Origin of the sequence: Frateuria hangzhouensis (genome assembly GCF_026410505.1) — a bacterium.
GTDB lineage: Bacteria > Pseudomonadota > Gammaproteobacteria > Xanthomonadales > Rhodanobacteraceae > Frateuria_A > Frateuria_A hangzhouensis.
Genome location: NZ_JAPMIU010000009.1, coordinates 112670 through 169658, shown reverse-complemented (window position 1 = coordinate 169658; position 56989 = coordinate 112670). Strand labels below are relative to the sequence as shown.

Sequence of the window (56989 nt, the reverse complement as noted above, 5' to 3'; positions counted from 1 at the left end):
GCGCTGCGCCAGGTGGCCACGCTGCACGTGATGAAGCCGATCCTGCAGGCCAGCGCAGGCATGCGCGGGCACATGGCCGGCCCGTGGCTGTGGGAACACGCCGAACGCTGCGCCCATGCCGCGGCATTCCTCGGCCGCCACGGCGGTTGCGACACGTTCGAGGCGTTCCTGGCCGGCATGGTCTGCCATACCGGCACCGGCGCGGTCGTGCGGCTGCTCGACCAGGAGGCACCCAGTTCGCTGGGGCCGTTCTCGCCGCCGTTCCTGGCCGGCTGCATGCGCATCGGCGCGCGGCTGTCGCTGCGCGCGGTGCGGCATTGGGACATGCCCGCCACGGTGATCGCCGCCCTGGTCGAGCGCGTGGATCCGTCGGAATCGCCCGCGTCTGCGCTGGGCAAGGTGCTTACCTGCGCCGACCCATTGGCCATGGTGCAGTTGCTGATCGAACGCGGCCGGCTCGATGCCGGCCTCGATTACAGCGGCACCTGGCCGACCTGTTTTCCCTCGCCGGTGCTGTTGCGCGCGCAGCAGGACCTGCGCCGGCAGTTCATGCCGGCGCAGGTCTGAAACCCGTCAGCGGACCACCGCTTCCGCGTCGGTGCGCAGCTGGCGGCCGATGTCGTCCGTGCCGGTGGCGAGCAAGCCGGCAAGTGCCTTGGCATAGTCGCCATCGGCAGGCACCGGCATCGAGGGCGACGCGTGATAGGTCGTGCTCGACCCCGGCCCGCGCGCGTTGATCGTGCAGTGCGTGCCCAGCTCCAGCGTGACGTTGGCCGGCGTGGCCTCGGTGTCCACGCGCATCTCGGCGAACACCTGCTCGCAATGCACCACCAGGTCGGTCACATAGACCGGCTCCAGCGCCTGGCGCAGGCGTGCCTGCAACACCTCGGACACCGGCGGTTCCGGCTTCAGCGTCAGCGACTCGTCCAGGCCGCGCACCTCGACGTCCTGCGCCTGCTGGTCGACCTGCAGCCACGGCGCCGATACCGGCTTCACCAGGCTACCCAGCGCCACAGGCACCCGCGTGTCCTGCGTTCCCCCACAGGCGGCCAACAGCAAGGCACCGCCGATTACCCATGCGAACTTCTTCATTTGACTCCCCCTTGAAGCGACTTGCCCGGCCGAATCTACAGGCGCCTGCCTGCGCGAGCAACGCGACGGGCCAGCAAGTGCGAGCCAGTGCACGTTTGGACGTCCATCTCGTGGGCGCCCGGTCAACGCGCGGCGCGACCTAACAGTGCGTGCGAATCGCATGATCCAGCCCACCGGCGACCCGCAGGAACTGGCGGCGTGCCGGACCGAAACGCACCAGGCGCGGCACCAGCGCGTCGCGCAGTTCCCGCAGCGCGCTGGGCCGGCCATGCATTATGCGGGTCAGCGCGGCGATGCGCCGGACCACCCGGCGGTGGACTGCGTGGCGCAGCGGCGCGTAGGCGGCCAGGCGCGACCAGCGGCCGCCGAGCGCGTCGGCGGTGCAATCGGCGAACACGTAGGCATCCTCGATGCCCAGGTTCATGCCGCGCGCACCCAGCGGCGAATGAATGTGGGCCGCGTCGCCGCCAAGCAGCACGCGGCCCACGCCGGCGCGCTCAGCCACCCTGTGCGCGATGTGGAAATCCGACTGCCAGCGCACCTCGCCGCAGGTCGTGCCGGCCGGCAGTGCGCCCAGGGGCTGGGCACTGTTGCCCATCACCCGCCACAGGTCGCCGCTTATGCGCAGTACGAACAGGAAGCCGTCCGGCAGCAGCATCAGGTGCACCCGGTCGGGATCGAGCGGCGTGGCCAGGTGCACGTCCCACAGCCGCCAGGGTTCGGGCAATTCGTCGCCGGGAAAGGCCAGGCCCAGCGCCTGGCGCACGGTGCTGTGCGCGCCGTCGGCACCGAACAGCACTGGTGCCCGCGTGTGTTCGACGCTGCCGTCCTCGTGCACCAGGCCGATCGCGACGCTGTCGTCGCCCTGCGCCAGCGTGTCCAGTTTCACCCCGCGCTCGACCGCCACGCCCTGCGCCTGCAGGGCGTCGGCCAGCAAGGCCTCGGTGCGCGCCTGCGGCAGCGAGATCATGGAGCGGTCGGTATCGAGCAACGGCGAGAGCGGTACCGCGACATCTTCGTGGCCGGGGCGATGCAGGGTGAATCCACGAACGGTCCAGCCCTCGGCCAGCATGCGCGCGGTCACGCCGGTGTCCTCGAGCAATTCCTGGGTGCGCGGATTGATCGCCTGCGCCTTGGAGTTGCGGCTGGGCTCGGCCGCCTTGTCGATGATGCGCACCGCCACGCCGCGCCGCGCGAGCAGCAGCGCGGCAGCCAGTCCGGTCGGACCGGCGCCGGCGATCATCACGGGCATGGCGTTCGACGGCATGCCGGAAGACTAGCAGGAACAATGAGGTGGGCGTGGCTGGCGTCGCTGACGGGCTGGCGAGCTGGCGCGTTCGTGGACGTCCTATGGGGGCGGCGCATCCGGATGGCGTTCGCGCCAGGCCGCCAGCGCGGTTCGGTAGCGCTCCAGCGCCTCGTCGTAACGATCGAGCACGCAGTGCACGCAACCTTCGCCGCAGCAATCGCCCGGATCGGGTTCGACGGGGCGCACCGGGGGCGGATCGTCGGTCGGAAAAAGCGGAGCCATGGCGTCGATGGTACGGCCGCGCTCACGCCATGGACACCCGCAGCCGACGCCCCGCCAACCCGCGCTCCCCAAGGATATCGGCCGGGCCGTCCCCGCGCCCGCCCACCCACCGCGAGGAGCGCCATGAAGACCCGCCATGTTTTCAGCACCCCCGACCTGGATTCCGCCAAGACCGTGATGCAGGCCGCGCGCGCCGCCGGTATCGGGGAGGACGACATCTCGCTGATCGCCCGCTCCGACATCGAACTGGAAGCCACGCCCGAACAGCACAAGGAAGCCGGCAGCGACTTCTATCCGGCCGCCCTGCGCGGCGTCATCGGCGGCGGCGCCACCGGCCTGCTGGCAGGCCTGGTGGCGGTGGCCATCCCGCCGGTAGGCATCACCCTTGCCGGCGTGGCCGGACTGACCGTGGCCGGCGCGCTGACCGGCGGCTGGGCCAGTGCGCTGGTGGGCGCATCGGTGCCCGATCCGGTGCGGCGCAAGTTCGAGGACGAGATCGAGGCCGGCCGCATCCTGGTGGTACTCGATGGCGACCGCGAACTGCTGCAGCGCGCCGAGCCGGCTCTCATCCGCGCGGGCGGCACGCCATTGCCGTTTGATGAGCCGACGGCGCTGACGTGATGCGGCGGGGCTCGCGGGGGAACGCATCGGGCGTGTTTGGCTCTTTAAAAGAACTCCTGCATGAGCAAACGCTTCCGCAAGAGCGGCCCCTCACCCCAACCCTCTCCCCGCAGGGGAGAGGGAGCGAGTTCGTGGTGGTGCGGCATTTCCGCTCTCGCCTGATGTGGATCCCTCTCCCCTCCGGGGAGAGGGTTGGGTGAGGGGCAGGAGCTCGCGGGGAAACGCATCGGGGCGTGTTTGGCTCTTCAAAAGCCCGCATGAACAAACCCTTCCGCAAGAGCGACCCCTCACCCCAGCCCTCTCCCCGGAGGGGAGAGGGAGCGAGTTCGTGGCAGCGTGCATTCCGCTCTCGCCTGATGTGGAGCCCCCCGGGAGGCTCGCGGGGAACACCGGTCTTGCACGCGTCTTTCATGGTCCGCGCACACCGCATTCAACCGGCCGCGAGGAACATTCCTCATCACGCCGATTCCCCCGCCGCCGCTCCGGAGTGACCATGGATCTCGACCGCCTGATGACCCGCAACCCCAAGTTCTGCCTGGCTACTTCGCCGCTGGCCGAGGTCGCGCGTGCGATGCGCGACGAAGATGTCGGGGAGATCCCGGTGGTGGACCTGGATCGCCACCCGATCGGGGTGATCACCGACCGCGACATTGTGGTTCGCACGCTGGCCGCCGGCCGCAACCCGCTGGACGTGCGCGTGCAGGACTGCATGACCGCGCCGCCGATCGTGATCCAGGAAGACGCCACCGTGGAGGACTGCGCCAGCCTGATGGAGCGCCAGAAGGTGCGGCGCATCCCGGTAGTCGACGCCAAGGGCGCGTTGTGCGGCATCGTTGCATTGGCCGACCTGGAGCGTTCGGACGCCCGTTCGCTGCAAAACGAAGTCACCCGCGCCGTGTCCCAGCCGCACTGATCCACTCACCGAAGGAGACCGCCATGAAGATCCGCCTGCTGTGCTGGAGCCTGCTATTGGCATCCACGTTCGCGCTGGCCGCCTGCAACAATGGCACCAACGACAACGCCGAACCGGGTATGGCCACGCCGGCCACCGCGCCGGCCACCGCGCCGATGACCCCCACCGAGCCGATGACGCCGCCGCCCGCGACTACCGCGATGACGCCGCCGGCCACCATGCCGCCGCCGTCCTCGACGGCGATGCCGGCGCCAACCTCGACCACCCCCAACTCGTCGGGTGGCAGCCCCAACTGAGTGCGCGACCGCGCCCGCGCAAATCGGCAGGGAGGCAAGGCAGGCCAGGGATGGCTCCGGCAGGAAGCCGCGGTTTTTTCTCCCCCAGAAGTCATTGCCCTCCCGCGCTCCGCCTGGCGCACAATCGCAGGCCCGACCAGAAGGAACCTGACATGCGAAAGCTTGCTCTCGCCGCGGTCATCGCCCTCGCCCTGCCCGCCGCGCACGCCGCTGCTGTTTCGCAGGACGCTGCCCCCACCGCGCAAGCGCCCTACCTCGCCGCCGCCATCAACGACCCGGCACGCCAGGCCGACCGCGTCGACGATGCGCGGCGCAAGATCGCGCAGGTGATGGCTTTCGCGCAGGTCGAGCCTGGCGACAAGGTGCTGGAACTGATTCCTGGCAGCGGCTACTTCACCCGGGTGTTCAGCGGCGTGGTCGGGCCCAAGGGCCACGTTTACGCGCTGTGGCCCGACGAGTACGCGGCCGAGGCCAAGTCGGACGTGGCCAACCTGCGCAAGCTCGCCGGCGAGCCGCACTACGCCAATGTCAGCGTGTTGACCCAGCCGGCCGCCAAGCTGGATGCGCCAGAGTCGGTCGACGTGGTGTTCACCTCGCAGAACTACCACGACTATCCGGACAAGTTCATGGGCAAGGTCGACCCGGTGGTCCTCGACCGGCAGGTCTACAACGTGCTCAAGCCCGGCGGCGTGTTCGTGGTGATCGATCACGTGGCACCGGCCGGCTCCGGCATGCGAGACACCGATACGCTGCACCGCATCGATCCGGCCATCGTCAAGCAACAGGCCAAGTCGGTAGGCTTCGTGTTCGATGGCGAGAGCGACGCCTTGCGCAACCCGGCCGACCCGCACGACATCAAGGTCTTCGACAAGTCGATACGCGGGCACACGGACCAGTTCATGTACCGCTTCCGCAAGCCGGCGAACTAGCCGGTGCCGATGCCTGCCGGGGCCGTCGTTACCGCGACAGCGATCGTCCAGGCCCGCCTTGCCCCGTCAGTGCGAGATGGACTCCCGCTTTCGCGGGAGTGACACGTCATGGGACGGCCCGGCCTGGACGTCCGCGTCGGCTGCGCCGGATGGGCGATTCCGAAGGCCCACGCCGGCGATTTTCCTGTTGATGGCAGCACACTGGAACGCTACGCACAGGTGTTCGACTGCGCGGAGGTCAACTCCAGCTTCTACCGCCCGCACCGCCCGGCCACCTGGCGGCGCTGGGCCGCCAGCGTGCCTGGGCATTTCCGCTTTGCCGCCAAGATGCCCAAGGCGATCAGCCATGAATGCCGGCTGCGCGCCTGCGACGGTCTGGTGACCGCGTTCCTGGATCAGGTCGGCGAACTGGAAGGCAAGCTGGGCTGGCTGCTGCTGCAGTTGCCGCCGAGCCTGGTATTCGATCCCGCGGTCGCCCTTCCCTTCCTCGAGCGCCTGCGCGAGCGCTATGACGGGCCGTTGGCGTGCGAGCCCAGGCATCCGACGTGGTTTTGCGCCGACGTCGATCGCGCGCTGCGAAGCCTGCGCGTTTCCCGCGTGGCCGCCGACCCGGCCCGGGTACCGCGCGCGGCACTCCCCGGCGGCGACCGCAGCCGCGTTTACCTGCGGTTGCATGGCTCGCCGCGGACGTATTACGACGCGTACCCGCCAACGGCGTTGACGGCGGTTGCCGGGCGCCTGCGGCGGTGGCCGCCCGCATGGTGCATTTTCGACAACACGGCGCTGGGCCACGCGACCGCAAATGCGCTGGATCTCAAGCGCTTGCTGGCGGAGGGCACGCGCCCGTTCACCTGAGCATGTCCCGGCCTCGACCACAATGCAGCAAGGCAGCCACGACAGGTGATTCGTGCCCGAAGGCCCTTCGATCGTCATCCTGCGCGGGGAATTGGCGCCCTTTACCGGGCGCACGATCCGCCGTGCCGAGGGCAATGCCAAGATCGACATGGATCGGCTCGCCGGCCAGCGCGTCGAGGCCTTCCGCAGTTTCGGCAAGCAGACGCTGATCGAGTTGCCGGACGTGACCGTCCGCATCCACCTGCTGATGTTCGGCAGCTACCGCATCGACGAACGCAAGGACGCCGTCCCTCGGCTGAGCCTGCAGTTCGACGAGGGCGAGGTGAACTTCTACACCTGCTCGGTGCGCCTGCTGGAGGGCGACCTTGACGAACTCTACGACTGGCGCGCCGACGTGATGTCGGACGCCTGGGGCCCCGCCCTCGCCCGCAAGCGCCTGCGCGCGATGCCCGACACGCTGGTGTGCGACGCGCTGCTGGACCAGGACGTGTTCGCCGGCGTGGGCAACATCATCAAGAACGAGGTGCTGTTCCGCATCCGCACGCACCCGCTCTCGACCCTCGGCGCGCTGCCGGCGCGCAAGCTGCGCGAGCTGGTCGAACAGGCACGCCAGTACAGCTTCGAGTTCCTGGAGTGGAAGCGCGCCTACGTGCTGCGCAAACACTGGCTGGCGCACAACAAGAGCATCTGCCCGCGCGACCACGTGAAGTTCCATCGCGCCCATCTGGGAAAAACCCATCGGCGCAGCTTCTTCTGCGAGCTGTGCCAGCGCCGCTACGTGGAGACCTGATCGGTGTCCTCGTCGAACTCGCGCCTGGTGGTCTACGCCGCGCTGGCCGGCAACCTGGCCATTGCCATCGCCAAGTTCGTCGCCGCCGGCATGTCCGGCAGTTCGGCGATGCTCAGCGAGGGCGTGCATTCGCTGGTCGACACCTCCAACGAACTGCTGTTGCTCTACGGCATGCACCGCGCTGCGCGCCCGCCCGACTCGGTGCATCCGTTCGGGCATGGCCGCGAGCTGTATTTCTGGAGTTTCATCGTGGCGCTGCTGGTGTTCGCGCTGGGCGCGGGGGTGTCGCTGTTCGAGGGCGTCAGCCACCTGCGCCATCCCGAGCCGATGACCGACCCGCTGATCAACTACGTCGTACTGGGCGTGTCGATGGTGTTCGAGGGCGCCTCCTGGTACATCGCGTTGCGCGAGTTCCGGGCGGCCAAGGGCTCGCTGGGTTACTTCGAAGCCTTCCGCCAGAGCAAGGACCCGAGCACCTTCACCGTGCTGTTGGAGGACTCCGCCGCACTGATCGGCCTGCTGATCGCGCTGGTGGGCGTGATCTGCGCGCGTGCGCTGGACATGCCCGAGCTCGACGGCGTCGCTTCGATCGGCATCGCCGTGGTGCTGGCGGTATCGGCCACGTTGCTGGCGCGCGAGAGCAAGGGCCTGCTGATCGGCGAACCGGCGCACCCGAAGCTGCGCGAATCGCTGCTGGAGATCGCCGCCGATGATCCGGGCGTGGGCCACGTCAACGGCGTGCTCACCGTGCAGATGGGGCCGCATCAGGTGGTGGCCGCGCTCAGTGCCGAGTTCGAGGACCGGTTGACCACGCCGGACATCGAACAGTGCATCAACCGCATCGAGAAGGCGGTCAAGAGCCGGCACTCGGACATCACGTCGCTGTTCATCAAGCCGCAGACCACGGACACCTGGCAGGCGCGCCGGCGTGCGATCGGGCAAGCCAACGAGCCGAAGGACTGACGGTGCCGCCATGGCGCAGTTTTCGCTGTTCGATACCGGGCCGCAGGTGCTCATCGACGATGCCAGCGGCCGCGTTGTGTACACGCCGGACGTGGTGCCCGCCGCCACCGCGCAGGACTGGTTCGCGCGGCTGTTCGAGGGTGTCGCCTGGCGTGGCGGCCGGCGACTGATGTACGAGCGCGAGGTGGACGTGCCGCGACTGCGCGCGCATTTCGACCTGGCCGACCCCGCCCTGCCCGCGCCGCTGCACGAGGCGCTGGCCGCCGTGCGCGAGGCGGTCGATGCGCCGTTCACCAGCGTCGGGCTGAGCCTCTACCGCGACGAGCACGACAGCGTGGCGCCGCACAACGACAAGCTCGAAGACCTGGTGCGCGGCCAGCCGATCGCGCTGCTTTCGCTGGGCGCCACGCGGGAAATGGTGATCCGCGCCAAGCGCCCGCCGCGGCGCGTGCTGCATCTGGACCTGGCCGCCGGCAGCCTGCTGCTGATGGATCACACCAGCCAGTTCCATTACGACCACGGCATTCCCAAGCAGCGGGCGCCGATGGGGCCGCGGATCAGCCTGGCGTTCCGGGTGCGGCCGATCGCCCCGTAGGATGGCTTCAGTCCACCTTGGTCCGCGGCGAGCGGGCTGGTGGGCTGAAGCCCACCCTACGAGGTCGAGATTTACTTGCGCTGGTTGGTGGCTTTGTCGCGGACGGCGCGGAATTCGGGATCCTTCGCCCATGCCGGCCAGGCGTCCGAGATCGCGCCGTAGGGTGGGCTTCAGCCCACCTTGGTCCGCGGCGGGCGGGCTGGTGGGCTGAAGCCCACCCTACGGGCGAGGTTTACTTGCGCTGGTTGGCGGTCTTGTCGCGGACGGCGCGGAATTCGGAATCCTTCGACCATGCCGGCCAGGCGTCGGAGTCGGCGAGCTGGTAGCCCAGCTGGTACAGCAGGCGCAGGTCGTGCGCCATGCCGGCGAAGCTCCAGCTGGCCTGCCATTCGTCCGAGGGCTGGTGGTAGTGCTCACGGTTGTAGCGCTTTCCGGCGGCCTCGCCCGCCGCCTTGCCGCCCTCGACCAGGTCGTTGCCCGACTCGAAGGAAAGCGCCGGCACGCCCTGCTTGGCGAAGGAGAAATGGTCGGACCGGAAGAAGCTGCCCGCTTCCGGATGCGGATCGGGTGCGAAGCTCATGCCGTAGGTCTTGGCCAGCGCGATCAGCCGGTCGAGCAGGCCGAACCTGGCGTTGCCGGAGATGCTGAAGTTGCGCGCCGCGCCCTGCGGGTCGAGGGCGTCGAGGTTGATGTCGGCGACGGTCTTGCCCACCGGATACAGCGGGTGGGTGGCGTAGTACTCCGAGCCGAGCAGGCCCTTTTCCTCGGCGGTGACGTTGAGGAAGACCACCGACCGCTCGGGCCGGGGCGCGTGCGCGAAGGCGCGGCCCAGTTCGATCAATGCGGCGGTACCGGTGGCGTTGTCCACCGCGCCGTTGTAGATGCGGTCGCCGCGGGCGTCGGGTGCGCCCACGCCCAGGTGGTCCCAGTGGGCGCTGTAGATCACCGTCTCCTCCGGGCGCCTGGCACCCTCGACGCGGGCGACGATGTTCTGCGAGGTGATCACCTTGGCGTCCACGTCGTACTTTGCCGAGAAGCTCACGCCATCGAGCGTCACCGGCTTGAAGCCGCGCGTCTGCGCCTGCTTTTTCAATGCCGCGAAATCCAGCCCGGCGGCCTTGAACATCTGCACTGCCAGGTCGTGCTGGATCCAGCCTTCCAGCGTGGGATGCTCGGCGGCCGGCTTGTCGCGCACGATGTCAAACTGCACGTTGGTGTTGGAGTTCTTCACCGTGGCCCAGCCGTAGGACGCCGGCGCGGTCTCGTGCACCACCAGCATGCCCAGCGCGCCCTGGCGCGCGGCTTCTTCGTACTTGTAGGTCCAGCGACCGTAATAGGTCATCGCCTTGCCACCGAAGTCGCCGTGGCCGGTCTCGAAATCGGGGTCGTTGACCAGCACCACACCGATCTTGCCGTGCAGGTCGACGCCCTTGAAGTCGTTCCAGTTGCGCTCCGGCGCCTTGACGCCGTAGCCGACGAACACCAGCGGGGCGTTCTCGATGTCGACCTTGCGCGTGCCGTCCATCGCCGCGCGCACGGCGATCTGCTCGCCCTGGGTCAGCGTCCGGGTGTTGCCGTCCTCGGTCAGCGAGAAGGCCGGCGTGCCGACGATCTCGAAGCGGCCCAGCGGCACCGGCTGGGTCCAGGTGCGCTTGCCGTCGACGATCGCGCCGCCGGGCGAAAGGCCGGCTGCCTTGTACTGCGCGATCACGTAGTCGATCGTCTTGGTCTCGCCGGGGGTGGCCGGGCCGCGGCCCTCGAACGCATCGGAGGACAGCGTCTTGACCTCCTGCGACAGGCGCTGCGGATCGAACGTGGGCACGTCGGCGGCCTGCGCAGCGGCTGCGGGCAGGGATGTGAGCAGGGCCGCGGCAAGGGCGGAAGCGGGCAATCGGTTCACGAAAGGCACCTTTGCGTGGAAGGAACCCCTGCATGGTAGGCATGCGGCGCTGGAATTCCCACCGCGTGGAGGAATGCTGCGTAGGCGGCGTCTGGCAAGAGCGGCCCCTCACCCAACCCTCTCCCCGGAGGGGAGAGGGCTCAGGTTTTCACTCATTGGCGGGGGGATGTCGCGCTTTGCTCCCTCTCCCCTCCGGGGAGAGGGCTGGGGTGAGGGGCCGGGGCTCGCGGGGAAGTCGCCTACTTCGGCGCCGGCGTCGCACTACCGGCCGATCACTGCCCTCACCTTGCGCTCCAGCTCGTCGTCGCGGAACGGCTTCTGCACCACGCGCTCGTCGCCGATACCCGCCAGCGCGGTCTGGTCGGCGTAGCCGGTGACGAACAGCACCGGCAGGCCGGGACGGCGCGTGCGGGCCTGCTGGGCGACCTCGACGCCGTTCATGCCGGGCATGGCGAAATCGGCCACCAGCAGATCCACCTGCGCGGTGCGCTCGAGCAGGTCCAGCGCGGCACCACCGGAACCGGCTTCAAGCACCTCGAAGCCGAGCTGGCGCAGCCGTGCGGCGGTAACGTCGCGCACCGCGTTGTCGTCATCGACCAGCAACGCGTAGCGGCGTTGCGGCAACGGCTCGACGTGCTCGCGGGTTTCCGGCGCACTGATCCCGCCGACAGCTACGCTGTACGCGCGCGGCAGGTAGACCCGTATCGTGGTGCCCTCGCCGGAACGGCTTTCGATGCCCACGCCGCCTCCCGATTGCTGGGCGAAGCCAAGCACCTGCGCCAGCCCCAGGCCGGATCCCTTGCCCACCGCCTTGGTGGTGAAGAACGGCTCGAACGCGTGCGCGCGCACTTCCTCGGTCATGCCCGAGCCGGTGTCGATCACGGTAATGGCGACATAGTCGCCCGGCACCGGCTCGCCCGGCTGGCGCGGTTCGTCGGCCAGCGCCGCGTTGGACGTCTCGATGGTGAGGCCGCCGCCCACCGGCATCGCATCGCGCGCGTTGATCGCCAGGTTGAGGATCACCAGCTCGATCTGGGTCGGGTCGACCAGCGCGCTCCACAGGTCCGGCTGCAAGCGCGTGGTGACGTCGATGCTGCCGCCCATGGTGCTCTTGAGCAGTTCGCTCATACCCTGGACGGTGCCGTTGAGGTCGACCACCTTGGTTTCCAGCCGCTGCCGGCGCGAGAACGCCAGCAACTGCGACGTGAGCGTGGCGCCGCGCAAGGCCGCCTTGCGCATCAAGTCGAGCCGCCGGCGCACCTGGGGGTCGTCTACCGCCATCTCGATCAAATCGAGGTTGCCGAGCACGATGGTGAGCAGGTTGTTGAAATCGTGCGCCACGCCCGAGGTGAGCTGGCCGACCGCCTCCAGCCGCTGCATCTGGCGCAACGTCGCCTCGACCCGCTCGCGTCCTTCGATCTGGTTACGCAACTGGCGGTTGGCCGCCTCCAGCTCTTGCGCGGCGATCTTTTCGTGGGTCACGTCGCGCCCCACGACATAGATCGATTCGCCCTCGGCGACCGCGGTCCAGGCGATCCAGCGCCAACCGCCGTGGTCGCAGCGCAGGCGGCACTCGAACGGCGGCGCCGCGTCGCCACGTTCGAGGCAGTCCAGCACCGCGCGGGCCCCGGCGCGGTCCTCGGGATGGACGAACTCCAGCAGCGGGCGCGTCAGCCAGTTGGCTTCGTCGTAGCCCAGGATGCAGGTCCAGGCGGGGTTGATGGTCTTCAGATAGCCGTCGAACCCGGCCACTGCGAACAGGTCGCGGCTGAGCTCGAACACGCGCTCGCGCTCGCGCCCGATCCGCACCGCAGCCTCCTGCAAGTCGCGGTTGCGCGCCTCCAGCGTGGCGCGCTGGTGGTGCGTGCTGGTGACGTCCTGGTTGACCCCGATCATCCGCCGGGTGCCGTCCGGATCGGTGGCGGGAGTGCCGCGGGAACGGATCCAGCGGGTCTGGCCGTCTACCCGGATGCGGAACTCGATGTCCACCGGCTGGCCGCTTTGCGTGCTGCGCAGCACCGCTTCGTCGACGGCGACGCGATCTTCCGGATAGACCTGCGCCAGCCACGCCTGTTCGGGGGTAATTCCTGCCTCCGGGTCGAGCCCGAACAATTCATACATCTCGCGCGACCAGCTGGCATCGCCGGACGGGAGTTCCCACTCCCAGACGCCGATGTTGCCGATGCGCTGGGCGAGCTTCAGCCGCGCCTCGCTGCTGCGCAAGGCCTCCTCGGCGCGGCGGCACCCGGTGACGTCCATGAGCACGCCCACGGCACGCACCGGCTCGCCGTCCTCCAGTTGCAGTTCGGCGCGCAGCAGCAGCCAGCACGGCTCGCCGTCGGGGCGGATGTAGCGATACTCGGTCTCGATGAACCGTTCACCGCGCGCCAGCGCCGCACGGGCGCAAGCTTCCACGCGCTCCCGCTCGCCGGGCGGGTTGCCGGCCCGTATCTGCTCACGGGTCGGTTGCGCATCGGCGGGAAAGCCCAGCAACCGGTTGAGTTCGGGCGAGCCGACCAGGGTGTCGTTGCGCAGGTCGGCCTCCCAGACGGCCATGCGGCCGGCATCGATGGCCAGCTGCAGCCGCGTCCTGCTTGCCTCCAGCGCTTCGCCCAGGCGCCGGCGCTCGGTCACGTCCTGCAGCGTGCCGATGTAGCGCACCGCGCGCTCGGCCCCGTCGACCGTGGCGAACATCGCCTCGCCGTGGGCGACCACCCAGCGTACCTGGCCGTCCTCGTGCACGACACGGTATTCGTAGGGCAGGCGTTCGCGGATGGCCGGGTCGAGCGCGCGCAACAGCATCGCGTGCGTGCGCGGCAGGTCCTCCGGATGGGTACGCGCCTGCAACTGCTCCATCCGCAACGGCTCGTCACCCTGCGGCAGGCCGCAGATTTCGCGGGCGCGAGGGGAATAAAAAAAGCTGTTGTCGCGCAGGTTCCAGTCCCAGATGCCCAGCTGCGCCACGCGCGTCGCCAACTCCAGATGCGCTTCGCTGCCGAGCGGCGCGTCGGCCGACGCATCCGTGGAGGACGCTTCCGCACGGTCTTGCATGACAACTTTCCCCGTACCTGAGGGCCTGCCGGCACTTTACCCCAAGGCCGTGCATGCGGCGCCTGCGCGAGGCCCGACGCAATGTCCGTCCGCTGGCGGGCGCTCAGCCGATCTCGTCGGTGACGCCGACTTGGCCCTGCGCGTCGCTGATCGCCCGGTAGAGGTCGCGCTTGTTGAAGGGCTTGCCGAGCCGGACCAGATCGGGCACCAGATCCATCGGCAGCTCGGCATAGCCGGAGGCCAGCACGATCGGCAAGCCAGGGTTGCGCTCGCGCAGGTGACGGGCCAGCCGGGAGCCGGGCATGCCGGGCATGGCCTGATCGGTGACCACCACATCGACCTGCCCGCCCGCATCGATGAACGCCAGCGCCTCCTCGGCGGAGAGCACGCCATGGACGTCGTAGCCCATGTCCTCGGCCATCGCCATGGTGCTCAGCAGCACCAGGTCGTCATCATCCACCAGCAGCAGGGACAACGGCTCGCTGGCCTGGAGCTCGCCCTCGTCCTGCGGGTCCCCGGCCGCGGCCGGCTGCTGCGCATCGGCGTGGGCGGCGGCGACCGGCAGCCAGATTTCCACCGTGGTGCCCCGGCCCGGCTGGCTCTGCAGCAGCAGGCGCCCACCGGATTGCTCGGCCAGGCCGTAGGCCATCGACAGGCCCAGTCCGGTGCCCTTGCCCACGCCCTTGGTGGTGAAGAACGGCTCGGTGGCACGATTGATGGTGGCGTTGTCCATGCCGTGGCCCTCGTCGGCCACCCACAGGCAGACGTATTCCCCCGGCGGCAGCGCGGTCGAGTGGCCCTCGGCCACGTATTCCCCGCGCGCGCCGATTTCCAGCCGACCGCCACCGGACATTGCGTCGCGGCCGTTGACGGCGAGGTTGAGCAGGGCCAGTTCCATCTGGTTGGAGTCGATCAGCACCTTCGGCAGCTGCAGCGGAAAACTGGTGCCGATGCGGATTTCCGGCCCCAGCGAGCGCCGCAGCAGGTCGGCCATGCCGTGCACCAGCAGCGGCAGTTCGACCGGTCGCGGATGCAGCTCCTGGCGCCGCGCGAAGGCGAGCATGCGCTGGGTCAGCGCCGCGCCGCGTTGCGCACCGGCCAGCGCGTTGTCCAGCAGCATTTGCGGGCGAGGCGCCGATGGCAGCCATTTGCGCAGCAGCTCCAGGTTGCCCATCACGGCCATCAGCAGGTTGTTGAAATCGTGCGCCACGCCACCGGTGAGCTGGCCGATTGATTCGGTCTTCTGCGATTGGAACAGCGCCTCGCGGGTCGCCAGCAATTCGTCTTCCGCTTGCTTCTTTTCGGTCACGTCGCGGGTGATCTTGGCAAAGCCGACCACCTTGCCATTGTCGTCGGTGAGCCGGTCGATCACTACGTGCGCCCAGAAGCGCGTGCCGTCCTTGCGCGTGCGCCAGCCCTCGCCCTCATAGACGCCCTTCTCGCGCGCGATCGCCAGGTTGCGCGCGGGTTGGCCCAGGCTGGCATCCTGCTCGGCATAGAAATTGCCGAAGTACTTGCCCAGCACTTCTTCTTCGCGATAGCCCTTGATGCGCTCGGCGCCGGCGTTCCAGCTGGCCACACAGCCGTCCGGGTCGAGCATGTAGATGGCGTAGTCGCGCACACCCTGCACCAGCAGGCGCAACTGCTCCTGACTGCGCCGCAGCGCCTCTTCGGCCGGCTGTCCTTTACTGCTGTCGCGGGCGATCGCGGCGAAGCCGACCAGGTGTCCGTCGGACTCGTCACGGATCGGATCGAGCACGACCTGCGCCCAGAATCGTGATCCGTCGCTGTGCAGGCGCCAGCCGTGGCTCTCGTGGCGCCCGTCGCGGACGGCCGCTTCCAGTGCCTGCGCAGGCAGGCCGGCGGCGCGGTCTTCCGAGGTGTAGAACCGGGCAAAGTTGTCGCCCATCGCCTGCGCGGCGGACAAGCCGTAGCACCGCTCGGCGCCGGCGTTCCAGCTGGTGATGCGGCCGTCCGGCTCGAGGTAATAGATGGCGTAATCGGTAATCGCCTCGACCAGCAGGCGATATTTGCTTTCCCCGGATATGGACATGACGACCCTCTGTGGCTTCGACCGCCAAGACGGGCTGGCGACCGAAGCGCCGGATTATCCCGCTTTCACACGGCGCCGGCGTGAAAGTCTCATGCAACGGCGGCCCGCTCCAGCGCCGCCACGTGCCGCTCCAGGCGCGGACCAAGGTAACCGTGCGAGCCGCAAGGCAACAACCCGGCCTGCCCGAAGTGGCGAAGGTACCAGGCGGGCGGGCGCGAGAAAAAACCCTCGCGGTCGCCCACCACCTCGTCGCGGCTGGTGAACACCTCCAGGAACGCCACGCCCTCGAGCATCTCGACGATGCCGACCAGGCCCGCGCGGATCTCGGCCGGCTTGAGGTAGTGCAGCACGTCGGTACACACGATCAGGTCGACACGGCTGTCGAAGCGCAGGTGCTCGAGCTGGCCGAAGCGCGCCAGCCCGATGTTGCGGCTGCGTCCGTAGCGAGCCACCACGTAGGCGCTGGCGTCCAGGCCGCGGTATTGCACGCCCGGCCGCAACGCGCGCAGCGGCGCGCGCCAGGGAGCCTCGCCGCAGCCGATGTCCAGCACGTTGCGCAGCGGCCGGCCCAGGTAGTACTCGGCCTGCGCCACCGCCAGCGTCACCTTGCGTTTCAATTCGGTACTCGAGGCCACCGCGTGGCGCGGGTCGCGGTACCACTTGTCGAAATAGGCGCGATCGTAGGTCTTGGGCATGGCGGGCGGTCGGCAAAGAAACGCATGGTACGGCCTGACAATCACCCGACGCACACGCCGCCGGCTCCAGCATTTTTGCACCGACCCGCCTGGAGCCAGACCATGTCCATGATCCGCCTGCGCCTGATCGGCGACCGCGGCGCCGCCGATTCGATCATCAGCGTGCTGCATGGCATCGACGGCATCGAGCACGTCGAGGAGATCGAGGACTTCATGCTGGGCGTGCGCGACGATTCCAGTTCGGCCGACCTGGTCGACGACAGCGAAGGCCGGGTCTTCATGCTGGAAGTCGATGCGCCCAACGACATGTGCGCCGATACCGTGCGGGTAGTGGCCGAATCCGAAGCGCGACGGCTGGACGCCGGGCTGGAGATCGTCGACGGCGAGGGTTTCTAGCCCACAACCGGAACCCCGCCGGTGGGCTGAAGCCCACCCTACCTCTCGTCAGCCGCTCCCCGTAGGGTGGGCTTCAGCCCACCACCGCGCCATCCGGAACCGTGCTGGTGGGCTGAAGCCCACCCTACTTGTTTTCAGCCGCCCCGCACCAGCAGGTGCCGCGCGACGTGGCCGTGCATGCGGCCCAGTCCGCGTGCCAGGTGCAGCGTGGCGAACAGCAGCAGCACACCCAGCACGCACAGCGCGATCGCATCGCCCCAGCCCGGCACGTGCTCGCCGAAGCCCCAGTCGATTACGGGCTGGCCGTTCACGTAAATGTGCGACATCCAGCGTGGTCCGAATGCCCAGGCTACCGGCGCACCGATGAAGCCCACCGACACCGACACCAGTGTCACCGCGATCGTGAAGTAGACGATGCCGAGCGGGAGCATCAGCAGCATGTAGAGCAGCGTGGTCCAGGTGCGCGCATCGGTGAACATCGCGCCGATGCGTTTGAGCAACGTCAGGTCACTCGTCGGATACGGCGGGCGGCGCGGCATGCGGGCGCCCAGCATGGCCTCCACGATGCGTCCCTCGACCAGAGACAGCACCCGCACCGAGCCGAAGAACAGCACGATGAACGGCAGCCCGACGATCAGCACCGACAGGCCCGCCGAAAGCGACACGCCGGTGACTGCCCAGGTGAAGTAGAAGATGCCCGTGGCCAGCGCCAGCACCATGTAGAACAGCGCGCCGTAGGTGCGCGGATCGGCTGCCACGCCGAAGAAGCGACCGGCCAGCGAGCGGCGCTTTGGCGGCGGCGGCGGGCGCAGCGCGCGCTGGATGCGGATCTCCTGGTCGCGATAGAGCTCGGCCACCTCATCCGGTGCGCCGTAGCTGCCCACGACGTGGGCCAGCATGTCCGCCTCGCTGCGTGCGGGCTGTTCGGCGAGCTCGGCTCGCAGGTGTTCCTCCGCGTCGTAGAGCGCGTCCTGCAACAGTGCCGGGTCGGCACCGCGCAGCGCGAGGCGCAGCTGGTCGAGGTATTCGTTGATCGTGCGCGGTGCGTTCATCACACCTCTCCTTGAAGGACCTTGTCGACGGAATGGCGCGTGGCGTTCCAGGCTGCGACCCACTCGCGCAGCACCTCCCGCCCCGACGGGGTAACGCGGTAGTAGCGGCGCGGCGGCCCGCTCACGGAGGGTTCCACCTCACTAGCAAGCAGCCCGGCCGCCTCCAGGTTGCGCAGCACCGGGTAGAGCGCGCTCTGCTTGCCCGCCAGCACGCCCTCGCCCAGTTCTTCCAGCCGCTTGGCGATCTGGTAGCCGTACAGCGGCTGCCGCGAGCGCTCCAGCACCGCCAGCAGCACCAGCGACACGGTGCCCGACGACAATTCCTTCTGGAATTTCTTCAGATGGTTTGCCCGCTCGTCCACACGCTCGCCTGCACTGCCGCCTGGGGTGGAGTGCATGTTAGTGCGAAGTTCGTACTAGTGAATGGGCCTGAAGTCATGTCCGCGCAGCGCGGCCACGAATGCGGAGAGCGGGCCGAGCCGGCACGGCGGATCGGTCTAGGCCGGGGGGTCCACCAGCAGTTGCCCGATCGGCACGGATACGCGCACTTCGAGGCCCTCCGGCCGCCAGGTGCGGGTGAGCTCGCCGGCCAGTTGATCGCGCAGGGTCAGGTCGACCAGGCGGCTGCCGAAGCCCGTGCCCTGCGGTTCGCGCACCACCGGGCCGCCCTGCTCGCGCCAGTGCAGCGTGAAGCGCGCCGCCGAACGCTCGCCGCAGACCCGTACGTTTCCGTCCGGCACGGCGAAGGCGCCGTACTTGGCCGCGTTGGTCGCCAGCTCGTGGATAGCCAGCGAGAGCGGTGTGATGGCGCGCGGATCCAGCATGCCGTCGTCGCCGGTTACCTCGATGCGACGATGACCTTCCAGCGCGTACGGGCGCAGCAGGCGGCGGGTCAGTCCCAGCACGGTGGCGCACTGCCCGGCCGGGTCTTCGTCGCGGCCGTGCGGGCGGGCGTAGTCGTGCGCCTCGCTGAGGGCCATCAGCCGTTCGAGCAGTTCGTCGGCAAACCCCCGGCATTCCGGAAACTGCCGGACGCTCAGGCCTACCAGCCCCGAGATCACGGCAAAGATGTTCTTGATCCGGTGGCTCAACTCGCTGCTGGCAAGTTCCAGTTGGTCGGCAAAGGCAATCTGTTCGTGGATGTCGGTGCAGGTGCCCATCCAGCGAAGGACGCGGCCCGCCTCGTCGTGCACCGGATGGGCACGGCCAAGCACCCAGCGGTAGACACCCGAGCGGTGGCGCAGGCGGTATTCGATCTCGTAGGGCTCGCCGGTGGACAGGCTGTGCCGCCAGCGCTCGAAGGTGCGGCCGCGGTCGTCCGGGTGGAACAGGTTCGACCAGTCGTCCCCGTCGGTCGAGCCGGGCACCGCGCCGGTGAATTCATACCAGCGGTGGTTGAAGAAATCGTGGTAGCCATCCGGCCGGGCGGTCCAGATGATCTGGTCGACCGAGTTGACGATCGCACCCAACGACGCATGGCTGCGCTCGAGCGCTCGCTCGATCTGCTTGCGCCGGGTGATTTCCAGGAACAGCACCGCGAACCGCTCGCCGCCCAGCGCATGGGCGCGGGCCTCGTAGGCCCGGTGTCCCAGCGTGGGTATCTCCACCTCGAACGCGGACGGATCGCCACTGTCCACGACGGCGCCGTAACGCTGTATCACGCTGTGGGGGAAACCGGGGATGACCTCGCTGACGCGGCGTCCCAGCACGACGCTGACCGGGCGGTCGGTCTGCCGGGTAAAGGCCTGGTTGACTTCGAGGAACACGAAATCGACCACCTGGCCGGAATCGCGGACGACCTCGGCGACGAAGAAGCCTTCGCTGATCCGTGCAAACAACTGTCGGTACTGGCTGTCGTCCAGCCCCGCGCTGATCGGCCCTTCGACGCGATCGAGCCGGCCGCTGTCGGCCGGCGCATGGATGCGCCGCACGCTGTCGGCGGCGTCGTAGACGAACTGAAAAGCGCCGATGCGTTGTCCCTGCGCGCCCCACAGCGGGGAAAACTTCATCTCGTAGCTGCGCCGCTCCCTCCGGCCGAACTCGGCGATTTCCTTGAAGGTTTCCCCGGTGAGCGCCCGGCCCCACATCTCCCTTACCTCGGCCTGCTGGACGGGCAGATGCGAAAGCAGTTCCAGCATCGAGTCGCCGCGCCGGGGGCGCACGCCAAAGATGCGTTCGAACTCGTCGGCGCTCGCCTTGTTGACGGCCAGCAGACGGTAGTGGCGGTCGGCCACCTGGATCATCGCCGTGCTGGCGTCGATGACCTGCTGCAGGATGTCCAGGTCAGGCATTCCGTCGCCATCGGCGGGCCCGGGCCCCTCAGGGCCGGACGCAGGAGGCGGTCCGTTCGATCGTTGTCGGGTCATGGCGCCATCGCGCCCTCGGTTGGCCAAATCGGAACACCCTCGAGGCATCTTCGGGAAAGTGGTGGCTCGGGGATCAACGGGGCGTCGGTCGTTCGTGAAATCCTGCGGCAACGGTTGGCCTTGCAAGCGGTGCTGGTCCGCCGCGCTTCGTTGTGGGATGGCACGCGTGGGCGATCGGGCGGCAGAGCCTCGCCCACAAGTGGGCTCCTACAAGGGATCGCGAAGCGAAAAGCCGGTCGATCTCTGTACGAGCGCACCTGTGCGCGACCGTGAGCTTGGCGCGCACACCGGCGAAAGGTTCGAGCAAGCGGGCGCGCTGGCGTGGCGGGGTTCTTGTAAGATGCCGCGCTCCCAGGGAGATCCAGCGGACATGTGAGCAAGGCGATTCCTTCGCAGGCCCATCGCGGACCCGAGTGATGCCGTTCGCCGCCGTGGCGGCGGGGATCCGGTGCCGCCGGTCCCATCGCTGCGCGGCCTCGGCGGCCGCCGGCCCGACGGAGAATCCCCGCATGTCCGATACGCGCATCCGCGTTTCGCAACTGAGTTTTGCCTGGCCGGACGGCCGCCAGGTGTTCCACGACCTGTCCTTCCAGTTGGGGTCCTCGTGCACCGGCCTGGTCGCGCCCAACGGCGCGGGCAAGAGCACGCTGTTGCGGTTGCTGGCCGGCGAGCTGCAGCCGCTCGCCGGCCAGGTCGCCATCGATGGCGCCGTCGGCTACCTGCCGCAGAAGCTGCCGCTGGACGGCGACGCCAGCGTCGCCGACGTGCTGGGCATCACGCCCAAGCTCGACGCGCTGGCGGCGATTGCCGCCGGCGACGTCCGTCCTGCGCTGTTCGATACCGTGGGCGAGGATTGGGACATCCAGGAACGCTGCGGCGCCGCGCTGGCGCGCCTGGGACTGGCCGGCGTTCCCCTGCGGCGGCGACTGTGCACGTTCAGCGGCGGCGAGGCGATGGCGCTGGGACTGGCGGCGCAACTGCTGCGTCGGCCCGGGGTGCTGTTGCTGGACGAGCCGACCAACCACCTCGACGGCGACGCGCGCCAACGCGTGTACCGGATGCTGGAGGACTGGCCGGGCTGCCTGCTGGTGGCCAGCCATGACCGCGACCTGCTTTCGCGCATGGGGCAGATCGCCGAACTCGGCCGCTCCGCGCTGCGGCTCTACGGCGGCGGATACGGCTGCTACCGGGACGCGGTGCAGGTCGAGCAGCAGGCGGCCGAACAGGACGTGCGCAACCTGCGCCAGGAGGTCCGCCGCGAGAAGCGCCAGATGCAGCAGGCGCGCGAACGCGCCGAGCGTCGCGCCGGCAACGCCGGCCGCAACCTGGCCAGCGCCGGACTGCCGCGGATCGTGGCCGGCAACCTCAAGCGCGCCGCGCAGGTTTCCGCCGGCAAGGCCGACGACGTCCATGCCGCGCGGGTGGACCAGGCACGGGCACTGCTGGGCGAGGCCACGCGCGCGCTGCGCGAGGACGCGGCGCCGGATTTCTCGCTGCCCGCGACCTGCGTGCCCACCGGCCGGCTGGTAGTCGCAGGCAGTCAGCTCGGCATGCAGCAGGGAAAGCGCGTGCTGTTCCGCGACGTGGACCTGACCCTTCGCGGGCCAGAGCGGATCGCCGTCGGCGGCGCCAACGGCGCGGGCAAGACCACGCTGCTGCGGCTGCTGGCCGGCGAGCTTGCGCCGCAGTGCGGAAGCCTGCGGCATGGTCCGGGACGCGTGGCCTACCTGTCGCAACGGCTGGACCTGCTCGACCCGGGCCGCACGGTGGCGGAGAACTTCGCTGTCTTCGCCCCGGCCATGCCCGCGGTCGAGCGCGCCAACCTGCTGGCGCGGCTGGACTTTCGCGGCGAGCGGATGCAGTTGCCGGTGGATGCGCTGTCCGGCGGCGAGCGCCTGCGCGCGGTGCTCGGTTGCGTGCTGCATGCCGAACCCGCGCCGCAATTGCTGTTGCTGGACGAGCCGACCAACAACCTCGACCTGGCCAGCATCGGCCAGTTGGAGCAGGCGCTGATCGCCTACCAGGGCGCGCTGGTGGTGGTCAGCCACGACGAGGCGTTCCTGCAGGCGATCGGGCTGACCCGGCGGCTGGAGCTGCTCGACGGTCGCCTGCGGGAGCGGCCGTGAGCGGTGGCGGCCGACGGCGCGTGGCCTGCCTCAGGCCTCCAGCGCGGCCGTCACCATGCCCGGCAGGGTCTCCAGCGAGAACGGCTTCTGCAGCACGCGGTAGACCACCGACTGCAAAGCCGGCGGCAGCGGCGAGGGTGCGTAGCCGGTCATCAGGATGACCTTCATGCCCGGACGCAGCGTGCGGGCGGCCTCGGCGACCTGGTAGCCGTCGATATCGGGGAGCTTGATGTCGCTCAGCAGCACGTCGATGCGCAGGTCCGATTGCAGGGCCTGTACGCCGGTATTGCCGTCGCTGGCCTCGACCACGTTGAAGCCGGCGTCTTGCAGGCCTTCCATGACCAGCTCGCGCAGGAAGGCCTCGTCTTCGACCAGCAGGATATGGGGGATGGAGGTGTCGGCAGAAGGCATTACGCTTCCTCGGGGATGGTTTCGCGGGGGGCGCGGGGAAGAACGATGTGGATGGTGGTGCCGCGGCCAACCCGGCTCTCGATGCTGGCGACGCCCTGGGACTGCTCGACATAGCCGAGGATGGTGCTGAGCCCCAGGCCGGTGCCCTTGCCGACCGGCTTGGTGGTGAAGAACGGATCGAAAGCCTTGCCGCGCACCTCGTCGCTCATGCCCACGCCGGTGTCGACCACGCGCAGGTGCACGTAGTCGCCGTCGGCCAGTTCGCCCATCGGATGCCGGGCGTCGACACGCGCGTCGTCGGTGCAGATGGAGATCGTCCCGCCGTCGGGCATGGCGTCGCGCGCATTGATGACCAGGTTGAGGATGGCGTTCTCCATCTGGTTGGAGTCGCACAGCACCGGCCACTGCGAATCGAGCCGGTAGTCGATCCTCCAGCTCGAACCGACCGAATGGTCCAGCAGCGGCTGGATGCTGCGGATCAGTTCGTCCAGCCGCAGCGAGCGCGGCGTCAGCGGTTGGCGCCGCGCAAAGCTGAGCAGGCGCTGGGTCAGGCTGGCGGCACGGTCGATGCCGTCCTGGGCCATGTCCAGGTAACGCTGGATCTGGCGATGGCGGGTCTGGCGCTGCTGGAAGAAAGCGTTGTCGCCGACGCTCTGGGGCGACGGGGCCTGATTATCGTCGTGATCCTCGCCAGCGGCGATGCGTTCGCGCTCGAACTCGTTGCGCTCGGCGACCGGGTCGCTCTGAAGCACCTGCTTCTGCAGCCGGGTCAGGCTGCCGCGGATGATCATCAGCAGGTTGTTGAAGTCATGTGCGATGCCGCCGGAAAGCTGGCCGATCGCTTCCATCTTCTGGCTCTGGCGCAGCGCTTCCTCGGTACGCGCGCGATGCTCCATTTCCGCGCTGAGCCGACGGTTGGCCGTGGCCAGCGCGCGTGCGCGCCGCTGCAGCGCGGCGTTGGCGCGCGTGAGCACGCGCTGCGCCAGGATCAGCGCGGACAGCATCAGCAGGGCCATGATGGTCAGCAGCACCACGCCGCTGTAGCGCGCCACCTGCACCATCAGCGGCGCGTCCGTGGCGCGCAGGTAGACGCTGCCGATGGTGGTGGTGCCCTGCCGCGCCGGCACGGCCACCAGCAGATGGTCGCGCGGCAGCCGCCCGCCACTGCCCAGGCTGTCGGCGATGGGCTGGCTGCCCGTGCGCTGGAAGCCCGCCACCTGGCGGTGCATGTCGTTGTATACGGCCGCCGCATCCAGGCGCGGATCGAGCTTCAACGCGTTCACGTACTCCTGCGCGGTGGCGCGATCGTTGAAAGCGATGGCGGCGGTGACGCTGGCGGCCAGGATCTTCGCCTGCACGGTGAGCTGGCGGCGGTGTTCGGTGTGGGCCGCGTGGTACTGGTAACCCGCCGCGAGTGCGCCGGCGAACAGCAACAGCCCCGCCGCCACCAGTGCCACCACGGGCCGGAAGCCGAACGGCTGGCCGTTGCCGCGCGGCTTCACGAGGGTTCCCTCACGGCCAGCGCCAGGCTGAGCAGCTTGGAGTTGATGGTCAGATGGTTGCGCGCGGCCTCGCCGGTATCGATCACGAACCGCACGCGCCCGCTGCGGATCACGAACTGCACGATGCCGCCCTCGCCCGGTGCGGTCGAATCGACCACGGTCAGCACCGGCTTGCCGCTGACCGCGTCGAGCGCCTTGCGGATGTTCTGCGAGGGCAGCCGGCTGATGAACACGATCTGGCAGTCGACCTCGGGCGTCAGCGTCTGGAGCCTGAGCACCTCGAACGGATGCGTGCCCAGGCTGCGTCCGGCCACGGCCTGCTTGAGGTAATCGTCGAACGGGTCGTCGCCGGCCACGCAGATGCGGAACGGCTGCTCCGGCGAGGTGAACGTGGTGGGCGGCCAGTTCACGAAGGGCGCCAGCTTGTACAGATAGGTGGCCTTGACCGCATATTCCAGCGAGACGTCCGACGGTGCGTGCTGCTGCCGTGGCGACGAGGATGCCTGGCACGTCGCGCACGCCAGCAGCAGCACGAGCAGGCAGGCCGCGCCGCGCGGGCGCGTGGCCGCGAGCCGGGCAAGCCATGTAGCCGCGCGGGTACGCAGGGCGTATCGGGGCATGGCGCGGCGGGCGGGAATCGGCATCTCCTGGACGGTCTGGCGTGCGCGTCAGAACTTCACGCGGGCGTCGAGCGATACGCTGCGCGCGATGCGATCGCTGTCGGGAAAGACGTATTCCTGGTGCCAGGAGCGCAGCAGGTTGAAGCCGGACAGCGACAGTTCCAGATCGTCGTTGACCATCCAGCCCAGGCGGGCGTCGAGTTCCACGTAACCGGGCACCCTGGGATCGGGCAAGGCGCCGACGCCGCGCAGATCGGCATACAGTGTCCAGCGGTCGGACAGGTTCATCATGGAGCGCACGAAACCCTGGCGGTCGGGATCGTCACCCGCCTGCGCGGCGCCGAGCACGCCGCTCGCGCCGGGCTTGAAGCCCAGGCGCTTGCGCTGGGTGGTGAAGCCCGCGCCCAGCTGCCACCAGTCGCGCACCGCGTAGCTGCCCCAGGCCTCCAGGCCATAGGTGTGGCCCTCCATCCCGTTGCCCCACGTCAGCGGCAACCCGGTCGGAGAGAACTCGATGGTTCTCAGGTCGTCATAGACGTTGTAGTAAAGCGACACCGACACCGTGGCGCGCGTGGCCACCTGCGCGCGCCAGCCGGCTTCGTAGGCGGTCAGCTTTTCGCGTTTGAACGCCGGATTGCCGACCACGAAGGTGACGTCGCCGAGCTTCTCGATGACGTCCTCGTCGAAGGGCGTCGGCGTGCGCACCGCGCGCGACGCGGCGGCCCACAGCAATACGTTGCGGGTGGGATGCCAGGACAGCCGGGCATTGGGCATCGTCGACACGCCCGAGTAAGGGTCGTGCTCGGCCTTCAGGCCGAGCGTGAGCTGCGTGCGCGGGTTGAACGAGATCTGGTCCTGGATGAAGGCGTTGGCCAGGTTCTGGGTGTCGCGCGACGGGTCCCACAGCAATGAATCGGTGACAGCGATGCGCGGCATGATGTCGTAGCGGTACACGCGGTCGCCGATGCCCCACACGATCTGGTGGTGCTTGCCCACGGCCAGGTTGTGCTGCGCCTCGATGTCCCAGGTGTCGAGCGAGAATCCGCTGCCATCGCCCTCGCTGAGGCGGCGCACGTGGTCGAAATAGGTCTGCAGCTGGAAGCTGGAGGTGCGGCTGATCGCATGCTGCCAGCGCGCCACCACGTCGCCTTCGGTGTTGCGCGAATCCACGCCGTCGGGATGATGCTGGCGGCCGTCGTGCAGGTCGCCCTGGACCATGAACGCGTCATCGGCGCTGGCGTCCCAGTCCACGCGGAACCCGATCTGCGGCTTGCGCCAGCCGTCGTGCGCGTCCTGGCCGGCGCTGTTGTCGAACGAGCGCCGGCGGGACTCCCCCGCGTACAGCCGGTAGTGCGCGTTGCTGCCCAGCGCGCCACCGTATTGCATGGCCACGCTGCTCTCCAGGGTACCGGCGCGCACGTGGAACATGCCACCCTGGGTGTCGGCGGTATTGCGGGTGATGATGTTGATCACGCCGTTGACCGCATTGGCGCCCCACAGCGTGCCACCGGGCCCACTGACCACTTCGATGCGCTCGATGTTCTCCGGCATCACGAACTGGTCGTCCCAGTACATGCCCGAGAAGATCGGCGAATACACGCTGCGGCCGTCGATCAGCACCAGCAGCTTGTTCGCGAAATTCTGCGCTTCGTTGTTGCCGCTGAACCCGCGCGAGGTGATGACGTAGCTGCCGGGGCTGGTCTGGAAGACCTGCAGGTTGGGCGCCAGCCGCAGGATGTCGGGCATGTTCCGGGCGCCCGAACGCATGATGTCGTCGTGGCTGATCACGTAGACCGCGGCGGGCGCCTTGCCCAGCGGTTCGGGACTCTTGGCCACCGAGGAGACGACCAGCTTGCCCAGGTCCTCCAGCGACAGACTGCCCAGGTCCGCCGGCGGCATGGCCCCGGCGCAGGCCACGTCGATCGAAAGCGCCAGCAGGCCCAGCGCGGCGATCCCGCGCGTGCACGCAAGCATCCTGGCAGTCATGCCGTTGGTTCTTCGCTGGAGGACATCGGGCGGCGCATGGGAGCCTTCCTTCGGGGTCGTACAGATACAGCGGCTGCAACCGCCTCGGGTTGAGGCCGCCAGGTCCTGGAAAAACAATGCCGATCGTAGCCGATCCGGCCGGGGTTGCCCTTGGCTCCGGGGTCGGACCGATAGTGTAGCGTCACTGCCGTGACCCGCGTCTCGTTCGAGGCCGCGGGTGGCCGTGCCGGCGCCAGGCAGGCGCTTGTACGGCCGTTCGGCTCCCCGCGCGCCAGGTAAGACTCCGCAAGCTTTCAGCGAATCCTGCAGGAGTCCACTTGTGGGCGATGCCTTTGGCGGCCTGATGAGGCGTAAAAGCATCGCCCCCAAGTGAGCTCCTACAAGAGCCGCATGCGCATGAGGTTCTTCGAGAATTCCCCGGGGCGTGAGAAGGCCCTGACCGGCCTTACGCGGCCAGCGAGCCGTTGTCGATCACGAAGCGGTACTTCACGTCGCTGCGCTGCATGCGGTCGTAGGCCTCGTCGATCTTCTGCGCCGGAATCATCTCGATGTCGGCCACGATGCCGTGTTCGGCGCAGAAATCGAGCATCTCCTGGGTCTCGGCGATGCCCCCGATCAGCGAGCCGGCGATCGCGCGGCGGCCGAAGATCAGCTGGCCGATGTTCGGACTCGGGTGCGCGTGCTCCGGCACGCCGACCAGGCACAGCGTGCCGTCGCGCTTGAGCAGACGGGTGTAGGCGTCCAGGTCGTGGCTGGCGGCGACGGTGTTGAGAATGAAGTCGAAGCTGCCGGCATGTCTGGCCATGTCCTCGGGGTTCTTCGAGATCACCACCTCGTCGGCGCCCAGGTCGTGGGCATCCTGGCGCTTGGACTCGGAGGTGGTGAAGGCGACCGTGTGCGCGCCCATGGCGTGGGCCAGCTTGATGCCCATGTGGCCCAGCCCGCCGATGCCGACGACGCCCACTTTCTTGCCCGGGCCGGCACCCCAGTGACGCAGCGGCGAATAGGTGGTGATGCCCGCGCACAGCAACGGCGCCACGGCGGCAAGCTGGTCTTCCGGGTGATGGATCTTCAGCACGAAGCGGTCGTTGACCACGACCTGCTGCGAATAGCCGCCCAGCGTGTGGCCGGGCGCGTCCGGCGTCTTGCCGTTGTAGGTGCCAACGAACCCGCTCTCGCAGAACTGCTCCAGCCCCTCGCTGCAGGAGCCGCAGTGCTGGCAACTGTCGACCATGCAGCCGACGCCGACGGTGTCGCCCACCTTGAACCCGGTGACCTGGTCGCCGACGGCACTGATGTGACCGACGATCTCATGGCCGGGCACGCAGGGATACTGTGTACCGCCCCATTCGGAGCGCACCGTGTGCAGGTCCGAATGGCAGACGCCGCAGAAGGCGATGTCGATCTGCACGTCGTGCGGACCGGGCGGGCGGCGTTCGATGTCCATCGGCTCGAGCGACTTGTCGCTGGCCTGGGCGCCGTAGGCTTTGGTTTTCATGGGGGGGGCTCCTTGGGGGACGGAAAGAATCCGTCCATTGAACTCCATGGCGTTCGCCTGCGCGAGGGGTTCTTCCCGTAGATCCCGCTTTGCCTATCCCCACGCAACCGCATGTTTGCCAATGCGGCGCGGACCAGCTCCGCCCATGCTTGCAGGGGAGGTCGGGAGGGGGTAGCCCGTTCAGAGCGTAAGAGCACCCCTCCCCAACCCTCCCCTGCAAGCAGGGGAGGGAGCAGAGCAGATGCCTGCAGGAGCAAGGGGCTCGAGCCGCGTTACCTTCGCGAAAGCGCCATGCGCGCCGGCCGGCTTATCGCTGCACTTCCAGCGCGCGAAGTTCGGTCGCGCCTTCCGTGCCGCTGCTGGCCGCCAGCCGCGTCGCAAGTTGCCGGGCGGCGGCGCGGATCTCGGGCATGGCGCTGCATTCCCACAGGTTGCCGCGCAGCAGGGAGCCGATCGCATAGAGGCCCTGCTGGGGCTCGCCCTGCGCGTTGAGCAACTGGCCGCCCGGGTGCGCGGCGACGCCCAGTTGCAGCGCATCGGCCATGGCCAGGCCGTCGCGCAACAGCCGCGACAGTAGCGGATGCTCGGTATAGGCGACGGCGGTATCGAGGCCGGTGGCCTGCACCACCCGGTCGGCCACGAGGGCATGCACGCGCTGGGTGGCACGGTCGCGCACGGTCACTTCGAGCGGCCCGTGGCCGTCGACCTTGAGTACCCGCGCCGCCTGCACCTGCAAGCGACCGTCCTGGCGCAACCGCGCGATGGCCTGGGCCGACGCGGGCGCCAGCCGGTGGCGTGCCGCTTCCCACAGCCAGCGCAGGTGGCGCATGAACTGGCGGCGGCGCGCCATGTCCATCCGCCGCCACAACCGCGGGTTGAGCGGCCGGATGCCGTCGACGATGCTGCGCCAGTCGGCGTCGGGCGACGCCTCGATCGCCCGGCGTAGTTGCCGCAGCATGGCCAGCGGGCGGTCGCTGGCCAGCAGGGCGGCATCCAGCGCTGCCTGCCCGCGGTACGGCGGCAACGGCAGGACGGTGTGTTCGAACGGGAAACAGCCGTGGCGGGACAGCGCCACCAGCTCGGCATCCGGCCAGCGCGATGCCGCGGACATCAGCGTATCCACCGCCGTCAGGCCGGTGCCGATCACGAGCACGCGGCGCGGCGCCTGCCCGGGAGGAGTGGCCATGTGCCAGGGATCGAGCACGTAGGCGCCGCTGACCAACGCCTCGCGCGAGACGGTCTTCAGCGGCCGCGGCGAAAGCGAGCCCATCGCCAGCACCACGGCGTCGGCCTTCACCAGCGTGCCGCGCGCCAGCCGTACGGCGTAACCGCCGCTGCGCAGCGGCTCGACCTGCACCGCGTCGTCGCCGTGGATCTCGACCTGCCGCCCGCGCTGCAGGGCCGCGTCGGTGCACTCGCGCACCTGCGCCTCGATGAATTGACCGAACAATCCGCGCGGCAGGAAGTCGCTGCCGCTCACGCCGTCCAGCCGCTCCGAGGCGAATTGCAGGAAAGCCCCGTCGGCTCCCGAAAAGAGGCCCATGCCGGCCGCCCGCACGTTGAGCAGGTGATGGTCGCTGGTGGTGGCGTAGGCCACGCCCAGGCCGGGCACGGCGTGGTCGCCGGTTACCCAATGTACGCGGGCGATGTCCTGCCGCAGCAGTTCGCCGAACACGCAGGCGCCCGCCGCGCCGCCACCGATGATCGCAATGTCAGCCATACGCTTTTCCTGTTGCGGGATATCCCCATGGAGATCACTTGCGGCACCACGCGGACGCGCAGAATGCCGGAGCGTGGCGGCTCGTGCGGCGACACTCCATCACAGCATTCGTTAAATGCCGGCTACCCGCGTGCAAGGAAGGGATCGGCGCCCGTCTACACGTTTGCGCAACGTCATTCAGGCTCGGCGCGGAGGGGCTTCGGGCCTCGTTTTGCTCGCCCTCCGTGCGCCCTCGTCCCGGCCGGATTCCGAAAAGCGGAAGCCCGCGCGGCGCCCACGCAGCAGCGATTCGATTGTTAGTGAAAGGTGCAGGGGAAAACCCCGGAAAAGGCCACGAGCGTCTTGCGGAGGCTTAACGTGAGCTGTGTTCGAGTGCGGGCCGAGTACGCCGACCTTGCGAGATCGACCATGCGCGACGCATTCGACAGCCGAACGACCCGCCGGCACTCGCCACAAGACGCCACGCGCGTCCATGCCGGCCGACGGCCCATCCGCCGTCCCCGCCGTGGCGAGGCGGACGACCGGGACACCTCCCGCCACCGCGGCTAGACCTCCGGCCCGCTGCTCCCAGGGCACCCCATCCGCAGACGCGATCCGGCCGTACGGTCGCCGGACGGCTGCGCGCGCCGCACGGCGGCAATCCTCAATCCCATCATCGGAGAAGCGCCATGAAACTGCTCCCGGCTGTACTGACGCTCCTGGCCGCGCTGGCGACGACCGCCGTCGCCGCCAAGAACGTGACCCTGCTCAACGCCTCGTACGACCCCACGCGCGAGCTCTACCGCGACACCAACGCCGCTTTTGCCGCGCAGTGGAAGGCGCAGCACGGCGACACCGTAACCATCCGCATGTCCCACGGCGGCTCGGGCAAGCAGGCGCGCGCCGTGGCCGACGGCCTGCCTGCGGACGTGGTAACGCTGGCGCTGGCACGCGACATCGACGTGCTGGCCGAACGCGGCCTGCTCCCGCGCAACTGGCAGCAACGGCTGCCGGACAACAGCGCGCCGTACACCTCGACCATCGTGTTCCTGGTGCGCAAGGGCAATCCGAAGAAGATCCTCGACTGGTCCGACCTGGTACGCCCGGGCGTGCAGGTGATCACGCCCAACCCCAAGACCTCCGGCGGCGCGCGCTGGAATTTCCTGGCCGCCTGGGGCTACGCGCTCAGGCAGCCCGGCGGCAACGAGGCCCGCGCGAAGGCCTTCGTGCACGCGCTGTACAGGCACGTGCCGGTGCTGGACACCGGCGCGCGCGGCGCCACCAACACCTTCGTCCAGCGCGGCATCGGCGACGTGCTGTTGGCATGGGAAAACGAGGCGATGCTGGCCAGGCAGGAGATGGGCGGCAGCGACGTGGAGATCGTGGTGCCATCGATGAGCATCCTGGCCGAGCCGTCGGTGGCGGTGGTCGACCGCAACGTGGACAAGCACGGCACCCGCGCGGTGGCCGAGGCCTACCTGAAATTTCTCTACACCCCGCAGGGCCAGGCGATCGCGGCGAAGCACCACTACCGCCCGCGCTCGCCGCAGGTGATGGCGAAGTTCGCCAGCCGGTTCCCCAAGGTGCAACTTTTCACGCTGAAGGAGGTGTTCGGCGACTGGAACCAGGTGAACGCCAGGTTCTTCGCCGACGGTGCGATCTTCGACCAGATCGGCCCGGGGAACTGACATGCGACGGCGCATGCTTCCGGGCTTCAACCTCAGCCTCGGCTACTCGCTCAGCTACCTGGGCCTGATCGTGCTGTTGCCGCTGGCGGCGCTGACCTGGAAGGCCTCCGGACTGGGCCTGGGGGGCCTGGTCGAACTGCTGCGGGTGCCGCGCACCCTGGCCGCGCTCAAGCTCAGCTTCGGCGGCGCCACGCTGGCGGCGGCGATCAACGTGGTGGCCGGCCTGCTGGTGGCATGGGTGCTGGTGCGCTACCGGTTCCCCGGGCGACGCCTGTTCGACGCCGTGGTCGACCTGCCCTTCGCGTTGCCCACGGCGGTGGCGGGCATCGCGCTGACCGCGCTGTACGCACCCAACGGCTGGATCGGCCAGTGGCTCGCCGCGTTCGGCGTCAAGATCGCCTACACCCCTGCCGGCGTGCTGGTGGCGATGGTGTTCGTCGGCTTCCCGTTCGTGGTGCGCACGCTGCAGCCGGTGCTCGAGACGCTGGAGCACGACGTGGAGGAAGCGGCCGAGACGCTCGGCGCACGGCGCTGGCAAATCTTCCTGAGGGTGATCCTGCCGATGCTGGTGCCGACGCTGCTGACCGGCTTCGCGCTGGCGCTGGCGCGCGCGGTAGGCGAGTACGGCTCGGTGATCTTCATCGCCGGCAACATCCCGATGAAGTCCGAGATCGCGCCGCTGCTGATCGTGCAGAGTCTCGAACAGTTCGACTATGCCGGCGCGGCGGCACTCGGCGTGGCGATGCTGGCGTTCTCGTTCGTGCTGCTGCTGTTGATCACGCTGTTGCAGCGCTGGAGCCGGCGCTGGGCGGAGAACGCGCCATGAGCCGCCGATCGGCCGGCTGGCCACGCATGCTCGGGCGCGGCCTGCTCACGCTCGCCGCGATCGCCTTCCTGGCCGTGTTCCTGCTGCTGCCGCTGGCGACGGTGTTCGTCGAGGCGTTCCGCCAGGGCGCGGGCGCTTTCCTCGCCGCGGTCGGCCAGGACGAGGCGCGCTCGGCGATCCGGCTGACCGTGCTGGTGGCGGCCATCGCCGTGCCGCTGAACCTGGTGTTCGGCATCGCCGCGGCCTGGGCCATGGCCCGTTTCGAGTTCCGCGGCAAGGCCCTGCTCGGGGCCTTCATCGACCTGCCCTTCTCGGTTTCGCCGGTGGTCTCGGGGCTGGTCTACGTGCTGCTGTTCGGCGCGCAGGGCTGGTTCGGGCCGTGGCTGGAAGCCCACGGCGTGAGCATCGTCTTCGCCGTGCCCGGGCTGGTGCTGGCGACCATGTTCATCACCCTGCCGTTCGTGGCGCGCGAGCTGATTCCGCTGATGCAGGCGCAGGGCAACGGCGAGGAGGAAGCGGTCCGCGTGCTGGGCGCCAACGGCTGGCAGATGTTCTTCCGCGTGACGCTCCCGAACATCCGCTGGGCACTGCTGTACGGCGTGCTGCTGTGCAATGCGCGGGCGATGGGCGAGTTCGGCGCGGTGTCGGTGGTGTCCGGGCACATCCGCGGGCTCACCACCACGATCCCTCTGGAAGTGGAGATGCGCTACAACGAATACGACTACGTCGGCGCCTTCGCCGTGGCCTCGCTGCTGGCGCTGCTGGCGTTGGTGACCCTGGCGATCAAGATCGCGCTGGAATGGCGCTATGGCGACGAGCTTGCCGCGCATGCGCCCGGTGGGCGTTGAAGCCATGCCACCCCATCTATCCGCACCCCGCCCTTGCTCCTCCCCCTGCTTGCAGGGGGAGGCTGGGAGGGGGTTGTTCGAGCTGGCGAAAGAGCCGAAGAGCACCCCTCCCCAACCCTCCCCTGCAAGCAGGGGAGGGAGCCCTCGCTCCCTTCCGAGGAACCGACGCATGACCCTCGAACTGACCAGCCTCAATCGCCGATTCTCCGACTGCGCCGCGCTCAATGACGTCAGCCTCACCATCGCGCCGGGGGAGTTCCTGGCGCTGCTTGGGCCTTCCGGCTCGGGCAAGACCACGCTGCTGCGCATCCTGGCCGGGCTGGATTATCCGGAAAGCGGCAAGGTGAGCTGCAACGGCCGCGACTTCCTCGCCGCCGCACCGCGCGAGCGCAAGGTCGGGCTGGTGTTCCAGCATTACGCGTTGTTCCGCCACCTGACCGTGGCCGAGAACGTGGCCTTCGGCCTGCGCGTGCGGCCGCGGCGCACGCGTCCGAAGCGCGCCGGGATCGACGCGCGCGTCGAGCAGTTGCTCGCGCGCGTGCAACTGGACGGTTTCGGCAAGCGTTACCCCTCGCAGCTGTCGGGCGGCCAGCGCCAGCGCGTGGCGCTGGCACGCGCGCTGGCGGTGGAGCCGGACCTGCTGTTGCTGGACGAACCGTTCGGTGCACTGGATGCGCAGGTGCGCGTGACCCTGCGCCGCTGGCTGCGCCGGCTGCATGAGGAGCTCGGCCTGACCACGGTGTTCGTCACCCACGACCAGGAAGAGGCACTGGAGCTGGCCGACCGCATCGCCGTGATGAACCGCGGGCGCATCGAGCAGGTCGGCACGCCGCGGGAGATCTACCAGCAGCCGGCCACGCCCTTCGTGTGCGAGTTCATCGGCAAAACCAACCGGCTGGCGCTGCAACGCGAGGGCGGGCGGTTCGTTGCCGGCGGCCGGACCTTCGCCGACGACCCGTGGCTGGGCGAGCACGCGCAGGCGATCGCCTACGTGCGCCCGGAGCACCTGACGCTGTCCACTACGCCGCTGCCCGGCGCGTGGCGTGCGCGCCTGCGCCATGTCTATCTTGCCGGCGCCGTCGCCCACCTGGAGCTGGAGGTGGCCGCGCTGGACCACGCGCTGGAGGCCGATATCGCCAGCGAGGATCTGGCGCGGATGGGCCTGCATTCCGGCGACGAACTGCACGTCTCGCCCGGCCACGCGGTGATCTTTTCGCTCGATCGCGACGGCGGGGCGATCGCCGGCGATCGCTGGCTGTGGCGGGCCGGCGTGGCGACGACGACGACCCGCCTGCCGGCCCGTCGCTCAGAAGCTGAGCTGGGCGCGCATCGCGTAGATGGTGGGATCCAGCGCTAGGTTGCCGCGGTCGCTGAAGGCGCGGATGAGGTTCGCCTGCAGCTTGAAGTGGTCGTTGACATACCAGTTCAGGCCGAGCGTCCAGTCGTGCTCGCGCCCGCCCAGCACGGCGCCGTTGTCCAGGTCCAAGGTGGCGTAGCGCAGGGCCAGTTCCAGCGCGCCCCAAGCGCGGCGTGGCGTGATGCCGCCGATCGAACCGGCCTTGTAGCCGCGCGACTCGCCGGTCAGCGCCCACGCGGCGGATACGTAGTAGCCGTGGCTGTGGAAGTCGCGCGCCGCGGGGCGGATCGCCTGCAATGCCAGCGCTTCGCCCTGCAACAGCAGCGGGCCATGGATCCAGGCGGCCTCGAAGCCCTGCCGGTCGAGCCGGTCGACGCCTTCGAGCGTGCCGGTGTCGATCAGGCGCACCGGCGTCAGGTTCACTTCCGGACGTGCGCGGATGCGGCCGGTGCGATCGTCGCGCAGCTCGCGCGAGGCGCTCAGGCCCAGGTGCACCACGTCGTGCCCGGCCAGCGGCGGGTTGTACACCAGGCGGCCGGCAAAGGTGCGGCCGGCCGCGTCGTCGTTGAGATCGTGGCGGGTGAAAAAGCCCACCTGGAACAACCATTGCGGGAGGCCCTGGTAGACCCAGTCGATGCCGACCCGGCGCCCCTCGTAGACCGCCTGCTCGGGCAGGCTGCGCTCCAGGAAGGTGAGATTGCCGGTGGACGTGTTGCCATCCTCCCAGCCCACCGGCGTCTTGAACTGGCCCAGGCGGAAACGGCCAGCGCGGGTTTCGGCGGCGAGGTAGTTGTCCACCCATGCATCGGCCTGGAAGTCGTAGCCGGCGTTGACCGTGAACACGCCCTTCTTCGTGACGTACAGGTTGATCTCCTGGCGCCGCAAGGCATGTGCATCCTCGAAGCGCTCGCTGCCGTCGGGCAACCGATCATCGGCGAACCGGTTGATGTCGTACTGGAACAGGCCTTTGACGCCGACGGTGACGCCGCTGTCCGAGGTCACGCTGGTCGGCCACGGCGTGGCGTCGTCCGCCAGCACCGGCGTGAGCGGTGCCCAGGCCGCCATCGCGATGGTCAGGATTGGCATGCGCATGATCGCTTTCCCGTCGAATGCAAGTCCGTGCCGCGGCGCGGCAGGCGCACATGGCGCGCCCGCTGTCCGTTGCGGCGCAGGAATATCACGGCATGGGTTAGCCGGCGCGCCATGCGACGTTCGCGCCCGGTAAAGCGGCGAGCACACGAAAAGGGAACAACTTGCCGCTTACCCGGGGCTGCGGCGGCACCGTGTGAAGTACGGCGCCGCCGGCCGTTTCAGGCGCCGATGCCACGCGGGATGGCCACCTCGAACAGGACGCCCGCCTCGGTATTGCCCACGCTCGCCTGCCCGCCGTGCGCCCTGACAAACTGGTCGACGATGTACAGGCCAAGCCCCAGGCCATCGCTGCGCCGATGGGCGCTCTTGAACGGCTCGAACAGGCGCGGCAACAGCTCCGCGGGCACCTGCCCGGCATTGCGCACGCCGATGCGCAGCGTGCGCGCGTCGCGACCGTCGACCGCCACCCGCACCGGCGTTTCGTCGGTGCCGTGCACGATCGCGTTGCCGAGCAGATTGGTCAGTACCTGCACCATGCGGTCGGTATCGAAGCGGCCCTGCAGCGAACCTTCGGTGGACAGTTCCACGCGCGCCTGCGGATGGGCCTGGCGCAGCTCCGTCACGGCCGTCCGGGCGATCTCGCCCATGTCGCCTTCGCGCCATTCCAGCTGCAGTACGTCGGAGCGGATGCGCGAGAAGTCGAGCAGTTGCCCGACCATGCGCGCCATGCGATGAGCGCTCGCTTCCAGGTGGCCAAGGGTCTTGCCCAGCGGGCCATCGCCGGCTTTCTGGCGCAGCGAATCGGCACACAGGGTGATCACCGACAGCGGCGTGCGCAGGTCGTGGGTGAGCACGGCGATCATGGTTTCGTTGAGCGTGAGCGCGCGCTCCAGCCGGTCGTTGCGCGCACGCAGCTGCAGGCGCTGCTGGTACAGCTCGATGAAGACGTTGACCTTGCCACGGATCACCCGCGGGTCGATCGGCTTGTGCAGGAAGTCCACCGCACCGCTTTCGTAGCCCTTGAACGAGCGCACCGGGTCGCTGGGCGAGGCGGTGAGGAAGATGATCGGCACGTCGCGCGTGCGCTGCGAGCCGCGCATCAGCTCGGCCAGCGCGAAGCCATCCATTTCCGGCATCTGCACGTCGAGCAGGGCCAGCGCCACGTCGTGTTCGAGCAGCAGTTCCAGCGCCTCGGCACCGGAGCCGGCCTTGAGGATGTGCACGTCCTCGCGCCGCAGCAGCGCTTCCATCGCCACCAGGTTCTGGGGGATGTCGTCGACGATCAGGAGATTGACCGTCGGCGGCCTGTCGTCGTTCGACGCCGGAGCCAGGGCCGGGTCTGCGCTGGATGGTTTCATGATGGGACTGCCAGGCGATTACAGATGTCTTGCAAGCTCAGTACCGCGTCGGCGCCGGCATGGGCGAGGGCCGAGGCGGGCATGACCGGCGCGGCGGCGTCCTCCGGACGCTGGATCCAGGCGATGCCGCCGGCGTGGCGCACCGCGGCCACCCCTTCGCTGCCGTCGGCACTGGCGCCGCTGAGCAGGATCGCCAGCAGGCGGCGCGAGAACACCGCCGCGGCGGAGGCGAACAGCGGATCGATCGCCGGGCGCGAGAACAGCACCGGTTCGTCCACGGACAGCGCCAGGCTGGTTTCGTCCTCCACCAGCAGGTGGTAATCCGGTGGCGCGAACACCACGGCGCCGGGCTCCAGCGGCTGCTTGTCCAGCGCCTCGCGCACCGGCAGCGCGCAGTACTGGCCGAGCAGCTCCGGCACGCGGCTGGGACGATCGCGCGGCAGATGCAGCACCACCAGCACCGGCACGGCAAAGTCGGCCGGCAGCACCGACAACAGCTCCTGCAGGGCGCGCAGGCCGCCGGCGGAGGCGCCGATCACGATCGCATCGAAATCCCGGCGCAGGTCCGTGACGGCGGTCATGCGGCCACCTTGCGGTACAGCCGCTGGGCCGGCACGAATTGTTCGAACTCCCGCGCGTGGGTACCGAACTGCAGCGATTCCTTGCTGCCCAGGCCCAGGAAGCCGCGGTGCACCAGCGCGTCGCGGAACAGGCCCACGGCGCGGTCCTGCAGGTCGCGGTTGAAATAGATCAGCACGTTGCGGCACGACACCATGTGCACTTCGGAGAACACGCTATCGGTGGCCAGGCTGTGGTCGGCGAACACCACCTGCTTTTTCAGCCGGCGGTCGAACACCACGCCCTGGTAGGCGCTGGTGTAGTAGTCCGACAGCGAGGCCCGCCCACCGGCGGCCAGGTAGTTACGGCTGAACTGGGCGACGCGGTCCAGCGCGAAGGTGCCGGACTCCGCGGCCTGCAGCGCCTCGGGGTTGATGTCGGTGGCGTAGATCAGCGCGCGTTCCAGCAGCTCTTCCTCGGCCAGCAGGATCGCCAGCGACCACACTTCCTCGCCGGTGCTGCAGCCGGCCACCCACAGCTTGATCGACGGGTAGGTGCGCAGCACCGGTACGACGTGCTCGCGCAAGGCCAGGAAATACCCCGGGTCGCGGAACATCTCCGAGACCTGCACGGTGAAGTACTGCAGCGCCTGTGCGAACAGGTCCGGCTCGTGCAGCAGGCGATGTTGCAGGTCGCTGGGACGCGCGCAATCGAAACGCGCCATCGCGTGGCGCATGCGCCGGCGCAGCGAGCTGACCGCGTAATCACGGAAGTCGTAGTGGTAACGCAAATACACCGCTTCCAGCAGCAACCGGACTTCCATGTCGAACAGTTCGGTTTCCTGGTCGCGCGTCACTTCGGGCACCACACCCGGCACAGCGAGACCAGCTTTTCCACGTCGATCGGCTTGGCGATGTAGTCGTTGGCGCCCGCTTCCAGGCAGCGCTCGCGGTCGTCGCTCATCGCCTTGGCGGTGAGCGCGATGATCGGCAGGCTGGCCCACTGCGGTTGTTCGCGGATGGCGCGCATGGCGGCCAGCCCGTCCATCTCCGGCATCATGATGTCCATCAGCACCAGGTCGACCTCGCGTTGCGCCAGTCGCTCGAGTGCCTCGCGCCCGTTGCGCGCGATCTCCATCTTCACGCCCAGCGGCTCGAACACGCTGGACAGGGCGAAGATGTTGCGCACGTCGTCCTCGGCCAGCAGGATCGTGCGCCCGTCCAGCATCGCATCGCGCTGGCGCGCACGGCGCAGCAGGCGCTGCTGGTCCGGCGGCAGCGACGCTTCCACGCTGTGCAGGAACAGCGTGACCTCGTCGAGCAGCCGTTCGGGCGAGCGCGCGCCCTTGATGATGATGGTCCTGGAGTAGCGCCGCAGTTGCTGCTCCTCGTCGCGGGTCAGCGCGCGGCCGGTGTAGACGATCACCGGCGGGAAGGCGACCGCGTCGCTGGCGGCCATGTGCTCGAGCAGGTCGTAGCCGGTGCCGTCGGGCAGCGCCAAGTCGGTGACCATGCAATCGAAGGTGGCGCTGGACAACTGCGCCAGCGCGTCGGCCACGGTGCCGACGGTCTCGATCTCCAGCTCGTCGCGGGCAAGCAGCAATTTCAGGTTGTCGCGCAACTGCGCGTCGTCTTCGACGATCAACAGGCGGCGCACGGTGCGCTGCTGGCGGTCTTCGAGTTGCCGGATCGCGTCGACCAGCATCTCGCGCGTGGTCGGCTTGAGTACGTAGCCGACCGCGCCCAGTTCGAGCGCGACCTGGGTGCGTTCCAGCGCGGACACCACGTGTACCGGAATGTGGCGGGTCAGGGGATCGCGCTTGAGGCGCTCGAGCACGCTCAGGCCGGAAACGTCGGGCAGTCCGATGTCCAGCAGGATGCCGCCGGGCGAGAACTCCTGCGTCAGCCGCAGCGCTTCCTCGGCCGTGCCCGCGACCACGCAGTCGAAATCCAGTTCGTGGGCCAGGTCGAGCAGCGCCTGGGCGAACACGGGGTCGTCCTCCACGGCCAGGATCAACCGGCCCGGACGGGTGCGGCGGCCGCGGTCGTCCGGCACGATCGGCCGGCCTTCCGCGACCGTGGCGAGCGGCATGGGGGCGGCCACCGGCGCGCCTGCCGGCGGCATCGCCGGGACAGCGGCGGGCGCGGCGCCCGACCGCGGGGCCGGCACGGACTCGGCGCGGATTTCCAGCGGCAGCTCCAGCGTGAAGCAGCTGCCACGGCCCGGTTCGCTCTGCACGGTGATATCGCCGCCCATGCGCTGGGCCAGCTCGCGCGAGATCGACAGGCCCAGCCCGGTGCCGCCGAAGCGACGGCTAGTGCTGCCGTCGGCCTGGCGGAACGCTTCGAAAATCACGTCCTGCTGCTCGCGCGGGATGCCGATGCCGGTGTCGCACACCACGAAGCGCACGCGGTTCGGTGCCGCGCATTCGACGCGCAGGGAAACCTGGCCGGACTCGGTGAACTTGATCGCGTTGGCCAGCAGGTTGCGGAGAATCTGCGACAGTCGCTGCGCGTCGCCGGTGATCTGCGCCGGCGCGTCGGGCAGGCTTTCGGCGACGAACGCCAGGCCCTTCTGCCGCGCGAGCGGATCGAAGGTTTCGCGCATGCGCTCCAGCGCCGCGGGCAGCGCGATCGGCTCGGCGGCGATTTCGACGTGGCCCGCCTCGATCTTGGACAGGTCCAGGATGTCGTTGATCAGCGCCAGCAGGTCGTTGTTGGAGGCGTGGATCGCCTGGGCGTACTTGACCTGTTCGGAGGTCAGCGTCGCCTCCTTGTTGTCGGCCAGCAGCTTGGCCAGGATCAGCGAGCTGTTGAGCGGCGTGCGCAACTCGTGCGACATGTTGGCGAGGAATTCGGACTTGTAGCGGCTGGTCGCCTCCAGCGCGGTGGCGTTGCGTTTGAGCTCGGCCTGCGACCGTTGCAGCGAGAGCTTCTGGCGTTCCAGGTCCTGCGTGCGCTCCTCCAGCGCCACGTTGGTCTGCTCCAGCTCGGCCTGCTGGGATTCGAGCGTGACCTGCGACTGCTGCAGCACGCGACTCTGCTCTTCGAGTTCCTCGTTGGCGACGCGCAGTTCTTCCTGCTGGGTCTGCAGCTCCTCGCCCTGGCGCTGGGTTTCTTCCAGCAGCTCGGCCTGGCGTTGGCGGTATATCGCCGTGCGCATGGCGACGCCGATGGTCTCGGCGCTCCGGGACAACAGTTCCTCGGCCGCACCGAACGGATCGTCGTGTGCCAGTCGCCCCAGTTCGATCGCACCCATCGGCGCGTCGTCGGCCGTGATCGGCGCCAGCAGCAACTCGGCTGGTGCGCTGCGGCCCAGGGTCGAGGACAGCGGCAGGTGGCCCGCCGGCACGTCGCCCAACCGGCGTGCGTGCCCTTGCTGCAGGGTTTCGCCGAGTAGCCCGTCGGCGCGGCCGATCCGCTCGGGGTGGCCGTCCGCCAGCGCCACGCCACCGGCCAGCACCAGGTGATCGCCATCGAGGCGATACACCGCGCCGACCTGGGCACCCAGCGCCTGGCACAGCACGCGTACCGCGTTGGCCGCCAGCTCGGCGGGCGATTGCTCGCCACGCAACGCCACGGCCAGAGCGTTCTGGCCCTGCTGCAGCCACAGCATCCGCGCCGCTGCGTGCCTGGCGCGCAGCGCCTGCCACGCGACCACGGCGATCGCCCAGCAACTGGCCGCACCGATCACCCGGTTGACCAGTGGCAGCACCGAGCCGAGGCCTTCGGGCGAATACATCGCCCCGACCGCCAGCAACACCGTGGACGCGGCGGCCGCAACGAAGGGCGCATGGACACGCGACTGGAACAGGGTCAGCCCGGTCGCGACGAAATACAGGCACCACACGGCGTAACCCAGCGGCGTACCGAGGTCGATGCCGAGCGTGAGCAGCAGCAGGACGGCGACCAGGGCGCGCACGGCGCGCTCGCGCAGGAGCATGGTGTCGGGTTTCATGGGCCCCCTTTGGGCATCAGGCGACCTTCTATCCTAGCCAAAGCAGCCAGGCGCTGTTCGGCACCTGGCTTCGGCGCCGCCCGCATGGGCGGCGGCAACCCGATATGCTTCGTCCCTCATCCATGTCTGTAGGGGACCCACGCATGCGCACGATCCTCGCGTTCACGCTCGCCAGCCTGCTCGCCCTGCCGGCATGGGCCGACGAGGCCAAGCCCACGCCCACCACCAAGGAGCTGCTGGCCCGATCGGCGCCGCAGGAATGGCGCACGCCGGATCCGGCCAACCTGCTCGACATGAAGCTGCCCGGCGGTCACGTGCTGATCGAACTGGCGCCGGATTTCACCCCGCTGCACGCGGCCAACATCCGCACGCTGGTGCACGAGCATTACTTCGACGGGCTGGCGATCGTGCGCGTGCAGGACAACTTCGTCACCCAGTGGGACGACCCGGCCGCGGACGACGAGGACAAGGCCCACATCAAGCCGCTGGGCAGCGCGAAGAAGACCCTGCCGCCGGAGTACACGCGCGCGATCGATCCGAAGCTGGAATGGACGCCGCTGCCTGACGGCGACGTGTATGCGAAGGAAGTGGGCTTCTCCGAAGGCTTCCCGGTAGCGCGCGACCCGGCCAGCGGCCGCGAGTGGATCACGCATTGCTACGGCACGGTCGGCGTGGCGCGCGACGTGGGCCCGACCACCGGCAACGGCAGTGCGCTGTACGCGATCATCGGCCAGGCACCGCGCGGGCTGGACCGCAACCTGGCCGTCGCCGGGCGCGTGATCGACGGCATGGAACTGCTGTCGGGCCTGCCGCGCGGCCCGGCCCCGATGGGCTTCTACGCCGACAAGGCGCAACGGGTGCCGATCGAGTCGGTGCGCCTGGCCGCCGACCTGCCCGCCGCGGAGCGCCCGAAGATCGAGGTGCTGCGCACCGACAGCGCCACCTTCGCGAAGCTGATCGAGGCCAAGCGCAATCGTCGCGACGCGTTCTACACGAACCCGGCCGGCGCGATCGACCTGTGCAGCATCGCCATTCCTTCGCGCGTGAAGAAGTAATGCGGTAGCACCTGCCACGGCGGGCTCCGCCCTTTTCCGCGAGCAGGACAAGATTCCAGCCTCGTATCCGAAGCTCTTGTAGGAGCGCCCTTGGGCGCGACCGTGTGGCTTGGCCACGGCACCACGGTCGCGCCCAGGGGCGCTCCTACACAGATGCGGCCCCGCCAGCCACCTGGGGTCGCCCGGCGCGATGAGGCGGCCACCGCGCCAGCCCGCGTCCGCCTACAATGCGCCCTCCCCCACGCGCGACCGCCCCCATGCAAGCCATCAGCAAGGCCCGCCTGCAGATCCACTTCTGCGTGGTGTTGTGGGGCTTTACCGCGATCCTCGGCAAGCTGATCACGCTGCCGGCGGCGGCGCTGGTGTGGTGGCGCATGCTGCTGGTGGCGGTGGCGCTGCTGGCGACCCCGAGGGTATGGCGCGGGTTGCGCGCGATGCCGGCGCGGTTGCGCTGGGCGTATGCGGGCATCGGCGTGCTGGTGTCGCTGCATTGGCTGACCTTCTACGCGGCGATCAAGCTTTCCAACGCCTCGGTCGGCGCCACCTGCATCGCGTTGGGACCGGTCTTCCTGGCCTTCGTGGAACCGTGGATCGCACGCCGCCGCTTCGACCCGCGCGAGCTGCTGCTGGGCGTGGCGGTGGTGCCGGGGGTGGCGCTGGTGGTCGGCGGTGTGCCTCGATCGATGCTGTTGGGGCTGGTCGTGGGCGTGGCCTCGGCATTGCTGGTGGCTCTGTTCGGCGCGTGCAACAAACGGATGGTCGAGCATGGCGATCCGCTGACCGTGACCTGCCTGGAACTGGGCACCGGCACCGTGTTCCTCACCCTGCTGGTGCCATTGCTGCCGCATACCGGCGCAGCGTTCGCGCCGCCAGGCCTGCGCGACGCGGCCCTGCTGGTGCTGCTGGCGTTCGGCTGCACGCTGCTGCCCTTCGCGCTGGCGCTGGTGGCGCTGCGCCACCTGAGCGCCTTCGGCACCCAGGTGGTGACCAACCTGGAGCCGGTCTACGCCATCGTGCTGGCGGTGGTGCTGCTCGGTGAACAGCGCGAGCTGGCCTGGCCATTCTACCTGGGCGTGGCGGTGATCCTGGCGGCGGTGTTCGTGCATCCGTGGCTGAGCCGGTGCAGCGAAGCGCCGCAGCCGGAGCTGCTCGCCGTGAGCGAAGCGCACAACAGCACCGATTAGCCGACCTCATTTTGCATGCGGCTGTCGTAGGAGCCCACTTGTGGGGGATGCCTTCGGCGGCGCGAAGACGTAAAGCATCGCCCTCAAGTCGGCTCCTGCAGAATTTGCCGGAAGCTCCGGGTCGCTGCAAAGGCACGGGAAACGCCGGCCCGGCCTCTATACTCGCGCGATGAACTATCGCCACGCCTACCATGCCGGCAATTTCGCCGACGTCCTCAAGCACGTCGTGCTGTCCGCGCTGCTCGACGCGCTCAAGGCCAAGCCGACGCCATTCACCGTGATCGACACCCATGCCGGCAGCGGCTGCTATGCGCTGGAAGGCAAGGAAGCGGAAAAGACCGGCGAATGGCGCGAGGGCGTCGGCCGCCTGCTGTTTCCGGACGTCGGCCCGCACGCCAGCGCGGGCGGCACGCTGCCGCCGCTGCTGCGGCATTGGCTGGACGGCCTGCTGGCACTGCCGGGCAACGAACAGGGGCTGAAGCTCTATCCCGGCTCGCCGTTGCAGGTGGCCCGGGCCCTGCGCGACACCGACAGCGCGCAGCTGTGCGAGCTGCACCCGGAGGAAGCCGCGCGCCTGCGCGAACTGCTCCACCACGACAAGCGCATGCACGTGCACCAGCGCGACGGCTACGAGGCGCTCAAGGCGCTGCTGCCGCCGAAGGAGAAGCGCGGGTTGGTGCTGATCGATCCGCCCTACGAGGCGCAGGAGGCCGAGTACCGACTGATCGAACAGGCGCTCAAGGCCGCGCTGGTGCGCTGGCCCACCGGCGTCTATGCCGTGTGGTACCCGATCAAGCAACGCAGCCAGGTGCAGCCGTTCCTGCGCTGGCTCGGCCACTGCGGCGCGCGCCGCGTGCTGCGCGCCGAGCTGCTGGTGCACCCGGACGATTCGCCGCTGCGGCTGAACGGTTCGGGCATGGCCATCGTCAATGCGCCGTGGAAGCTGGACGACACCCTGCGCGAGCCGCTGCGCGCGCTGGCGCGGCTGCTCTCGCAGGAGCGCCCTGCCGAATGGCGGCTGGATTGGTTGGCCGAGGAAGGCACCAGGCCACCGCCCTCGCCACTATTGCGTTCACACGGCCGCCGCTAAGCTCGCTGGGGACCGCGGTGGCGTTCCGCCGCATCTCTCCATTTTTTGTCAGGTCAGGAGCCCGCCATGCGCATCCGCCTTGCCTCGCTGATGTTCCGCTCGCTCGTACCGGCCACGTTGCTGGCGCTGGCCGCCTGCGCCCCCGCGCCGATCTACAAGGCCTCGGCCGACGCGGTCACCGCGCCGCCGTTCCAGGTCGCGCAGTCGCCCGAGCAGTTCGCCAACGGCCAGGTGATCTGGGGCGGGCGCATCGTCACGGTGGCCAACCTGGCCGACCATAGCGAGGTGGAAATCCTCGCCTATCCGCTGGACGGCTCGCAGCGGCCCAAGGCCAACGACAGCGGCAACGGCCGCTTCATCGCGGTGATGCCCGGCTACGTCGAATCGCTGGATTACCCGGCCGGCGGCCTGATCACGGTCAGCGGCCAGCTCAACGGCAGCCGCGCCGACAAGGTCGGTCAGGCCGACTACGTGTTCCCGCTGGTGCAGGTGAACCAGTCGCACGTGTGGACCGCCGACGAGATGGGCAAGGGCAAGAACAACTTCCACTTCGGCGTGGGCGTGGGCGTCATCCGGTGAGGGATAACCGTTCGCCCTGAGCGTAGGCCCGAAGGGCCGAAGTCGAAGGGCCTGCCCCACCGGTTCGCCCGACCCGCCACCTGGCCTAAACTGACCGGCCATTCGCAGGAACCTACGCATGTCTGGCCACGCCAACTCGCTCAAGGCGATCTTCCTCGCGCTCGGCGCCAACTTCGCCATCTTCATCGCCAAGCTGGTCGCCGCCTTCCTGACCGGTTCGGGTGCGATGCTGGCCGAGGCGGTGCATTCGCTGGCCGACTGCGGCAACCAGGGCCTGTTGCTGCTGGGCATGCGCCAGGCCAAGCGGCCGCCGTCGGACGAATACCCGCTGGGCTGGGGCCGCGCGCTGTACTTCTGGTCGTTCCTGGTGGCGATCCTGCTGTTCAGCGTGGGCGGCATGTTCTCGGTCTACGAGGGCGTGCACAAGCTCAGCCATCCCGAGCCGCTGAAGTGGCCGTGGCTGGCGCTGGGCGTGTTGCTGTTCGGCATCGTCGCCGAGGGCATCTCCATGCGCGGCTGCATGCAGGAGGTCAACAAGGCGCGCGGCGAGCAGAACCTGTGGACGTGGTTCCGGGAGACGCGCTCCAGCGAACTGCTGGTGATCTTCGGCGAAGACCTGGCGGCGCTCATCGGCCTGTTTCTGGCCGCGCTGGCGGTAGGCGCGACCATGCTCACCGGCAACCTGTTGTTCGACGCGGCCGGTACCATCGCGATTGGCGTGTTGCTGGTGGTGGTCGCGGTCGCGCTGGCGATCGAGGTCAAGGCCTTGCTGATCGGCCAGGGCGTGGAACCGCGCCGCCGCGCCGAACTGCATGCGTTCCTGCAGAACCGGTCGGAGGTGGCCCAGGTGCTCAACCTGATCACGCTGCAGATGGGTGCGGACGTGATGGTGTCGGTCAAGGCCAAAATGGAGCCGTGCGCGAGCGATCGGGCGCTGATCGAGGCGATCAACACCGTCGAGCGGGCGATGAAGGCGCAGTTCGCGGAGATTCGCTGGAGCTTCTTCGAGCCGGATGTGACGGATTGATCGCGTCCTGCTTCCTCTCCCGGAGAGATGAGCCGGATCACGTAGGGTGGGCTTCAGCCCACCATGGATCCCCATCAGAGCCGGTGGGCTGGAGCCCACCCTACGAGGTTGCTTCCTGGCTTTGCTTCCTCGTTCGCTGCCTGTCTCCTTCGGAGAGACGGAGCGAAAGCCCGCTCCGTCCAGACGCCCGCGCCAGCGTAGAATAGGCCGCCCCGTCCGCGACCCAGCCCCCATGATCCTCACACCGCGCCTGATCGTCCTGCTGCTGCTCCTGCTGTTCGCACTGTGCGTGCTGCTGGTGCATCTGCGCGGTCGGGCGCGGCTGCGCTTCGATCGCCAGCTGGTCGACCATTCGGCGCTCTTCGCGCCGTACAACCTGCTGATGTACGCCTTCTCGGCGGTACCGGCGCGGCCGATCCTGGACCGCCGCGGCTTTCCCCAGCTGGACCTGCTGCAGGCCAACTGGCAGACCATCCGCGAAGAGGCGCTGCAGCTGTTCGACGAAGGCCATATCCGCGCTGCGCAGAAGCACAACGACGCCAGCTTCAACAGCTTCTTCAAGCAGGGCTGGAAGCGCTTCTACCTCAAGTGGTACGGCGAACCGCTGGCCTCGGCCGAGGCCTTGTGCCCGAAGACGGTCGCGCTGCTCGAAGCCATTCCCAGCATCAAGGCGGCGATGTTCGCCACGCTGGCGCCACACAGCAAGCTCAACCCCCACCGCGACCCCTTCGCCGGCTCGCTGCGCTACCACCTGGGCCTGATCACCCCCAACTCGCGCGACTGCCGCATCTTCGTCGACGGCGAAGAACACGCCTGGGGCGACGGCAAGGACGTGGTGTTCGACGAAACCTACGTGCACTGGGTGGAAAACAAGACCGACCAGACCCGCGTGATCCTGTTCGCCGACGTCGAGCGCCCGCTGCGCACGCGCTGGATGAGCGCCATCAACCACCGTGTCGGCGCCTTCATGGGCCGGATCACCGCCTCGCCGAACGCCGACTCGGAGAAGGTCGGCTTCGTCAACCGCATGTACGCGCTCAACCAGCGCGGCCGGGAGCGCAGCAAGGCCTTCAAGCGGCGGCATCGGAAGCTTTTCCGCGGGCTCAAGTACGCCGGCATCGTGTTGTTGATGTGGCTGGTGTTCCTGGCGCCCTGGCCGCTGGTGCGCTGAACGGTCACGTTGCGCCGGCCCGGCGCGTCCTGAACGTATCCCCCCGGAGAAAACCCCCATGGATACCCAGACCGCGCTCTTCCAGCAGCACCGCCCTCGCCTGTTCGGGCTGGCCTACCGCATGCTCGGCACCCCCACCGACGCCGAGGACGTGCTGCACGACGCCTGGCTGCGCTGGCACGCACAGGACATCGACGCACTGGACGAGCCGGAAGCCTGGCTGGTGACCGTCACCACGCGCCTGGCGCTGGACCGCCTGCGCCGCGCCAGGACCGAGCGCGAACACTACACCGGCCCCTGGCTGCCCGAGCCGCTGGTGCCCGATGCCGAACAGCCGGAGGCGGAGCTCGAGCGCGGCGAGACGCTCACCCTGTCCTTTCTGCTGCTGCTCGAACGGCTGAGCCCGGAGGAGCGCGCGGCGTTCCTGCTGCGCGAGGTATTCGACTACAGCCATGCCGAGGCCGCCGCGATCCTGGGCATCGCCGAGGATGCCTGCCGCCAGCGCGTGCATCGCGCCAAGGCGCGCCTGCGCGAGGGGCGGCCACGCTTCAATGTCGATGCCCGTGCGCAGCGGCGCATGCTCGAGCGCTTCGTCGCCGCCATGAGCGAGCCCAGCCTGGACGCGCTGCGCGCGCTATTCGCCGAGGATGCGATCCAGATCAGCGATGGCGGCGGCGTGGTCCGCGCCACCCTGCGCCCGCTGTACGGCGCCGAGCGGCTGGCGCGGCTGTATCTGCAGATCGCCAGCAACCTGGGCCGCCGCTACCGGCTGCGCTACGAATTGACCACCCTCAACGCCGCTCCGGCGCTGCTGATGTGGACCGGCGACACGCTCAGTTCGGTCCTCTGGCTCGACTGCGATGGCGAGCGCATCACCTCGATGCACTCGCTGCGCCATCCCGGCAAGCTTCGGCGCCTGCTGGCCGTCACGAAACCGGCGGCTGCCGCGTCCTTGCACTGAACGGCCACTCCGGCCGCTTTTCCGTCCAAGGAGATTTGCCATGACCCGTTTTGCCATCCAGCGCCACTACGCCGCCATGCAGCCGCTGGTCACGATCACCCAGAACATCCACAAGGCCGCCCGCCTGGAACCTGCGCTGATCGAGCTGGTGCTGATGCGCTGCTCGCAGATCAACGGCTGCGCCTATTGCCTGGACATGCACAGCAAGGACGCCCGCGCCGCCGGCGAGACCGAGCAGCGCCTGTACGTTCTGCCCGCCTGGCGCGAGACCACGCTGTTCAGCGAGCGCGAGCGCATCGCCCTGGCCTGGGCCGAGGAGCTGACCGAGCTCGACTCGCACGAAGCGGTGTCCGACGCGCTCTACGAGCAGGCCCGGCAGCATTTCGACGAGGAAGCGCTGGTCGACCTGACCCTGCTGGTCGCCACCATCAACAGCTGGAACCGCATCAACATCGCGGCGCGCACGATCGGCGGAAGCTACAAGGCCGGCGCCCACAAGTGATCCGGCATCTGCCGCTTCGGCGATGCTTGCGGCGGAGGGCGATCCAGCTGGCACTCCGACCGGGTTGAAAAGCCCCATCCGCCTCCGGCACCTTCCCCGCGTCGTCGGGGCAGGTGCCCACAGGCAGATGCAGGCAGCCGAAGCGAGCGGCCCGCGCTTCCCGGCACCCAAAAAACGAAACGGCCGCGGTCGATGCCGCGGCCGTCGTCGAGCGCATCCAGCCGGGGATCAGCCCTTCGCGCGCCGTGCGATCGCCTCGCCGAAGCTCTGCGTGTTGCCCTTGCCGCCCAGGTCCGGCGTGACCTGGTCATGGTCGTTGGCCATGGTCTCGCGGATCGCATTGCGCAGGCGGGTGCCCTTTTCGACCATGCCCAGGTGATCGAGCATGTCGGCCGCCGCCAGCAGCAGCGCGCAGGGGTTGGCGATGCCCTTGCCGGCGATGTCCGGCGCCGAGCCATGCACCGCTTCGAAGATCGCCGCGTGCTCGCCGATGTTGTCGCCCGGGGCCAGGCCCAGCCCGCCGACCAAGCCGGCGCACAGGTCCGAGATGATGTCGCCGAACAGGTTGGTGGTGACGATCACGTCGAACTGCTCGGGACGCATCACCAGCTGCATGCAGGTGTTGTCCACGATCATCTCGTTGAACTCGATCTGCGGGTATTCCTTGGCGATCTCGCGCGCCACGTTGAGGAACAGCCCCGAGGCGGTCTTGATGATGTTGGCCTTGTGGACGGCGGTGACTTTCCTGCGGCCCTTCCTGACAGCCATCTCGAAGGCGTAGCGCACGATGCGGCTGGCACCCTTGCGGGTGTTGCGCACCAGCGAGGTGGCCACCTCGCCGTCCTCGGACAGCGTCTGGCCCTCGGCCAGGTAGGCGCCCTCGGTGTTCTCGCGCACCGTGATGATGTCGATGTTCTCGTAGCGCGCCCTGGTGCCCGGGAAGCTGGTGGCCGGGCGTACGTTGGCGTACAGGTCGAAATGCCGGCGCAGGGTGACGTTGATCGAGGTGAAGCCGCCGCCGATCGGCGTGGTCAGCGGCCCCTTGAGCGCAACCTTGTGCTCGGCGATCTTGTCCAGCGTGGCCTTGGGCAGCAGGTCGCCTTGCTTCTCCAGCGCCACCATGCCGGCTTCCACGAAGTCGTAGCTCAGGCCGCAATCCAGCGCATCGAGCACGCTCAGGGTGGCGGTCATGATTTCCGGGCCGATGCCGTCGCCCGGGATCACGGCGATGGTTTTGCTCATGGGAGACTCCTGATCTGCTGCGTGCGGCGGGTTGGCGCACGCCAAATACCGTCAATTATCGCCCATGCGCCCAACAACTGGCAGCAGGCAGGACCCGCCAGGGCGTTGCAAATCCTCGCACGGAGCATTGCGGTTCATCGCACCCCGGGCGCGTAGGGTGGGGCTTCAGCCCACCGCAACCCGCCGGGACGGTGGGCTGAAGCCCACCCTACGTTGCTTACGCGTGGTTGCTGCAGGCGGCGGCGTCAGCCTGCCCGCCTTCCAACTGGTCGAGGAAATCCACCGCCCGCCGCAAATGCGGGATCACGATCGAGCCTCCCACCACCAGGCCCACGCTGAAGGTCTCGAAGAACTCCTCGCGGGTGACGCCGGCCTCCTTGCACTGCGCCACGTGATAGCTGATGCAGTCGTCGCAGCGCAGCACCATCGAGGCGACCAGGCCGAGCAGCTCCTTGGTTTTCACGTCCAGCGCGCCGGGCTTGTAGGTTTGCGTGTCCAGCGCGAAGAAGCGCCGCACGACCTGGTTGTCTTCGGCCAGGATGCGCTCGTTCATGCGCTGGCGGAAGGCGGTGAATTCCGCCAGGCGGTCCTTGCTCTTGTCCTCGCTCATGCGGCCTCGCCCAGCAGTTGCTTGAGCCTGCCGCTGCGGTCGGCGGCGACCAGGTCGTCGTAGCCGCCCACGTGCTGGTCGTTGATGAAGATCTGCGGCACGGTACGGCGGCCGCCGCTGCGCTGGAGCATCAGGTCGCGCTGCGCCGGATCGGCGTCCACGCGCACTTCGTTCCACTCGAGCCCCTTTGACTTGAGCAGGTTCTTGGCCGCTACGCAGTACGGGCACACCGCCGTGGAATAGACCTCGATCTTGGGCATTGCTTGGGACTCCGGATGGCTTGCAACTGGCCCTTCACATGGGGCGTCCGGCGCCCGTTTGCAAGCCAACGGGCGATGAACCGACGCCGCCGCGGGCGGTCTGACAGTGATGTTATTGTCGCCCACCTATGGCCATGGCACCACGACCCGCCCCCCGTCTGCTGACCGCACTGGTCACCGCCTGCCTCGCCTTCGGCGCCGGTGCGCAGGAAGACATCAGGCTGCCGGACCTGGGTAGCTCGGCCGACGCGCTGATCTCACCGCAGGACGCCCAGGACTACGGCGCGGCCATGCTGCGCCAGATGCGCTCGCTGGACATGGTGGTGGAAGATCCGCTGCTGGACGATTACGTCAACGACCTCGGCTACCGGCTGGTGGCCGGCAGTGACCAGCCGAAGGGCCATTTCACCTTCATCATTGTCAAGGACCCGCAGATCAACGCCTTCGCTGCACCGGGGGGGTACATCGCGGTCAATTCCGGCCTGATCGAGATCACCCGCGAGGAAAGCGAGCTGGCCGGCGTGATCGCCCATGAGATCGGCCATATCACGCAGAACCATCTGCAGCGCGCGTTCGAGGCATCAAAGAAGGATGCCCCGCTGATGGCGCTGGTGCTGCTGGGCGCGATCGCCGCGGGCGCCAGCTCGCACAGCGGCGATTCGCCGATGGCGGTGCTGGCCGCCGGCCAGGGGCTGCTCGCGCAGCGGTCGATCAACTTCACCCGCAAGGACGAGGTCGAAGCCGACCGCGTGGGCATCCATACCCTGGCCAACGCCGGTTTCGACCCGCGCGCCATGGCCGGCTTCTTCGAGCGCATGCAGGACACCCTGCGCGCCGGTTCCGGCGGCGCCGACGTGCCGGCGCTGCTGCAGACCCACCCGGTCACGCTCGCGCGCATCAGCGACGCCAAGTCACGCGCCAGCGCGCTGCTGGATGCGCAGAAGCTGCGCCCGAGCGGCTCCACGCTGGTGCACGGCGACTGGGAAAAGACCACCGCGCCGATCGCCTACGTCAGGGATCCGACCACGCTGCTGGCCGCACCGCCCAAGGACGGCCTGGATACCTACGCGCTGATGCGCGAGCGCACCCGCGTGCTGGCCGGCGACGCCTCCAAGTTGATCCAGTATTACAGCGCCAGCTTCTCCACGCCCGGCTTCGACACGCCCGCCCATCGTTACGGCTACGCGCTGGCACTGATCCGCGGCAGCTACGGCGCGCAGGCGATCGCGCAGCTCGAGCCGCTGCTGGCGGCCCATCCGGACAGCCTGGTCCTGGACCTGGCGATGGCCGACGCCCAGTTGCAGGAAGGCCTCCGCGCCGAGGCGCTGGCCCGCTACGCCCAGCTCAACTCGCGCTCGCCACGCAACCGCGCAGTCGCACTGGCCTACGCCAAGGCATTGACCGCCGGCGGCGACACCGCCCAGGCCGGCACGGCCGCCGCCCTGCTTCGTCCATTCCTGGACAACGCCGACGAGCCGGACATCTATCGCAGCTACGCCCGCGCCAGCGACAAGGCCGGCGACCGCGTGCGCGCCGGCGAGGCTTACGCCGACGCCAGTTACCTTTCCGGCCGTCCGTTCGATGCGATGGAACAGCTCAAGCGACTGCTCAAGCGCGACGACCTGGACTACTACGCCCGCGCGCGCATCCAGTCGCGCATCGCCGACCTCACCCCACTGTTGCTGGAGCTGCGCAAACGCAAGATCCAGACGGCCGACAACCCGGACGGACGCAGCCAGTAGCCGCCGCTCTATGTAGGAGCCCGCTTGCGGGCGATGCTTTTGTCTGGGCTCGGCATCAGAACAAGAGCATCACCCGTAAGCGGGCTCCTGCAGAGAGCCAGGGTTGTCATCCCCACGTAACATTGCCCCGCTGCAATACGCCCGTCACCGCCCAGGCGCCCATCGCGTGCACAAACGCATCCTCATCGTCGAAGACGAAGCCTCCATCCGCGACATGGTCACCTTCGCGCTGCACAAGGCCGGCATGGAGGCCATGCAGGCGGCCGATGCACGTGCCGCGCAGCTCGCCATCGCCGAACAGGTACCCGACCTGATCCTGCTCGACTGGATGCTGCCGGGCATGAGCGGGCTGGAACTGGCCAGGCGCCTGCGCAAGGAGGAACTCAGCCGCGAGATCCCGATCATCATGCTCACCGCGCGCGGCGAGGAGATGGATCGCGTCAACGGACTGGAAGCGGGCGTCGACGACTACGTGGTCAAGCCCTTTTCCACCCGCGAGCTGATCGCGCGCATCAAGGCCGTGCTGCGCCGCAGCCAGGGCGACGACGGCAGCGGCATGGTCGAACTGGGCGGCCTGCGCATCGACGGTCCCGCGCACCGCGTGTTCGCCGGCGAGGAGCCCGTGCCGATCGGCCCCACCGAATACCGCCTGCTGTACTTCTTCATGACCCACCCCGAGCGCGTCTACACCCGCGCGCAGCTGCTCGACCACGTCTGGGGCGGCAGCGTGTACGTGGAGGAGCGCACCGTCGACGTGCACATCCGCCGCCTGCGCAAGACGCTCGAACCCTGGCAACTGGACGCGATGGTGCAGACCGTGCGCGGCGCCGGCTACCGCTTCTCGGCAAGCGCCCCGTGACCCGACGCGCCCGCCGCCTCGCCGTCACCCTGCACGATCTGCGCGATGCCGCCGACAGCCTGCCCGACGCGATCGTGCTGCTGGACGAAGCCTGGCGCGTGCGCTGGTTCAACCGCGCCGCCGAAACGCTGCTGGGCCTGCGCCGCGGCAAGGATCGCGGCGTGCTGCTGTCCGAGCGCCTGCATGGTTCGGACCTGGCGGCCTGGCTGCGCGCGGGTGCCCGCGCGACCCTGCACGACGTGCCCGCCCCGGGCCGGCCCGGCGACCATCTGGACGTCTCTGTACAGCCGTTCGGCCGCCGCCAGCGGATGCTGCTGGCCCGCGACATCAGCCCGCTGACCCGGCTGGAACAGATACGCAGGGATTTCGTGGCCAACGTTTCGCACGAGCTGCGCACGCCGTTGACCGTGATCCACGGCTACCTCGAACTGCTCGACCCGGAGGATGTGCCCGCGCTGGCCCCGGTGCTGGCCGAAATGCGCGCGCAATCCAAGCGCATGGGCCAGATTGTCGAAGACCTGCTCACCCTCTCGCGGCTGGAAACCCAGGAACACGTTGTCGACGAGCGCGTGCCGATGGCCGGGCTGCTCGCCACGTTGCGCAGGGAAGCCGATGCGCTCAGCCAGGGCCGCCACCAGGTCACCCTTCGGGCCGACGCCGACTGCGACCTGCTCGGCTCGCCCAGGGACCTGCACAGCGCGCTGTCCAACCTGGTCAGCAACGCCGTGCGTTACACCCCCAGCGGCGGCCACATCACCATCGGTTGGCAGCGCACGGCCGACGGCGCGACCTATGCGGTGACCGACACCGGCTACGGCATCCCGGCCAGCCACCTGGCGCGGCTGACCGAGCGCTTCTACCGGGTCTCCTCCAGCCGCTCGCGCGAAACCGGCGGCACCGGCCTGGGGCTATCCATCGTCAAGCACGTGCTCAACCTCCACCAGGCGCGCCTGACCGTGGAAAGCACGCCGGGCCAGGGTTCCACCTTCGCCTGCCATTTCGGGCCCGAGCGTCTCCTGCCTGCCGAACACGGCCCCCGGTAGGGTGGGCTTCAGCCCACCTTCCACCATGGTGGGCTGAAGCCCACCCTACTTGGATGCGCGGCCCCGGGGTGTACTTGGCCCCGGCATCGTCCAGAATGGGTGCCCATGGCCCGCAAACTCCCGCAAACCGCCACTGCGATCGCCGACCTGACCGCGCCGGAGCTCTACCTGAGCCGCGAACTGGCGGCGCTGGAGTTCAACTTCCGCGTGCTGGCGATGGCGCGCGACGCGCATGTGCCTCTGCTGGAACGGCTGCGCTACCTGAGCATCGTGGCCAACAACCTGGACGAGTTCTTCGAGGTACGGGTGGCGATGCTCAAGCATCACCACGCCTACGGCTCGGCCGCGCCAGGGCCGGACGGACTGCCTTCCGGCGAGCTGCTCGCGCGCATCCGCGCGCGCGTGCTGGATCTGGTCACCGAGCAGTACGCCACCTGGCAGGACCAGCTCAAACCGCAGCTCGACGCGGCCAACATCCATTTCCTCACCCGCGACAAGTGGACGCCGGTGCAGCGGCGCTGGCTGCAGGGTTATTTCGAGCACGAGGTGCTGCCGGTGCTCTCGCCGCTGGGCCTGGACCCGGCGCACCCGTTTCCGCGCATCCTCAACAAGACACTCAACATCGCGGTGGTGCTGCAGGGCCGCGACGCGTTCGGCCACGAGGGCCACATGGCGCTGGTGCGCGCGCCGCGCTCGCTGCCGCGCATCGTCAGGCTGCCGGCGGAGGTGGGCGGCGGCGGCGACAACTTCGTGTTCCTGGCCGAACTGCTGCAGGCCTTCGTCGATCTGATGTTCGCCGGCTTCAAGGTGGTCGGCTCCTACCAGTTCCGCGTCACCCGCAACAGCGAGTTGATCGTGGAGGAAGCGGAGGTGGAGAACCTCGCCCGCGCGCTCAGCGAGGAGCTGCTGGGCCGCGGCTACGCACGCCCGGTGCGGCTGGAGATCGCCAACGACTGCCCCAAGGCGATCACCGCGATGCTGGTGGCGAACTTCGAACTGGACGCATCGGACGTCTACCGTTGCGATGGGCCGGTCAACATCATCCGCGCGGGCGGCATCTACGAGCACCTGGACCGGCCGGAACTGAAGTTCCCCCGCTTCGTGCCCTGCCTGCCGGCGGCGATCGGGCCGGGCACCAACCTGTTCGAGCTGATCGGGCAGCGCGACGTGCTGCTGCACCATCCGTACGAAAGTTTCGCCGCGGTGGTCGACCTGTTGCGCCAGGCCGCCACCGACCCGAACGTGCTGGCGATCAAGCAGACGCTCTACCGCGCCGGCGAGGACACCCCGCTGGTCGATCTGCTGGTGGAGGCCGCGCGCAACGGCAAGGACGTCACCGTCGTGATCGAGCTGCGCGCGCGCTTCGACGAGGAGGCCAACATCCGCCTGGCCACGCAGCTGCAGGAAGCCGGCGTGCAGGTGGTCTACGGCGTGGTCGGCTACAAGACCCACGCCAAGATGATGCTGATCGTGCGCCGCGAGGCCGACGCGCTGCACCGCTACGTGCACCTGTCCACCGGCAACTACCATCAGGCCAACAGCCGCATGTACACCGACATCGGCCTGATGACCGCCAACCCGGAGATCGGCGAAGACCTGCACAAGGTGTTCCAGCAGCTCTCCGGCCTGGGCTCGGTGATCAGCCTCAAGCGCCTGCTGCACTCGCCGTTCACGCTGTACAAGAGCGTGGTGGCCAAGATCCAGCGCGAGACCGCCCACGCGCAGGCCGGGCGGCCGGCGCGCATCGTGGCCAAGCTCAATGCGCTGAACGAATCGCACGTGATCGAGGCGCTGTACCGCGCCTCGCAGGCGGGCGTGGAGATCGATCTGATCGTGCGCGGCGCCTGCACGCTGCGGCCCGGCCTGCCGGGCATTTCCGAGCGCATCCGCGTGCGCTCGATCGTGGGACGCTTCCTGGAACACAGCCGCGTGTACTGGTTCGCCAACGACGGCAAGCCGGAGATCTACTGCGCCAGCGCCGACTGGATGGAGCGCAACCTGATGCGCCGCATCGAGGTTGCCTTTCCGATCATGGACCCG

At 68.8% G+C, this 56989-nt stretch carries 49 protein-coding genes and 3 pseudogenes (2 of these 52 cut by a window edge); 27 read left to right on the top strand and 25 right to left on the bottom strand.

Annotated elements, in window-relative coordinates; all coding sequences use genetic code 11:
* On the top strand, positions 1-567 hold the 3' portion of the coding sequence (locus tag OSC30_RS11605) for an HDOD domain-containing protein (RefSeq protein ID WP_267172005.1). 366 nt of this gene lie to the left of the window's left edge; the window shows 567 of its 933 coding nt (coding positions 367-933); its start codon lies beyond the left edge, outside the window; its stop codon occupies positions 565-567.
* 6 nt (positions 568-573) lie between these two features.
* Here the strand turns inward: OSC30_RS11605 and OSC30_RS11600 are convergent, their stop codons facing one another.
* The 3 genes from OSC30_RS11600 to OSC30_RS11590 all read right to left on the bottom strand — a co-directional run bounded on the left by OSC30_RS11600 (position 574) and on the right by OSC30_RS11590 (position 2623).
* A complete protein-coding gene (locus OSC30_RS11600) occupies positions 574-1092 on the bottom strand; it encodes a hypothetical protein (protein WP_267172004.1) in 519 nt (172 codons plus the stop codon).
* A 139-nt stretch (positions 1093-1231) separates the two neighbouring features.
* Positions 1232-2344 (bottom strand): FAD-dependent oxidoreductase, encoded by a 1113-nt coding sequence (locus tag OSC30_RS11595; RefSeq protein ID WP_267172003.1) that lies wholly within the window; start codon positions 2342-2344, stop codon positions 1232-1234.
* Positions 2345-2440: 96 nt separating this feature from the next.
* Positions 2441-2623, bottom strand: coding sequence for an oxidoreductase-like domain-containing protein (locus OSC30_RS11590; RefSeq protein WP_267172002.1), 183 nt, complete (start codon positions 2621-2623; stop codon positions 2441-2443).
* 123 nt (positions 2624-2746) lie between these two features.
* On the opposite strand from OSC30_RS11590, the gene OSC30_RS11585 reads away from it, so the two are divergent.
* From OSC30_RS11585 to OSC30_RS11550, 8 genes are all read left to right on the top strand, one after another.
* Positions 2747-3244 (top strand): hypothetical protein, encoded by a 498-nt coding sequence (locus OSC30_RS11585; protein ID WP_267172001.1) that lies wholly within the window; start codon positions 2747-2749, stop codon positions 3242-3244.
* A 493-nt stretch (positions 3245-3737) separates the two neighbouring features.
* Positions 3738-4157: a CBS domain-containing protein gene (locus OSC30_RS11580; RefSeq protein WP_267172000.1), complete on the top strand. Its 420-nt coding sequence runs from the start codon at positions 3738-3740 to the stop codon at positions 4155-4157.
* 23 nt (positions 4158-4180) lie between these two features.
* A complete protein-coding gene (locus OSC30_RS11575; RefSeq protein WP_267171999.1) occupies positions 4181-4453 on the top strand; it encodes a hypothetical protein in 273 nt (90 codons plus the stop codon).
* A gap of 152 nt (positions 4454-4605) precedes the next feature.
* Positions 4606-5382, top strand: coding sequence for a class I SAM-dependent methyltransferase (locus OSC30_RS11570; protein WP_267171998.1), 777 nt, complete (start codon positions 4606-4608; stop codon positions 5380-5382).
* 108 nt (positions 5383-5490) lie between these two features.
* Complete coding sequence (locus OSC30_RS11565; protein WP_267171997.1) at positions 5491-6237, top strand: DUF72 domain-containing protein; 747 nt, start codon at positions 5491-5493, stop codon at positions 6235-6237.
* Positions 6238-6289: 52 nt separating this feature from the next.
* Entirely contained in the window at positions 6290-7027 is a 738-nt protein-coding gene (locus tag OSC30_RS11560; RefSeq protein WP_267171996.1) for a DNA-formamidopyrimidine glycosylase family protein, read from the top strand.
* A 3-nt stretch (positions 7028-7030) separates the two neighbouring features.
* Positions 7031-7990 carry a cation diffusion facilitator family transporter gene (locus OSC30_RS11555; protein WP_267171995.1) on the top strand — a complete coding sequence of 320 codons (960 nt, stop codon included), beginning with the start codon at positions 7031-7033 and terminating at the stop codon, positions 7988-7990.
* Between the two features lie 10 nt (positions 7991-8000).
* A complete protein-coding gene (locus tag OSC30_RS11550) occupies positions 8001-8585 on the top strand; it encodes an alpha-ketoglutarate-dependent dioxygenase AlkB (RefSeq protein ID WP_267171994.1) in 585 nt (194 codons plus the stop codon).
* 232 nt (positions 8586-8817) lie between these two features.
* On the opposite strand, the gene OSC30_RS11545 is transcribed toward OSC30_RS11550, so the two are convergent.
* The 4 genes from OSC30_RS11545 to OSC30_RS11530 all read right to left on the bottom strand — a co-directional run bounded on the left by OSC30_RS11545 (position 8818) and on the right by OSC30_RS11530 (position 16284).
* Positions 8818-10485, bottom strand: a complete 1668-nt coding sequence (locus OSC30_RS11545; RefSeq protein WP_425474746.1) for a M28 family metallopeptidase — start codon at positions 10483-10485, stop codon at positions 8818-8820.
* Positions 10486-10746: 261 nt separating this feature from the next.
* A complete protein-coding gene (locus OSC30_RS11540; RefSeq protein ID WP_267171993.1) occupies positions 10747-13536 on the bottom strand; it encodes a hybrid sensor histidine kinase/response regulator in 2790 nt (929 codons plus the stop codon).
* 103 nt (positions 13537-13639) lie between these two features.
* A complete protein-coding gene (locus OSC30_RS11535; protein ID WP_267171992.1) occupies positions 13640-15589 on the bottom strand; it encodes a hybrid sensor histidine kinase/response regulator in 1950 nt (649 codons plus the stop codon).
* Positions 15590-15678: 89 nt separating this feature from the next.
* Entirely contained in the window at positions 15679-16284 is a 606-nt protein-coding gene (locus OSC30_RS11530) for a class I SAM-dependent DNA methyltransferase (RefSeq protein WP_267171991.1), read from the bottom strand.
* Between the two features lie 102 nt (positions 16285-16386).
* Here OSC30_RS11530 and OSC30_RS11525 point away from each other — a divergent pair, with 102 nt between their 5' ends.
* Positions 16387-16680 (top strand): hypothetical protein, encoded by a 294-nt coding sequence (locus OSC30_RS11525; protein WP_267171990.1) that lies wholly within the window; start codon positions 16387-16389, stop codon positions 16678-16680.
* Between the two features lie 134 nt (positions 16681-16814).
* Here the strand turns inward: OSC30_RS11525 and OSC30_RS11520 are convergent, their stop codons facing one another.
* From OSC30_RS11520 to OSC30_RS11510, 3 genes are all read right to left on the bottom strand, one after another.
* Positions 16815-17732 carry a sensor domain-containing protein gene (locus OSC30_RS11520; RefSeq protein WP_267171989.1) on the bottom strand — a complete coding sequence of 306 codons (918 nt, stop codon included), beginning with the start codon at positions 17730-17732 and terminating at the stop codon, positions 16815-16817.
* Positions 17732-18130, bottom strand: a complete 399-nt coding sequence (locus tag OSC30_RS11515) for a PadR family transcriptional regulator (RefSeq protein ID WP_267171988.1) — start codon at positions 18128-18130, stop codon at positions 17732-17734. Before OSC30_RS11515 ends, OSC30_RS11520 begins: the two co-directional genes overlap by 1 nt.
* 99 nt (positions 18131-18229) lie before the next feature.
* Complete coding sequence (locus OSC30_RS11510; RefSeq protein WP_267171987.1) at positions 18230-20023, bottom strand: PAS domain-containing protein; 1794 nt, start codon at positions 20021-20023, stop codon at positions 18230-18232.
* A 584-nt stretch (positions 20024-20607) separates the two neighbouring features.
* On the opposite strand from OSC30_RS11510, the gene OSC30_RS11505 reads away from it, so the two are divergent.
* The gene (locus OSC30_RS11505) at positions 20608-22224 is read left to right on the top strand and encodes an ABC-F family ATP-binding cassette domain-containing protein (RefSeq protein WP_267171986.1); all 1617 of its coding nucleotides are present in this window, start codon (positions 20608-20610) and stop codon (positions 22222-22224) included.
* A gap of 30 nt (positions 22225-22254) precedes the next feature.
* On the opposite strand, the gene OSC30_RS11500 is transcribed toward OSC30_RS11505, so the two are convergent.
* The 7 genes and pseudogenes from OSC30_RS11500 to OSC30_RS11470 all read right to left on the bottom strand — a co-directional run bounded on the left by OSC30_RS11500 (position 22255) and on the right by OSC30_RS11470 (position 29961).
* A complete protein-coding gene (locus OSC30_RS11500) occupies positions 22255-22635 on the bottom strand; it encodes a response regulator (protein ID WP_267171985.1) in 381 nt (126 codons plus the stop codon).
* Positions 22635-23012 (bottom strand): annotated as a pseudogene (locus OSC30_RS11495) (ATP-binding protein); the annotation flags it as partial. The pseudogene OSC30_RS11495 and the gene OSC30_RS11500, both read right to left, overlap by 1 nt.
* Positions 23013-23729: 717 nt before the next feature.
* A pseudogene (locus OSC30_RS11490) lies at positions 23730-24083 on the bottom strand (CHASE sensor domain-containing protein); the annotation flags it as partial.
* A 50-nt stretch (positions 24084-24133) separates the two neighbouring features.
* Positions 24134-24757, bottom strand: coding sequence for a TOL_0243 family YfiR-like periplasmic protein (locus OSC30_RS11485; protein WP_267171984.1), 624 nt, complete (start codon positions 24755-24757; stop codon positions 24134-24136).
* A gap of 48 nt (positions 24758-24805) precedes the next feature.
* Positions 24806-26743 (bottom strand): TOL_0244 family TonB-dependent receptor, encoded by a 1938-nt coding sequence (locus tag OSC30_RS11480; RefSeq protein ID WP_267171983.1) that lies wholly within the window; start codon positions 26741-26743, stop codon positions 24806-24808.
* A gap of 445 nt (positions 26744-27188) precedes the next feature.
* Positions 27189-28241: an NAD(P)-dependent alcohol dehydrogenase gene (locus OSC30_RS11475; RefSeq protein ID WP_267171982.1), complete on the bottom strand. Its 1053-nt coding sequence runs from the start codon at positions 28239-28241 to the stop codon at positions 27189-27191.
* 307 nt (positions 28242-28548) lie between these two features.
* On the bottom strand, positions 28549-29961 hold the full coding sequence (locus OSC30_RS11470; RefSeq protein WP_267171981.1) for an FAD/NAD(P)-binding protein: 1413 nt from the start codon (positions 29959-29961) through the stop codon (positions 28549-28551).
* 668 nt (positions 29962-30629) lie between these two features.
* Here OSC30_RS11470 and OSC30_RS11465 point away from each other — a divergent pair.
* From OSC30_RS11465 to OSC30_RS11450, 4 genes and pseudogenes are all read left to right on the top strand, one after another.
* A complete protein-coding gene (locus OSC30_RS11465; RefSeq protein WP_267171980.1) occupies positions 30630-31628 on the top strand; it encodes a sulfate ABC transporter substrate-binding protein in 999 nt (332 codons plus the stop codon).
* Position 31629: 1 nt separating this feature from the next.
* A complete protein-coding gene (gene cysT, locus OSC30_RS11460) occupies positions 31630-32454 on the top strand; it encodes a sulfate ABC transporter permease subunit CysT (RefSeq protein ID WP_267171979.1) in 825 nt (274 codons plus the stop codon).
* Entirely contained in the window at positions 32451-33302 is an 852-nt protein-coding gene (gene cysW, locus OSC30_RS11455) for a sulfate ABC transporter permease subunit CysW (protein WP_267171978.1), read from the top strand. Before cysT ends, cysW begins: the two co-directional genes overlap by 4 nt.
* Positions 33303-33471: 169 nt before the next feature.
* A pseudogene (locus OSC30_RS11450) lies at positions 33472-34515 on the top strand (sulfate/molybdate ABC transporter ATP-binding protein); the annotation flags it as partial.
* A gap of 93 nt (positions 34516-34608) precedes the next feature.
* On the opposite strand, the gene OSC30_RS11440 reads toward OSC30_RS11450, so the two are convergent.
* The 5 genes from OSC30_RS11440 to OSC30_RS11415 all read right to left on the bottom strand — a co-directional run bounded on the left by OSC30_RS11440 (position 34609) and on the right by OSC30_RS11415 (position 41624).
* Positions 34609-35751, bottom strand: a complete 1143-nt coding sequence (locus OSC30_RS11440; RefSeq protein ID WP_267171977.1) for an OprO/OprP family phosphate-selective porin — start codon at positions 35749-35751, stop codon at positions 34609-34611.
* 218 nt (positions 35752-35969) lie between these two features.
* On the bottom strand, positions 35970-37109 hold the full coding sequence (locus OSC30_RS16890; protein WP_323374212.1) for a hybrid sensor histidine kinase/response regulator: 1140 nt from the start codon (positions 37107-37109) through the stop codon (positions 35970-35972).
* Positions 37106-37690 carry a chemotaxis protein CheB gene (locus OSC30_RS11425; RefSeq protein ID WP_267171976.1) on the bottom strand — a complete coding sequence of 195 codons (585 nt, stop codon included), beginning with the start codon at positions 37688-37690 and terminating at the stop codon, positions 37106-37108. The genes OSC30_RS16890 and OSC30_RS11425 overlap by 4 nt, the downstream gene beginning before the upstream one ends.
* Complete coding sequence (locus tag OSC30_RS11420; protein WP_267172025.1) at positions 37687-38490, bottom strand: CheR family methyltransferase; 804 nt, start codon at positions 38488-38490, stop codon at positions 37687-37689. The genes OSC30_RS11425 and OSC30_RS11420 overlap by 4 nt, the downstream gene beginning before the upstream one ends.
* 29 nt (positions 38491-38519) lie before the next feature.
* A complete protein-coding gene (locus OSC30_RS11415; RefSeq protein ID WP_425474745.1) occupies positions 38520-41624 on the bottom strand; it encodes a response regulator in 3105 nt (1034 codons plus the stop codon).
* 143 nt (positions 41625-41767) lie between these two features.
* Here OSC30_RS11415 and OSC30_RS11410 point away from each other — a divergent pair, with 143 nt between their 5' ends.
* From OSC30_RS11410 to OSC30_RS11375, 8 genes are all read left to right on the top strand, one after another.
* Positions 41768-42679, top strand: a complete 912-nt coding sequence (locus tag OSC30_RS11410) for a peptidylprolyl isomerase (protein WP_267171975.1) — start codon at positions 41768-41770, stop codon at positions 42677-42679.
* Positions 42680-42936: 257 nt separating this feature from the next.
* A complete protein-coding gene (locus OSC30_RS11405; protein ID WP_267171974.1) occupies positions 42937-43863 on the top strand; it encodes a DMT family transporter in 927 nt (308 codons plus the stop codon).
* 169 nt (positions 43864-44032) lie between these two features.
* A complete protein-coding gene (locus tag OSC30_RS11400) occupies positions 44033-44953 on the top strand; it encodes a 23S rRNA (adenine(2030)-N(6))-methyltransferase RlmJ (protein ID WP_267171973.1) in 921 nt (306 codons plus the stop codon).
* Positions 44954-45019: 66 nt separating this feature from the next.
* Complete coding sequence (locus tag OSC30_RS11395; RefSeq protein ID WP_267171972.1) at positions 45020-45532, top strand: Slp family lipoprotein; 513 nt, start codon at positions 45020-45022, stop codon at positions 45530-45532.
* 118 nt (positions 45533-45650) lie between these two features.
* Positions 45651-46559 carry a cation diffusion facilitator family transporter gene (locus tag OSC30_RS11390; RefSeq protein ID WP_267171971.1) on the top strand — a complete coding sequence of 303 codons (909 nt, stop codon included), beginning with the start codon at positions 45651-45653 and terminating at the stop codon, positions 46557-46559.
* A 250-nt stretch (positions 46560-46809) separates the two neighbouring features.
* Positions 46810-47730 carry an aspartyl/asparaginyl beta-hydroxylase domain-containing protein gene (locus OSC30_RS11385; protein ID WP_425474748.1) on the top strand — a complete coding sequence of 307 codons (921 nt, stop codon included), beginning with the start codon at positions 46810-46812 and terminating at the stop codon, positions 47728-47730.
* Between the two features lie 58 nt (positions 47731-47788).
* Entirely contained in the window at positions 47789-48691 is a 903-nt protein-coding gene (gene sigJ / locus OSC30_RS11380; protein WP_267171969.1) for an RNA polymerase sigma factor SigJ, read from the top strand.
* 40 nt (positions 48692-48731) lie between these two features.
* Entirely contained in the window at positions 48732-49193 is a 462-nt protein-coding gene (locus OSC30_RS11375) for a carboxymuconolactone decarboxylase family protein (protein ID WP_267171968.1), read from the top strand.
* Between the two features lie 228 nt (positions 49194-49421).
* Here OSC30_RS11375 and OSC30_RS11370 read toward each other — a convergent pair whose 3' ends face one another.
* The 3 genes from OSC30_RS11370 to grxC form a co-directional block, all read right to left on the bottom strand.
* Positions 49422-50435, bottom strand: a complete 1014-nt coding sequence (locus OSC30_RS11370; RefSeq protein ID WP_267171967.1) for an isocitrate dehydrogenase — start codon at positions 50433-50435, stop codon at positions 49422-49424.
* Positions 50436-50652: 217 nt separating this feature from the next.
* Positions 50653-51045, bottom strand: a complete 393-nt coding sequence (locus OSC30_RS11365) for a carboxymuconolactone decarboxylase family protein (protein WP_267171966.1) — start codon at positions 51043-51045, stop codon at positions 50653-50655.
* A complete protein-coding gene (gene grxC, locus OSC30_RS11360; protein WP_267171965.1) occupies positions 51042-51305 on the bottom strand; it encodes a glutaredoxin 3 in 264 nt (87 codons plus the stop codon). Before grxC ends, OSC30_RS11365 begins: the two co-directional genes overlap by 4 nt.
* A 128-nt stretch (positions 51306-51433) precedes the next feature.
* Here grxC and OSC30_RS11355 point away from each other — a divergent pair, with 128 nt between their 5' ends.
* The 4 genes from OSC30_RS11355 to ppk1 form a co-directional block, all read left to right on the top strand.
* Positions 51434-53047: a M48 family metalloprotease gene (locus OSC30_RS11355; RefSeq protein ID WP_267171964.1), complete on the top strand. Its 1614-nt coding sequence runs from the start codon at positions 51434-51436 to the stop codon at positions 53045-53047.
* A gap of 166 nt (positions 53048-53213) precedes the next feature.
* Positions 53214-53906, top strand: coding sequence for a phosphate regulon transcriptional regulator PhoB (phoB, locus tag OSC30_RS11350; RefSeq protein ID WP_267171963.1), 693 nt, complete (start codon positions 53214-53216; stop codon positions 53904-53906).
* Positions 53903-54949, top strand: a complete 1047-nt coding sequence (gene phoR, locus OSC30_RS11345) for a phosphate regulon sensor histidine kinase PhoR (protein WP_267171962.1) — start codon at positions 53903-53905, stop codon at positions 54947-54949. Before phoB ends, phoR begins: the two co-directional genes overlap by 4 nt.
* Positions 54950-55054: 105 nt before the next feature.
* On the top strand, positions 55055-56989 hold the 5' portion of the coding sequence (gene ppk1, locus OSC30_RS11340) for a polyphosphate kinase 1 (RefSeq protein ID WP_267171961.1). It continues 162 nt past the right edge of the window; 1935 of the gene's 2097 nt are visible here — the first part of the coding sequence; the start codon lies at positions 55055-55057; its stop codon lies off the right edge, out of view.

Bases quoted from the DNA above. Each gene is read 5' to 3' on its own strand.
- OSC30_RS11485 (WP_267171984.1), bottom strand. From the start codon at position 24,757: ATGCCCCGATACGCCCTGCGTACCCGCGCGGCTACATGGCTTGCCCGG.
- OSC30_RS11540 (WP_267171993.1), bottom strand. From the start codon at position 13,536: ATGCAAGACCGTGCGGAAGCGTCCTCCACGGATGCGTCGGCCGACGCG.
- OSC30_RS11440 (WP_267171977.1), bottom strand. From the start codon at position 35,751: ATGCGCATGCCAATCCTGACCATCGCGATGGCGGCCTGGGCACCGCTC.
- OSC30_RS11535 (WP_267171992.1), bottom strand. From the start codon at position 15,589: ATGTCCATATCCGGGGAAAGCAAATATCGCCTGCTGGTCGAGGCGATT.
- OSC30_RS11550 (WP_267171994.1), top strand. From the start codon at position 8,001: ATGGCGCAGTTTTCGCTGTTCGATACCGGGCCGCAGGTGCTCATCGAC.
- OSC30_RS16890 (WP_323374212.1), bottom strand. From the start codon at position 37,109: ATGAAACCATCCAGCGCAGACCCGGCCCTGGCTCCGGCGTCGAACGAC.
- OSC30_RS11415 (WP_425474745.1), bottom strand. From the start codon at position 41,624: ATGAAACCCGACACCATGCTCCTGCGCGAGCGCGCCGTGCGCGCCCTG.
- OSC30_RS11465 (WP_267171980.1), top strand. From the start codon at position 30,630: ATGAAACTGCTCCCGGCTGTACTGACGCTCCTGGCCGCGCTGGCGACG.
- OSC30_RS11365 (WP_267171966.1), bottom strand. From the start codon at position 51,045: ATGAGCGAGGACAAGAGCAAGGACCGCCTGGCGGAATTCACCGCCTTC.
- sigJ (WP_267171969.1), top strand. From the start codon at position 47,789: ATGGATACCCAGACCGCGCTCTTCCAGCAGCACCGCCCTCGCCTGTTC.
- cysW (WP_267171978.1), top strand. From the start codon at position 32,451: ATGAGCCGCCGATCGGCCGGCTGGCCACGCATGCTCGGGCGCGGCCTG.
- OSC30_RS11405 (WP_267171974.1), top strand. From the start codon at position 42,937: ATGCAAGCCATCAGCAAGGCCCGCCTGCAGATCCACTTCTGCGTGGTG.
- OSC30_RS11375 (WP_267171968.1), top strand. From the start codon at position 48,732: ATGACCCGTTTTGCCATCCAGCGCCACTACGCCGCCATGCAGCCGCTG.
- OSC30_RS11480 (WP_267171983.1), bottom strand. From the start codon at position 26,743: ATGACTGCCAGGATGCTTGCGTGCACGCGCGGGATCGCCGCGCTGGGC.
- OSC30_RS11585 (WP_267172001.1), top strand. From the start codon at position 2,747: ATGAAGACCCGCCATGTTTTCAGCACCCCCGACCTGGATTCCGCCAAG.
- OSC30_RS11410 (WP_267171975.1), top strand. From the start codon at position 41,768: ATGCGCACGATCCTCGCGTTCACGCTCGCCAGCCTGCTCGCCCTGCCG.
- OSC30_RS11520 (WP_267171989.1), bottom strand. From the start codon at position 17,732: ATGAACGCACCGCGCACGATCAACGAATACCTCGACCAGCTGCGCCTC.
- OSC30_RS11425 (WP_267171976.1), bottom strand. From the start codon at position 37,690: ATGACCGCCGTCACGGACCTGCGCCGGGATTTCGATGCGATCGTGATC.
- OSC30_RS11475 (WP_267171982.1), bottom strand. From the start codon at position 28,241: ATGAAAACCAAAGCCTACGGCGCCCAGGCCAGCGACAAGTCGCTCGAG.
- OSC30_RS11595 (WP_267172003.1), bottom strand. From the start codon at position 2,344: ATGCCCGTGATGATCGCCGGCGCCGGTCCGACCGGACTGGCTGCCGCG.
- OSC30_RS11390 (WP_267171971.1), top strand. From the start codon at position 45,651: ATGTCTGGCCACGCCAACTCGCTCAAGGCGATCTTCCTCGCGCTCGGC.
- OSC30_RS11370 (WP_267171967.1), bottom strand. From the start codon at position 50,435: ATGAGCAAAACCATCGCCGTGATCCCGGGCGACGGCATCGGCCCGGAA.
- OSC30_RS11400 (WP_267171973.1), top strand. From the start codon at position 44,033: ATGAACTATCGCCACGCCTACCATGCCGGCAATTTCGCCGACGTCCTC.
- OSC30_RS11570 (WP_267171998.1), top strand. From the start codon at position 4,606: ATGCGAAAGCTTGCTCTCGCCGCGGTCATCGCCCTCGCCCTGCCCGCC.
- OSC30_RS11565 (WP_267171997.1), top strand. From the start codon at position 5,491: ATGGGACGGCCCGGCCTGGACGTCCGCGTCGGCTGCGCCGGATGGGCG.
- OSC30_RS11525 (WP_267171990.1), top strand. From the start codon at position 16,387: ATGTCCATGATCCGCCTGCGCCTGATCGGCGACCGCGGCGCCGCCGAT.
- OSC30_RS11395 (WP_267171972.1), top strand. From the start codon at position 45,020: ATGCGCATCCGCCTTGCCTCGCTGATGTTCCGCTCGCTCGTACCGGCC.
- OSC30_RS11600 (WP_267172004.1), bottom strand. From the start codon at position 1,092: ATGAAGAAGTTCGCATGGGTAATCGGCGGTGCCTTGCTGTTGGCCGCC.
- OSC30_RS11420 (WP_267172025.1), bottom strand. From the start codon at position 38,490: ATGGAAGTCCGGTTGCTGCTGGAAGCGGTGTATTTGCGTTACCACTAC.
- OSC30_RS11580 (WP_267172000.1), top strand. From the start codon at position 3,738: ATGGATCTCGACCGCCTGATGACCCGCAACCCCAAGTTCTGCCTGGCT.
- OSC30_RS11515 (WP_267171988.1), bottom strand. From the start codon at position 18,130: ATGCACTCCACCCCAGGCGGCAGTGCAGGCGAGCGTGTGGACGAGCGG.
- OSC30_RS11500 (WP_267171985.1), bottom strand. From the start codon at position 22,635: ATGCCTTCTGCCGACACCTCCATCCCCCATATCCTGCTGGTCGAAGAC.
- OSC30_RS11530 (WP_267171991.1), bottom strand. From the start codon at position 16,284: ATGCCCAAGACCTACGATCGCGCCTATTTCGACAAGTGGTACCGCGAC.
- OSC30_RS11470 (WP_267171981.1), bottom strand. From the start codon at position 29,961: ATGGCTGACATTGCGATCATCGGTGGCGGCGCGGCGGGCGCCTGCGTG.
- cysT (WP_267171979.1), top strand. From the start codon at position 31,630: ATGCGACGGCGCATGCTTCCGGGCTTCAACCTCAGCCTCGGCTACTCG.
- grxC (WP_267171965.1), bottom strand. From the start codon at position 51,305: ATGCCCAAGATCGAGGTCTATTCCACGGCGGTGTGCCCGTACTGCGTA.
- OSC30_RS11590 (WP_267172002.1), bottom strand. From the start codon at position 2,623: ATGGCTCCGCTTTTTCCGACCGACGATCCGCCCCCGGTGCGCCCCGTC.
- OSC30_RS11355 (WP_267171964.1), top strand. From the start codon at position 51,434: ATGGCCATGGCACCACGACCCGCCCCCCGTCTGCTGACCGCACTGGTC.
- OSC30_RS11575 (WP_267171999.1), top strand. From the start codon at position 4,181: ATGAAGATCCGCCTGCTGTGCTGGAGCCTGCTATTGGCATCCACGTTC.
- OSC30_RS11505 (WP_267171986.1), top strand. From the start codon at position 20,608: ATGTCCGATACGCGCATCCGCGTTTCGCAACTGAGTTTTGCCTGGCCG.
- OSC30_RS11510 (WP_267171987.1), bottom strand. From the start codon at position 20,023: ATGCCTGACCTGGACATCCTGCAGCAGGTCATCGACGCCAGCACGGCG.